Origin of the sequence: Variovorax sp. VaC1 (assembly GCF_043658315.1) — a bacterium.
Lineage (GTDB): Bacteria > Pseudomonadota > Gammaproteobacteria > Burkholderiales > Burkholderiaceae_C > Variovorax.
In genome coordinates, this window is sequence record NZ_JBIGLT010000003.1 from 1 (window position 1) to 57,197 (window position 57,197).

The following is a 57,197-nucleotide window of genomic DNA, read 5'->3' on the forward strand; positions in this document are numbered from 1 at the left end:
CAGGCGTGCCGCGGCGTCGCGCGAGGCCTGCGCCACGAGCACCTGGCGACCTTCCTCGTGCAGGCCGATCATGTCGATGTGATGCAGGCATTCCTGTGCATGGACGGATGCGGCGGGCGGGATCTCCAGTTGCCAGTTGGCGGCTTCGGATGTGGCCTCGGATGCGCGCGTGACCCTCAACTGCATGCGCAGCGCGTCGTGACGCTCCAGCAGCGCCTGCAGCGCGCTCACCAGGTGCGCCTTCTGCATGTCCGCGGGCACCTGCAGCAGCATCGACTGGTTGAAGCGATCGATGGGGCCACCGCGCTCGCGCAGCCAATGCACGATGGGCGTCGGCGGGACGGCGCCCACGGCGACATCGGTGTCCACGCTGCGCGTGTCCGGCGCGGCCGCGACAGTGGCGAGCGCGGCGATGCTCTGGTGCTGGAAGACGTTGCGCGGGGTGATGACCAGGCCGGCCTTGCGTGCACGGCTGACCAGCAGGATGGAGCTGATGCTGTCGCCGCCCAGGTCGAAGAAGTTGTCGTCGATGCCCACCTGGGGCAGGCGCAGGACCTCGGCGAAGAGGGTGGCCAGGGTCTGCTCCTGGGGAGTGCGCGGTGCGCGGATGCTGCGTGGCGTGAAGTCGGGCGCGGGCAGGGCCTTGCGGTCGAGCTTGCCGTTGGGCGTCAGGGGCAGGGCATCGAGCACGACGAGGGCTGCGGGGACCATGTGGTCGGGCAGATCGGTGGAGAGGGCGCGGCGCAGGGCTGCGGTGTCGATGGCGGCATCTGCCACGACATAGCCCACCAGTTGCCTGTGTCCTGGTGCGTCCTCGCGCGCGATGACAGCGGCCTGAGCGACACCAGACTGCCGAGAGAGGGCCGCCTCGATCTCACCGAGCTCGATGCGGAACCCCCGGATCTTGACCTGCTGGTCGGCGCGCCCGAGGAAGTCGAGCACGCCATCGGTTCGCCAGCGCGCCAGGTCGCCGGAGCGGTACATGCGGCTGCCCGGCGGGCCGAAGGGGTTGGCCACGAAGCGCTCGGCGCTCAGGCCCGGGCGCTGGAGGTAGCCGCGCGCCAGGCCCGTGCCCGCGATGTACAGCTCGCCGGGCACGCCCGCGGGCACCGGCTGCAGTGCCGCGTCCAGCACATACATCTGCGTGTTCCAGATCGGACGCCCGATCGGAACCGAGGTGGCTTCCTCATTGGCGTCACAGGCCCAGAACGTGACGTCCACGGCCGCCTCCGTCGGGCCGTACAGATTGTGCAAAGGGCTCGCCAGGGTGCGATGGAACTGGGCTTCCAGCTCCTTGGGCAAGGCCTCGCCGCTGCAGATGACCCGTGTCAGGGATGTGCAGGCCGATGCCGCAGGTTCCTGGACGAAGGCCTGCAGCATCGAGGGCACGAAGTGCGCTGTCGTGATCTGCCGGGCGAGGATCAGTTGCGCCAGATAGGCCGGGTCCTTGTGCCCGTTGGGCTTGGCGATGACGAGTGCGGCGCCTTCGATCAAGGGCCAGAAGAACTCCCACACGGAGACGTCGAAGCCCGCGGGCGTCTTCTGCAGCACGCGGTCATGCGCGCGCAACTGGTAGGCCGACTGCATCCACGCCAGGCGGTTGACGATGGCGGCTTCGCAGACCACCACGCCCTTGGGTCTTCCGGTGGAGCCGGAGGTGTAGATGACGTAAGCGGGGTTGGCGGAGCGCAGCGGCCGGACGCGGTCGCGGTCGGTGGGGTTGGCAAGGGGCGCTGAGGCCAGCTGCGCGATGAGGGCGGGCTCGTCCAGGCACAGGGTGGGCACGCCCGGAGGCAGCATCGCTGCGGTGGCGCGGTTGTTGATCATGCAGACCGGCGCGGCATCCTCCAGCATGAACGCCAGGCGGTCCTTGGGATAGTCCACATCCAGGGGGACGTAGGCGGCGCCGGCCTTCAGGATGGCCAGGAGGCTGACCACCAGCTCCAGGGAGCGAGGCAGGGCCAGAGCCACGAAGCTCTCGGGGCCGACGCCCTGGGCGATCAGGTGATGGGCCAACTGGTTGGCGCGGGCATTGAGTTGGCCGTAGGTCAGCGAGGTGTCCTCGAAGACCAGGGCGGTGGCGTCTGGCGCGCGCGCCACCTGCTGCTCGAAGAGCGCGGGCAGGGTCGCCTCGGGCACGGGGTGGGCGGTGTCGTTCCATGCAAGCAGGATCTGCTCGCGTTCCTGGGGCTGCAGGATCGGGATGCCCCCGATGGGCTGCGAGGGATCGGCTGCGATCGCATGGAGCACCTGCTGCAGCCGCGCTACCAACTGCTCGACTGTCGTGCGGTCAAACAGGTCTGTCGCGAATTCGAGCCGTCCCGAGATGCCTTGCGGTGTGCCATCCTTGCTGCGCTGCTCCCACAGCTCGAACGACAGGTCGAACTTGGCGGTGTTCAGCACGATGGGTTCGGCCGTCGCTTCCAGCCCCGGCAGCGTGAAGCTGGCGAGGGTGTGGTTCTGCAGCACCAGTGACACCTGGAACAGCGGATGCCGCGCCATCGAGCGCGATGGGTTGAGCACCTCCACCAAACGCTCGAACGGCAGGTCCTGGTGCGCATAGGCACCCAGGTTGGTCTGGCGTACACGCGCCAGCAACGCATGGAAGCTGGGATCGCCCGAGGTGTCCGTGCGCAGCACCAGCGTGTTGACAAAGAAGCCCACGAGGTCGTTCAACGCTTCGTCGGTGCGCCCGGCGATAGGGCTGCCCAACGGGATATCGGTGCCTGCGCCCAGGCGGGTGAGCAAGGTCGCCAGTGCCGCTTGCAGCACCATGAACAGGCTGGCCTGCCCTTCGCGCGCGAGTGCCAGCAGACCTTTGTGCAGGTCGGCGTCGATCTGGAACGCGATCCGTTCGCCGCGATAGCTGGCCACGGCGGGCCGCGGCCTGTCGGTGGGCAGTGTCAGTTGCTCGGGCAGGCCGGCGAGCGCGCGCTGCCAATAGGCCAACTGGCCGGTGATGACGCTGTCGGTATCGCACTCGCTGCCCAGCAAGGCGTGCTGCCAGAGCGTGTAGTGGGCGTACTGCACCGGCAGCGGTGCCCAGGCCGGTGGCTGGCCCTGTACACGCGAGGCGTAGGCCTGCGACAGATCGCGCGCCAGCGGCGCGAGCGACCAGCCGTCGCTGGCAATGTGGTGGCACATCAGCAGCAGCACGTGCGCTTGTGCATCCAGCCGCTCCTCGTCCAGATGGAACAGCCAGGCGCGAAATGGAATCTCGCTGTCCAGCTGGAAGCAATGAGCGGTTGCTTCGGCGAGCCGTTGTGTAAGCTCTGCTTCCGTTGCCTGCTGCACACGCAGCACGGGATGGGCATCAGCGGGCGCCAGAATGCGCTGCGATGGCGTGGCGTCTTCCGTGCCCGCGAAGACGGTGCGCAGGCTCTCGTGGCGGTTGGTCAGGTCACTCAGTGCCAACGTCAGCGCCGCATCGTCGATCCGGCCCTTCAGGCGCAGGGCCAGCATCACGTTGTAGGTGGGCGCGGGGCCATCGATCTGGTGAAGGAGCCAGAGGCGCCGCTGCGCGAAGGACAGGGGAATGGATGCGGGCCGCGTCATCGGCCGCAAGACCGCGCGGGCCGCGCGTGCCCCGAGGAGCCGATGGGTCAGCTGTGCGACTGTCGGCACCTCGAAGAGGGCCCGGATGGCGAGCTCGACGCCCAGCACCGAGCGGATGCGGCTCACCAGCTTGGTGGCCAGCAGCGAGTGGCCGCCAAGGTCGAAGAAGTTGTCGTCGATGCCCACCTGTGCGAGGCCGAGGATCTCCGCGAAGAGCGTCACCAGGATCTCTTCCTGCGGTGTGCGCGGCGCACGCATGCTCTGCGGTGTGAAGTCCGGCGCGGGCAGGGCCCTGCGGTCGAGCTTGCCGTTGGGGTTGAGCGGCAGGCGATCGAGCACCACGATCGCCGCAGGCACCATGTAATCGGGCAGTTGCAAGGCCAGCGTGCGACGCAGGAGTTGCGGATCCAGCGGCAGCGTTTGCTCGGCGACCACATAGCCCACAAGTTGCTTCTGCCCGGGTCTGTCCTCTCGTGCAACGACTGCGGCTTGGGTCACGCCGGGCAGGCGCGTGAGTGCCGCCTCGACCTCGCCGGGCTCGATGCGAAAGCCCCGGATCTTGACCTGCTGGTCGGCGCGCCCGAGGAAGTCGAGCACACCGTCGGGGCGCCAGCGCGCCAGGTCACCGGGGCGGTACATGCGGCTGCCCGGCGGGCCGAAAGGGTTGGCCACGAAGCGCTCGGCACTCAGGTGCGGCCGCCGCAAGTAACCGTAAGACAGGCCTGCGCCCGCCACGTACAGTTCGCCCGCCACACCCACGGGCACGGGCTGCAGCAGCGCGTCCAGTACGTACACTTGGGTGTTCCAGATCGGGCGTCCGATCGGCACGTCGTTCTTGCCGACGCGCGCGAAGAGGCTGTCGCCAGTGGCTTCCGAGAAGCCGTAGAAGTTCAGCAGCTGCGATTGCGGCAGGACTTTCTCGAAACGGCTTGCCAGCTCATTCGTCAGCACCTCGCCACTCACGATCCAGAGGCGGCAGCCTCCCAGCCGCGATGCATCGTAGTGCTCGAGCAAGTGGGCCAGCAGGCTGGGAACCAGCGTGATGCGGTCGATCCGGTGGTGCTCGATCAGGTCGACAAGGTCGTCTGGCGTCTTGACGGCCTGCGGGCCGGCCATGACCAGCGGGGCGCCAAACAGCAGTGGCCCGAGCATCTCTGTGCTGCCGTCGAAGAAGGCGATGGAGCTCTTGGCGATGGAAGCCTTGCCCGGTTCGTAAGGGCGCGTCTCGTGCATCCAGCACAGGCGATTGATCACGCCGGCATGCGGGCCCGTCACGCCTTTGGGCCGGCCGGTGGAGCCGGAGGTGTAGACGACGTAAGCGGCGCTGGTTGCCTTGAGTGGGCGCGTGCGATGGCGGTCAGTGGGATCGGTGTCTGGCGCCGCCGCGAGCTCGGCGGCGAACGCGGGGGCGTCCAGGCATAGCGCGGGTGTGCTCTCGGGTAGCCCGCTGGCGGTGGCCGTATCGCTGACCATGTAGAGCGCTGCGGCGTCTTCCAGCATGAAGGCCAGGCGCTCCTTCGGATAGGACACGTCCAGCGGCACGTAGGCGGCACCTGCCTTGAGTATGGCCAGCAGCCCGCACACCATTTCGATGGAGCGAGGCAAGGCCAGGGCGACGAAGTTCCCTGGACCCGCGCCCCGGGCGATCAGGCAATGAGCCAGCCGGTTGGCGCGTGCATTGAGCTCGCGATAGCTGAGCGCGATGTTCTCGAAGACGAGAGCGGTCACGTCCGGCGTGCGCGCGACTTGCAGCTCGAAGAATGCGGGCAGCGTAGCCTCCGGCACGGAGCGCGTGGTGTCGTTCCAGCCGCGCAGGATTTGCGTGCGCTCTTCGGGCTGCAGGATGTCGATGCGGCCGATGGACTGCGAGGGATCGGCCACGATGGCCTGCAGCACGCGCTGCAGCCGTGCGGCGAGCTGCTCGACCGTGGCGGGGTCAAACAACTCCGTGGAGAACCCGATGCGGCCCGCCATGCCGCTCGGCGCGTTTTCCTTGTCGCGCTGCTCCCGCAACTCGAACGACAGATCGTACGTACCGGCGATCGATTCCATCGACTTTGCACCGATGGTGACGAGTCCCGGAAGCGTGAAGCTGGCACGCGCATTGTTCTGCAGCACCAGCGCTACCTGGAAAAGGGGGTGACGCGCCATCGAGCGCGTGGGATTGAGCACCTCCACCAGCCGCTCGAACGGCAAGTCCTGGTGCGCGTAGGCCCCCAGGTTGACAGCTCGAACCCGGGCCAGCAGTTCGCGAAAGTCCGGGTTGCCGGACGTGTCCGTGCGCAACACCAGCGTGTTGAGGAAGAAGCCCACGAGGTTGTCGAGGGCCTCGTCGGTGCGCCCTGCGATCGGGCTGCCCAATGGAATGTCGGTGCCTGCGCCCATGCGGGTGAACAGCGCCGCGAGCGCAGCCTGCAGCACCATGAAGAGGCTGGCCTGACCTTCGCGCGCCAGTGCCAGCAGCCGTCGGTGTAGATCGGCGTCGAGCTGGAACGCGACAGTCCCGCTTGCATGCGAAGAGACGGATGGGCGCGGCCTGTCCGTGGGCAACTCCAGTTGGTCGGGCAGGTCGGCAAGTGTCTGCTGCCAGTACCCCAGTTGCCTTGCAATGAGGCTGTCTGGATCGGTCTCGCTGCCCAGCAGGTCGTGCTGCCAGAAGGTGTAGTCGGCGTACTGCACGGGCAGGGGATTCCAGGCCGGCGCATTGCCCTCGCAGCGTGCGGCATACGCTTCGGAGAGGTCGCGCGCCATCGGCGCCCACGACCATCCGTCGCAGGCGATGTGGTGGCACAGCAGCAGCAGCACGTGTTGCCCGTTGTCCAGATGGAACAGCCAGGCGCGAAATGGGATCTCGCCGTCCAGCCTGAAACCGTAGGCCGAGGCCTGCTCGATCTGCTGGGCGAGCGTGGCCTCCGAGGCATCTTCAACTTGCAGCACGGGGCGCGCCGCCTCGGGCGGAAGAACGCGCTGCTCGGGCGCCTGCGCCCCTTCCAGGAAAACGGTGCGCAGGCTTTCATGGCGTGCCACCAGGTCGGCCAGCGCGGCCGCCATCGCGGTGTCGTCCATGCGTCCTTCGAAACGAACGGCCGTCGGGACGTTGTAGGTCGGCGTGGGTCCGTCAATCTGGTAGAGGAACCACAGCCGTCGTTGCGCAAAGGACAGGGGAATCATGAAAGGTTCCGAACTGAATGATGAGTGGTGCCGGCAGAGGGTGCCGATGGACGGGGCCCTGGCAAGCGGCGCTTGAGGCAACGCTGCGAGATACCCCCGAGGCCAGCCGTCAGAGGCTGTTGTCGTACCGGACCGAAGGCTGCGGGAGCTTGTTGCTTTGCCGCGTTGGCCGCAACGCCGTCCGCGCCTTGGGCGCGGTGGCCAATTTGCCGGCCAGCCTCGCCACGCTCGAAGCTTCGAACAGGGTGTGGATGCCGATCTCGACACCCATCGTCGTACGGATGCGGTTGATCAGCCGCGTCGCCAACAGCGAATGGCCGCCCAGGTCGAAGAAGCTCTCTTCCGCGCCGACCTGTGGAAGCCCAAGAATCTCCGCGAAGAGCCGCGCCAGGGTTTCTTCTTGCGGCGTGCTTGGAGCGCGACCGGTCTGCGGTGCGATATGAGGCGCCGGCAGGGCCTTGCGGTCCAGCTTGCCGTTCGGCATCAGGGGCAACGCGTCCAGCCAGACGTAGTGCGAGGGCACCATGTGCTCGGGCAACGAAGCCGCGAGATGAGCGTGCATTTCCGCCGCCTCTGGCGCCGGACCCGTGCGCGACTTCTTCATGACCGTCGCCAGATGCGGCAGGTTGCCAAGCACCTGGTCCGCGGCGACGCCGAAATCGATCAGGCATGCGAACTCGTCGACGCCGATCTTTTCGAGCTTCCGCACCAGGTTCAGGCAGGTCTCGGGGCCGCCGATCAGGGACGAGGTGCCGAAGTACCGGCGGACTGCGGCTTCGATCAGTTGCTCGGCATCGACGTCTCCGATCGCCTTGTTCGCAATGTCTCCTCCCAGGTCTTGCGAGACGCTCTTACGCAGCTCCGTGTGCGAGCGGAAGTATTGAAGCATCGGCTCGTGCGCCAGTTGGCGAGCCGTTTCATCGTCCGGGCCCACGAAGGTATGCAGCATGAGCACCACTTTGCGCGAGTCGGGATCAAAGCCGTTGGCACGCAGCGCCTCGCGGTAGATCCGTATGTTCTCGGTGAGCTCCGGCACCGTGAGGCTCAAGAGCGCGGTCAGCACGTTCGCGCCCATGCGGCCCGCAGCTTCGAAGGTTGCCGGACTGCGGGTGGCGGTGATCCAGACCGGTAGCTCGGGTTGGACGGGCTTGGGCTGCAGCTTCAACTGCGTCTCGTGCCCGATACCGTTGCGGGCGCTCATCGTGCCGCCGCGCCAGAGTTCGCGCACCTGCTGCACGCCGTCCAGCATGACCTGGTAGCGGTTGGCGTAGTTGTCAGGAGCGAAGACAAAGTCTTCCGGCACCCAGCCCGAAGCGAAAGCGATGCCGACCCGGCCGCGCGACAGATGATCGACCACCGACCATTCCTCGGCAACCCGCAAAGGGTGATGCAACGGCAGCACCACGCTGCCCGCGCGCAGCTGAATGCGTTCAGTGACCATCGCCAGCGCTGCGCTCAGCACCGACGGATTGGGAAATGCCGCGGCGACTTTCGTGAAGTGCCGCTCCGGTGTCCAAACCGCCGAAAAACCGTTCTTGTCCGCGAACTTGGCGCCTTCGACATACAGCCGGTAGAGCTCACCGTCCGGGTCCTGATTGGCATCGGCGAAATAAAAAAGACCAAACTCGGGGGCACGCGATCGAGCAGGCATCGCTGCCGGGTCCGCCACGAGGTACGCGACCAGGCGTTTGCCGCCGGCGCCGTCCTCGCGCGCGATCACCGAAGCCTGGTTCACCAGGGGGTGCTTGACGAGTTCAGCCTCGATCTCGCCCGGTTCGATTCGGAAGCCGCGCAGTTTCACCTGATGATCCGCGCGGCCGAGGTAGTCGAGCACGCCTTCGCGGTCGAGGCGCCAGCGCACAAGGTCGCCAGTGCGGTACATCCGCTCTCCTGGCGCACCGAATGGGTTGGCCACGAAGCGCTCGGCGCTGAATGCGGGACGGTTCAGGTAGCCGCGGGCAAGCCCCGCACCTGCGACATACAGTTCGCCGGCAGTTCCTGCTGAAACCGGATTGAGCATGGTGTCCAGAACGTAGACCTGGACCCCTGAAATCGGCGAGCCAATCGGGACGCTGGACGTGGCGCTGTCGCCAGTTTCTGCGTTGATCCAGCCCGCGGCATCCCAGAACTCCGAGGTGCCGTACAGATTGACCAGCAAGGCATTCGGCAAGGTCTTCCTGAATTGGCCGGCCAGGTCCGGTGTCAGCGCTTCGCCGCCACACGACCAATATTGCAAATCCGGGAGGCGCTGGCCGAGGTCACGGTTGCCATCGAGCATGGCCTGCAGCAGTGAAGGCACAAGTACTATTCGCGTGACTTTTTCCGCGGCCAGCAGGTTTATCAGCCCGTTCACATCTTTGCTCAGGGCTGGTGGCACCACCACGATGCGATGGCCCGCAAAAAGAGGCGTCAGTACTTCCCAGACGAAATCGATGAAATTGTGTGTGGTCCTTTGGGCGTAAACCGTTTGGCTGTCAGCCGTATGCACGTCCCATTGCAATCTGTTGAGCAGCGCTTTGGACGTTCCGGCGACCCCTTTGGGTTTTCCGGTCGAACCCGATGTGTAAAGTACATAGGCGATATTGAGAGGGGCAAGCGGCTGAGTGCGTTCCGCATTGCCGGGGTTGGTTGCCTTGGATGCCGACAGCCTATCGATCAACGCAGGGTCATCAAGAAGCAATATCTGTGGTTTTGGGGAGCCAAATTTTCCAATTTCAGTTGAAATTGAAATAATGCACCTCGGGTTGGCATCCTCCAGCATGAATTTGAGGCGCTCTTGCGGATATTCGGTATCCAGCGGCAAATATGCGGCACCCGACTTGAAAATGGCCAATAGGCTGATTATCAGCTGCGGTGAACGGGGTAGGGCCAGTCCGACAATGCTCTCCGGTCCAATACCAAGAGAAATTAGGTGATGTGCAAGGAGATTGGATTGATTGTTCAGTTGCTCGTAGCTGATGGCCTCTGATTGAAATGAAATTGCCGGAGCCCATGGTGTCTTGGCCGCTTGACGCTCGAACAACTCCGGGAGCATCAAATCCGGGTCCGATGCGCGATCACCGTTCCAGTTGAAAAGAATCTTGCGGCGCTCCGCCGCATTTAAAATTTCAATTTTTCCTACTTGGAAAAAAAGGTCTGCAGAAATTTCCTCGATGAAGCGAAGTAATCGATTTTGATGTGTTTCCAAATCACCCATGGAATAGGTGTTCGGATTTGCAGTGCAGTAGATGTCAACGCCACTGTCTTGATCTACAAAGAATGAGAACGAAATATCGGATGCAGAGCGTGCCGACGTGTTGTACGATTTTGAAGAAAATCCCGCAAATTGAAGCCCCTGCTTGAATGGCATCACATTGATGACCGGGCCAAAATCACTGCCATATCCCCGGATTTTTTTCGCATCCAGATAAAGCCGTGACGCAGGGTATCTTTGGTGAGGGAGGATGTGCTTTATTTCCTCGTTCACAATTCGCACGATGTCTCGAATTGTCATATCCGTAGAGATCGACAAGTGCATCGGCAAGGTGTTGGACATCATGCATGGGATCAGTTCCGTTTCTGCGGACCGTCCCGAAACAGGCAGCGCGATCGAGAGCTCACCTGCCCCCGTTGTTCGGTACAAATAGGCTGCAACAGCGCCGATCAACGCACGGGTCAACGAAGTACCACAGTCTTGTGCAATTCCTGAGAGTGCGGTGATCGTTGCACTTTCGATGCGGCATGTGCGCCGCACCGGTAACCTGGAGAACTCCCGGCTGCTGCCACCAAATCGAACTGGTTCTGGAAGGCGTGACAAATAGTCCTGCCAGAACTTGCGGTCTGACTCAAAGGAACTGGAAGAAAGATATGCCTCTTCGGTGTCCAGAAGTTGGCTCAGTGGTGCGAACCATGGCTTTGGAGTTTCGTGGCCACCAGCCATTGCCGTATAAAGCTCCGCCACCCTTCGGGCGATCAGCGAATAGCCAAAACCGTCGACGATGATATGGTGATAAAGCTGATGCCAAGCGAAACGGTTGGTCGCCAGCTTGATCAGGCAAAACGAAAACAACCCCGAGTCAGTCGGCGAGCGCTGCTGCTCCATCCTTTGAGATATCGCATCGCACATGGAGCGATGAGGGTCTGTTTCACTGCTGAAGTCAACGAAATAAATAAGGTCTTCGAGGGGGCGTTTTTCAATGGCCTGCCGCGGCCCCGCGTCTTTTTCAAAGAAAATGGAGCCCAGGGCTTCGCTCTCGTTTGCAACGATTTTCAAACACTTCAGGAACAACTCGGAATCTACGGGGCCAGATATTTCGATGAACTCACCCACATTGTGGGACGGCTCGCTGGAGTAGAACTGACGCTCGAACCAAATGCCAAGTTGCGCGAAAGACAAAGGCCAATCGATATGGGGCGAGACCATGTAGTCGAATCCTGTGGATTATTTGGTACGAGCAGGCCGGATAGGTTATTTGGTACTTGGAGGGAGCTTCCTCCCAAGCACCTGCCGCGCCTGTACGCGGTCTTTTCCCACTATGAAGGGGGCAATCGTGTCTTGCTATTTTGGCGCAGCCATCGCCGCGGCCAGGCTCCGAGGCCGCATATCCGTCCAGTTGGCCTCAATGAATTCGAGGCACTCCGCTTTTTTTGCCGGGCCATGAGTGCTTTTCCAGCCTGCGGGAATTTCAATAGACGTCGGCCAAATTGAATGTTGATTTTCGTCGTTGACCAAGACGTGATAGGAGGCTTCGCTGCTTTCAAAAGGATTTGTCATGAAGATTTCGTTTTCGTCAGGCTGGCAAACGGTATAGAAACTTGGCCGCAGCGCTCATGAAAGAGCTCGTGTACTGAGTTGGGTAACATTCAAACACGAAGTTTGCCAATGTACAATGCGAACTTATTTCTTAAGTTTTTGTATTAATGTTGCGGTAAAGGGTATGAAAGTACCGAAATGAATTAACTTTCAGGTGTGGCAATTCTTTTGAATTAGTTTTTGATGTTTTAGACGCGCGCAATCGGTTCGGCCATGAAGATGGGGCCGAAGCGTGGGCCGAAGGGGCGTCGGGGACGCTTGTCGGACAAGGTCCGACGACTGCCAGGGCGGTCAGCGCGCGTGCGTGGCGCCGCCGTCGACGATCAGGGTGGAGCCGACGACGTAGTCGCCGGCACGCGATGCCAGATAGACAGCTGCGCCCGCGATATCTTCCGGGTCACCGATGCGGCCAAGCGGAATGTAGGCTGCGACTTCGTCTGCGTGGTCGCGCGCCGTTTTGTTCAGATCTGTGGCAAACGCTCCAGGAGCGATGGCGCTCACGACAATGCGCTCGGGTGCGAGCCGCAGAGCCATCAGCCGGGTGAGCTGTATCAGCCCCGCCTTGCTGGCGGCGTACGAATAGATTTCTCTCGGACTGACCGAAATGCCGTCCACCGAAGCGATGTTGATGACTTTTGCAAGGCCCACGGTCGTCGCCTTGCGAAGCAGGGGCGTCAGGATCTGCGTCAGAAAGAATGGTGTCTTGACGTTCAGGTCCATCACCTTGTCCCAGCCGCTTTCGGGAAAACTGTCGTAGGGTGCGCCCCAGGCGGCTCCAGCGTTATTGACGAGGATGTCGAGTGTGTTTTCGTGCTTCGTGTACGCATCGGCAAGTGCTTGGGCGCCTTCGATCGTCGACACGTCGGCGGGCAGCGAAACGCAAGGGCCGAATTCCGACAGTTCTTTGGCGGCACGATCGCAGGACTCAGCACCTCGCGCCGATATATAGACCCGAGCGCCCTGGATCAGGTAGGCCTGCGCGATCATCCGGCCAATACCACGCGAGCCACCGGTGACGAGTGCGGCGCGGCCCTTGAGAGAGAACAGATTCGCGAGGTTCATTGAGACTTTCTTTCTGGGGTTGAGGCGCGCTGTTGCCAAACCTTGGAGATGCGGGTTCGGGAAAAATACAGGAAGAAAAAGGCACTCATCGAGCATCAGCGTCGGTCATCTGATGAAGCATTCAAATCAGGGCAGATACCTTGTTGCGCGAGCACCTCCGCACGCGTGCCACGCTCTATTCAAGCATGAGAGTCTTGTGCGCGTCGACCACCGTCGACAGGCTGTGTGCAGGCATAGGGAAGGTGTTGGCGAGGAGCAGCGCCAGTTCCACAAGCGGGCCGCATTCGAGACGAGTACCCGCGCGCCGCATGTTCCGTTGATCGACCGTTGGTGATTTGCTCATGCATCACCACAGCCTCGGCCTGTTGCCGGAGAAGCGCATTTCTCGTAACCCGCTGCGCGCATAAATCGGGATACTGTGCGCTGCCAATCACAGGCAGGAGACGAGACACATGAAAAGAAGAAACCTGCGCCCCGCATCGCGGCGCGCGTTAAGCCAAAGGCATTCCATCGCAGCTGTTGCGTTCGCGGCCCTCGTGGCTCTCACGCTCGCCGGCTGCGCATCGGGGCCTCCCGACAAGGGGACGACACCGCAGCGCCCCTCCTCATCCTTCGCGGTGCCGGGGCTGGAGAAACCGGCCGAGGTGCTGGTCGACCGCTGGGGCGTGCCGCACCTTTACGCGGGCACGTTGTACGACGCCTTCGTGGCGCAGGGCTTCATCGCCGCGCGCGACCGGCTGTGGCAGATGGACCTGTGGCGCAAGCGCGGCCTCGGCGAGATGGCGAAAGACTTCGGCCCCGCCTGGGTCGAGAGCGACCGCGCCGCGCGTGCCGTGCTCTACCGCGGCGACATGTACCGCGAGTGGCTGGCCTACGGCTCCGACGCCAAGCGCGTGGCCGAGGCCTTCACGGCCGGTGTCAACGCCTACGTGGCGCAGGTGCGTGCGCAACCCGCGCTGCTGCCGCCCGAGTTCGCGCTGCTGGGCTACCAGCCGGCGACGTGGTCGCCCGAAGACGTGGTCCGCATCCGGCACCACGGGCTCACGCTCAACTTCACGTCGGAGATCGAACGCGCCCGCGCCTTCTGTGCCGGCGGGCCCGGCATCAAGGCCGACTGGCTGCGCCGCGAGCTCGATCCGCCGGTCACGCCGCGCGTGCCGCCGGGGCTCGACCCTTGCAACATTCCGGCGGCCGAGCTGCGCGCCGCCTACATGCGGGCGACCGAGTCGCCGCAGTTCACCAAGGCCAACACGCGGCTCGCCGGAGCGGTGGCGCTGGTGCCGGGCAGCGCCGAGTCCATCGAGGCAAGGCGCATCGAGGAGGAAGAGCAGCGGCAACAACAAGCCGCGCAAGGCGATCCGACCGGCGCGTACGGCAGCAACAACTGGGTCATCGCGCCGAAGCTCACGGCCACGGGGCGGCCCATCCTCGCCAACGATCCGCACCGCGCCCACAGCGCGCCGAGCCTGCGCTACATGACGCACCTGAGCGCGCCGGGCATGGACGCCATCGGCGCGGGCGAGCCCTTCCTGCCGGGCCTGTCGATTGGGCACAACGGCACCATCGCCTTCGGCCTCACGCGCTTCTACATGGACCAGGAAGACCTGTACGTGTACCAGCTCAACCCGCGCAACCCCGAGGAGTACCGCTACCAGGGCCGTTGGGAGCCTATGACGCGCGTCACCGAGCGCATCACGGTCAAGGGCGAGAGCACGCCACGCGAGGTGGTCAACACCTTCACGCGCCATGGGCCGGTGCTGCTGTCCGAGCCCGGCAAGCGCCGCGCCTATGCATTGCGCGCCGCGTGGCTGGAGCCCGGCATGGCGCCGTACTTCGGCTCGATGGACTACATGCGCGCGCGCAACTGGGACCAGTTCCGCGCCGCCATGAACCGCTGGGGCGCGCCCGGCGAGAACCAGGTCTATGCGGACACCAGCGGCAACGTCGGCTGGATTCCCGGTGGGCTCACGCCGATCCGCCCCAACTGGGACGGGCTCATGCCCGTGCCGGGCGACGGCCGCTACGAGTGGTCGGGCTTTCGCAATGGCGACGAGCTGCCCTCGGAGTTCAACCCGGCGCGCGGCTACGTCGTGACCGCCAACGAGAACAACATTCCGCCCGACCATCCCGCCGCGAAGAAGGGCGTCGGCTACGAGTGGAGCGATGCGGCCCGCGCGCGCCGGCTCAAGGAACTGTTCGCGGCCAAGGTGGCGTCGGGCTCGCGCTTCACCATCGAGGATTCGGAGCGCATGCAGAACGACATCGTCGCGACGCCGGCGCAGCGCGTGCTGAAGCTGCTGGCCGGCCTGCGCAGCGACGACGCGCAGACCGCGACGGCCCTGCGCATGCTGCAGGGCTGGGACGGCACCATGGACCGCGACAGCGCCGCCGCCGCGCTCTACGAGGTGTGGAGCAGCAAGCCCTTGCGGGCGGCCGTGCTCAAGGCCGGGGCCGGCGACAGCGCCGCCGCATTGGCCGCGCCCGGCGACAACACGCGCATGGTGCTGCTGCTCGAGAACCCGTTCGGCTGGGTGACCAACGAGCAGCGCGACGCCTTGCTCCTGAAGACATTGCCGGCCGCGATGCAGGAGCTTTCCGCCAAGCTCGGGCCCGACCCCGCCGCGTGGAAGTGGGGCACCTTGCACCGCGCGGAGTTCCGGCATCCGCTCGGCGGCATCGTCGATGCGGCCACGCGCAAGAAGCTCGATGTGGGCGACTGGCCGATGTCGGGCTCTTCCTTCACGCCGATGGCGGCCACCTACCGCGCGACCGACTACAAGCTGACGGCCGGGGCATCGTTTCGCATGGTGCTGGACGTGGGCAACTGGGATGCATCGCGGGTCATCAACACGCCGGGGCAGTCGGGGAATCCGGACAGCCCGAACTACCGGGACCTGGCACCGCTGTGGCTTGAGGGGAAGTACGTGCCGCTGGTCTACAGCCGGTCGGCGGTCGAGAAGGAAACCGTGGAGCGGATTCAGCTGACGCCGGGCAAGTGAGCATTTCTTTCCTGGGGCAGGGTGCAACCCGGCCCCAGGAAGGAGCAGGCGCTACCAGTCTTCCTTGACCGCCAGCACCACGTCCTTGCCGGCCGCGGCCCGCCCCGCCATCCACGCAGTCACCGTGCCGGCCGCCACCACCGCCGCGCAAAGCACCAGCAGCCGCGTCCAGGGCACCAGCAGGTCCATGCTCCAGTGGAAGCTCTGCGGGTTCACCACCTTCACCAGCACCACCGACACGGCCAGCCCGAGCAGCAGGCCCGCCACGGCGCCGATGGCCGTCCAAGCCGCGCCTTCGCCGGCCACCACCGCCAGCACCTGCCGCCGCGTGAACCCCAGATGCGCGAGCAGCCCGAACTCCTTGCGCCGCGCCAGCACCTGCGCGCTGAAGCTCGCCGCGATGCCGAAGAGCCCGATGGCAATCGCCACCGCCTGCAACCAGTAGGTCACTGCAAAGCTGCGGTCGAAGATGCGCAGCGAAGTCGCGCGGATCTGCCCCACCGACGCAATCTCGATCGACTCGGAAGACGCGCCGCCTTGCCGTGCCGCCAGCTCGCGCACAGCGGCCTGCACGGCGCCTTCCGACGCACCGGGGGCGAGCCACAGCGCCACGTCGCTCACGTTGCGCTCGCCGGTGATGCGCTCGAAGTCGCGTGCGTCCACGGTGACTGCGCCGAACTGCCGCGCGTAATCGCGCCACACACCCGCGACGAAGAAGACGGGCGGCGTTTTCGACGTGACGGCCGTTGCCACTGCGTCCGACAGCGGCGCGAACGTGGTCCCCGGCTTCGCGCCGTACAGCTCGACCATCGGCTCGCTCACGTAGATGCCGATCTGCCCCTCGGGCACCGGCAAGGCGGCGCCTACCAGCGGCAGCGACTGCGATGCATTGCCTTCCAGGCTGCGCGCGATCAGCGTCACGGCCGGGCGGGAGGCGTCGAGCTGCAGCGACTGCGTGCGCAGCGTGCCCGTGCGCCCCACGCCGGGCAATTGCGCCAGCGCCTGCACGAAGGCCGGCGAGAAGGTCGCGGTGTCGGTGCTGCTGCTGTTGCCGGTGTTGCTGCCCCGGCCGCCGGAGGTGGCGCGCACGTACAGGTCGGCCGGCAGCACCACGTCGAGCCAGTGCGTGACCGAGTCGCGAAAGCTCGCGACCATCACGGTGAGCGCGACGGCAAGGCTCAGGCTCGCCACCACGCCGCTCACCGCCACGGCCGCCGTGCCGCGCATGCGCCGCGCGCGCTCGACGGCCAGCATCGGCAGCACGCGCTGCGCGAACAGCGGCGCCACGCGGTCGTACAGCAGCGCGATCAGCCAAGGCAGGGCGGTGATGCCGCCCACCAGCAGGCAGGCCACCGACAGGTAGGCCGCCACCGGAATGCCGCCGATGGCCGGAATGTTCGCCAGCACCGCGCCGAGGGCGATCAGCCCCAGCGCGAGCCAGTGGCTGTTGCCCTGCGTGGGCGCGGCGCCCAGGCCCTTGAGCGTTTGCGCTTCGGGCAAGGCCTGTGCCGCGCGCGCGGGCCACCAGCCACCGACCAGTGCGGCCAGCACGCCGAGGCCGCCGTACAGCAGCGCCGCGCCGCTGCTCCAGTGCAGCTTGGGCGCCACGCCTTCGAAGTAGCCGCCACCCAGGTCGCCGCCGAGCACCCGCAGCGCGAAGGCCGCGAGCGCGGTGCCGAGCGCAAGGCCCGCCGCGCTGCCGATCAGGCCCAGCACCAGCGATTCGGCCAGCACCAGCCGCAGCCGCTCGCGCGGTGTCAGGCCCAGCACGCCGAGCAGCGCGAACTGTTGTGCGCGCTTGGCCACGCTCAGCGCGAGCACCGAGAAAACAAGGAAGGCGCCGGTGAACAGCGCGACCAGCGCCAGCACCGTGAGGTTGACGCGGTAGGCGCGTGACAGGTTGCTCACGCGCTCGGCCGCATCGCCCGGCTCGGCGAACTGCACGCCCGCCGGCCAGCCCGGCGACTGCTGCAGCGACGCGATGAAAGCCGCGCGGTCGGTGCCGGGCGCCAGCCGCAGGTCGACACGGCTGAGTTGTCCGATCTGGCCGAACAGCTCCTGCGCCGCTGCAATGTCCATCACCGCGAGCGCCGCGCCGCTTGCGGCCACGTGGCCGGCCACGCCGAGCCGCTGCCATGCGTCGCCGCTGCGCAGCTGCACCGTCTCGGCGACGCCGGCACCGGCCTGCGCCGGCAGGCCCAGCGCGCTGCGCGCCGCGGCATTCAGGAACACATGGCCTGGCGCGAACAGCGCGAAGCGGTCGGCACCGGCCGCGGGCTGCGGCATCAGCGCGGGCGCGATGGCGGGCAGCACCAGCGCATCGACGCCGATCACGCGCATCGGCACCTGGCGTTCACCGGCGGCCAGTGCCAGGCCCTGGAACTCGAGCACCGGACTCGCGAGCGTCACCTGCGGATGCTGTGCCAGCCGGGCGAACACGGCTTCGTCGAAGCCGCCCTGCACGGCGCGCACTTCGAGGTCGGGCTGGCCGTTGACCGAGCGCACCGCGCTGGCGAACTCGTCAAGCGCCGAGGCATTGATCAGCTGCACCGAGAACGCGAGCGCCACGCCCAGCATCACGGCCAGCACGGCCGCTGCATTGCGCCAGGGGTGGTGGCGGAGTTCTTGCCAGGAGAAGGTGGTGAGCAGTGCGCGCATGGCCCGATTGTCACGGCGCGCGTGGTGTTACATCTGCCGTGGCACGATGGCGCCTCTTCGATGACGCCTGAGGAACCTGACGATGCGGCCCCTGTTTTCTGCCCGGTACCACCGCTGGTTCGCGGCCTGTCTGCTGCTGGCGCTGCTGGCCGCCAACGCGGCCGCGCAGTTGCTGCCCCTCACGTTGGCGAGCGACCCGGCGGCACTGGCCAAGGCCGCGCTCGGTGCCGAACGCGGCACGCTCGTCGTCGGTACCTTGCGCAACGGCAAGGCCGCCTACGGCGCGGCCTACAACCCCGAGCCGCCTTCGACGCCGCGCCCCATCGAACCCAACAGCGCCGAACAGCCGATGTTCGAGATCGGCTCCGTCACCAAGGTCTTCACCGGCCTGCTGCTCGCACAAGCGGTGGAGCGCGGCGACCTGAAGCTCGACGACACCGTCGGCAAGCTGCTCGCCGGCAAGGTCGAGGGCCTGTCGCCCCCCGTGGCCGCGGTGACGCTGCGCCAGCTCGTCACGCACACCGGCTGCATGCCCGTGATGGCCGATGGCGTGGGCGGTGGCCCGGCGCTGGCCGAGCAGTTCCGCACCTTCGACAAGCCGATGTTCTGGGCCGCGCTCACGCGCATCAAGCTCACAGCGCCCGCGGCGCCCTGCGAGGGCAACTACAGCAACTTCGGCATGGCCCTGCTCGGACAGCTGCTGGCCGAGCGCTACAACACCTCGTGGGGCGAACTGGTGCGCGCGCGCATCACCGAACCGCTGGGCATGAACGACACCGTGATCCCGCTCGGCGACAAGGCTTCGCGCATGGCACCGGCCTTCGCCGGCGACCGGCGCCAGCAGTTGCTGGACATGCTGGCCTATGCACCGGCCAGTGCGCTGCGTTCCACCGCCGCCGACATGCTCACCTTCAGCCGCGCGATCCTGGCCGGCGCGAGTGGCCCGCTCGGCCCGGCGGCCGTGCGCATGCTCACGCCGCTGGCGCGCTACGAGGGCGCGGAGATCGGCTACGCGGTGATGGTGCGTGGCACAGAAGGCGCGCGGCGCACCTACTACCACGCGGGCGTGACCGAGGGCTACCGCACGCTCTGGCTGTTGGCACCCGACACCGGCGAAGCCATGATCGTGCTCAGCAGCAACACGCGCGCGCCGATGCAGTCGGTGTTCCTGGCGATCGGCAAGAGCCGCTATCCGGTGTCGACCCTCGAAGTGCCGGTCGATCCCGCGCGATTGGAAGACTACAAGGGCGAGTTCCGCGTCAACAAGACGATGTCGCTGACCTTCGCCGTGCGCGGCGCCAAGCTGCTGGTGCGCGAGACGGGGCGCGGCTACAGCGCGCTCCTGCCCACGGGCAACGACCGCTTCGTGGTGGCGTCCATCGGCGCGCAGTTCGTTTTTCGGCGCGGCGATGGGAATGCGGTGACGGGTGTCTCGCTGTCGCGAGGCGGCAGCCAGCTCGACGCTCGGCGCGTTGGCGAGCCGGTCGCCGTGCCGCAGGAGTAAGGGTGGCGCGCTGCCGCCTTCAGCGGGCGAGCGCGAGCAACTGGTCTGCCATCTGCTCGATCTCGACGCGCATCACGAGCTGCTCAAGCCAACCGGCCGGAATGGCGCCCGCACCGTAGAAGGCGCCTGCCAACTGGCCGCAGATGGCGGCGGTGGTGTCGGCGTCGTCGCCGAGGTTGACCGCGGCAAGCACGGCCTGTTCGAAGGAGTCCGTGTGTGCGAAGCACCAGAGCGCTGCTTCGAGCGACTCGACGCAGTAGCCTGAGCCCTTGATGTGTTCGCGTGCCTTGGCGGTGTAGTCGCCGCGTGCCAGTGCGGCGACTTTCTCGCTCAAGGGTTCGAGTGGTGCGGTCGAAAGAATCGCCGCCTTGCTTTCTCCCCGCAACGCCGCGCGCAGTTGCAATGCGAAGAGCCGCGAGCATTCGATGGCTTCCAGCGCGCCATGCGTGGTGCGCGTGCTGTCGCCGGCCTGCTGCCAGGTGGCTTCGATGCCCGGCGCGAAGAACATCGCCACGGGCGCGAGCCGCATCAATGCGCCGTTGCCGGCAGTGCGCGGGTCGGGGTCGCCCGCGAACGGGTTGCCCGATGCGAGGTAGCGGGTGAGGGCGCCCGACACCGTGATGCCGATGTCGAAGCAGTTCCCCGTGCTGCTCATGTAGCCCACGCTGCGCCAGTTGCAGTAGCGGTTCATCTGGTCGGTGGCGTTGAAGCCCTGGCAATGGATCAGGCTTGCCGCGAGGCACAAGGCCATCGAGGTGTCGTCGGTCCATTCGCCGGGGAGCAGACCGAAGGGGCCGCCGCCCCGCATGTCGGTGACGGGCTCGAAGGTGCCGCGCGCGGAGAACTCGACAGTGGTGCCGACCGCGTCGCCGCAAGCCAGTCCGAGCAGGCAACCCCGGTAGCGGTCGGTGTTCATTGCGCTTGCCTCAATGCGTCGCGTGCGGCCATCAGCGCAAAGCCCAGCAGGTTGAGGCCGCGCCATTCGCGAGGATCTTGCGCGGCCGGGTCGGTGGCGGCACGGCCGATGCCCCAGATCGGATCGACCGGGCTGGCCTCCACCAGCACCTGGTGGCCCGTGCCGAGCAGGAAGGCGCCCAGCGCGGGGTTCTGTGAGAACTTGGCGATGTTGCCGCGCGTCACGATGTCCAGGCGCGCTTGCACCCACGCGGCTTCGTCGAAGTCGCGGATCTCGCGGCCGAGCTTCTTGGCTTCGCCGGGCGTGCGCGCCGCGATGATCCGTTCGCAGGCCTGCGCATCGCCGAACAGGCGCGCCTTGCCGGCCATCATGAAGTGCTCCGCCGTGCGGTACTTGATGCCTTCGAGGGTGAACGCGGCTTCGAACCACTGGCTGAAGCAGCTTTTGTTCACGCCGGTCTTCGGGGTCTGGTGGCCCCAGAACAGCAGGTATTCGGGGCGATGCCCTTGCGCGAAGTAGGCGGGCAGGTCCTTGATGCTGCGCGGCGTTGTCGGCGTTGTCGGCGTTGTCGGCGTTGTCGATGTGTGCGTCGTCATTCTTTTCTTCTCGTCAGTGGCCGATGTCCAGCGGATGCTCGACCGGCAATTGCAGTTCGGGGTTGTCGTTTTGCGCCAGTGGGCGCTGGGCGTCCACGAAGGGGCGCATGTCGATGACCTCCAGCAGTTCTTCGTGCGCGAACGCCGCGAGCGTGCGGCCACGCAGCCCGAGCTGGATGGCCCGGCGCTCCAGCTTGTTGCCGCTCGGCGCGTGGTCCGGGTCCCATTGCAGGCGCACTTCCGATCGGGCGACGGCGGCCTGCCAAGCTTCACGGCTCGGATAGCTCGGGTGGAAAGTGGACGGCACGGCCTCGCGCACCACGCGCTCGAAGAAGGCGCGGCGCAACCGAAGCCCGAGCGTCACTTCCTGGCCTTGCTTGGTGCCCCAGCCCGAGCGGTACATCATCCAGAGGAAGTTCGGTTTGATCCAGCTCATGCGCGAAAGGCTGAAGTCCGGGCCATCGAGCCGGCCGTGCCGGATCGCGTACTCGCCAATGGCGGGGCGATAGGCCTGGTAGACGATGACCGATTCGGCATCGTGGTGCGCAAGGATGTGCGGGCCACTTTGCGGCCAGCGTGCGCGCTGCGCGATGTGCAGCTCGGTGGGAAGTGGTGTGACAGCGTTGTTCATCTTGTGTTTCTCGTGTTCTTGTTCTTGCTGATCTCGTGAGTTGTTCTGTACAACTAATGATGGGTTGTATAGTACAACTAATAAAGACGAAGTCAACCCATCCCCGTGAACACCTCCGCCTCGAAATTTCCGCCGCTGACCTTTCCGCGTCCCTTGGTCACGGTCGACGTCGTGATGTTCACCGTGCTCGAAGACGCCTTGCAGGTCTTGCTGGTTCGACGGCCCGCCGATACGGCCGAGCCGTTTCCGGGCAAGTGGGCGTTGCCGGGCGGCTTCGTGAACATCAACGAAGACGCTTCGCTGCTCGATTGCGCGCTGCGCAAGCTGCGCGAGAAGACCGGCGTCGAGGCGCCGTACCTCGAACAGCTCGGCAGTTGGGGTGGTGCGCAGCGCGACCCGCGCGGCTGGTCTGCCACGCATTGCTTCTATGCGCTGATTCCGGCGCAGGCGATGCAGTTGCGCAGCGGTGCCAACGCGGCGGAGGTGGCGTGGTTCGAGGTCGGTGCCGCATCGCGCAAGCGGCTGGCCTTCGACCACGGCGAGCTGCTCGATGCCGCCATCGCCCGGCTTCGCAGCAAGGTCGAGTACACCTCGCTGCCGGCCTTCCTGATCGAAGAACCCTTCACGCTGCCGGCACTGCAGCACACCTACGAAGTGGTGCTGGGGCGCGACATGGACAAGAGCGCTTTCCGCAAGCGCATGCTCGACGGCGAATTCATGGAAGAGGCCGGCATGGTCACCGGCAGCCTGGGCCGGCCGGCCATGAGCTACCGCTTGCGCGACCGCTCGCAGGCGGCGCTGTTTCCTCGCACATTCAACGCCCGGTAGCTGTCGCGGCCATCGAAGGTTTCGGAGCCGAACGACGCAGATGCGGGCATCCAGCGACGATGGTTTGTAAACCTCTATTTCCTCCGCGTAAACAACGCACCGCGCGACTCTTTCTGCTTAAAGACTAACCCTAGACGCCCTCTGGCCTTGCGGTGCCTACACTGCGGGGCGTTTGGGAGGAGGTGCCGCGCGGGCACCACACAGCAGGCGCAACACGCAGAAGAAAAGGCGGGCTTGCCCATGCATTGCAGTCGCGAGGAGTCTTCCGTTCTTCGGGTTCGCAGCGAGGCGTTCGTGCGATGAGCGCGCAGTCCCTGCTGCACCTGTGGGACGACGGCTTCGCCTACATCACGCCGGCCATCCGATCGGGGTTGACCGCCCGTCCTGCGTTGACCTTGCTGGCATCGATCAGCGGGCGTCCGTTCATGCTGGAGGCGCGTGACGGCACGCGTGCGCATTGCACGGCAGCGGTGGTGGCGCCCGATGTGCCGCGCCGGCTCGATGCCGATTGCGGCGGACTGATCTCTATCAACCTCGATCCCGCGTCGAGCACCTGCCGCATGCTGTCGGCATGGATGGGCGGGCGCCGCATCATGCCGCTCGATGCGCGTGTGTTCGGCAGCTTGCGCGACAGCTTCGAGCCGGCGCTGTATGGCGTGCTCTGCGATGCGCGCGTGAGGTCGCTCAGCCAGCGCATGGTGGATGCGGTGACGGGGTCGGCCGCGCTGTCGACGCAGATGGACCCACGCATCGAACGCCTGCTGCAGATGATCCGCACGCACCCGAGCCTGCTGCAGCGCGAAGAGCTGTCGCTGATGGCGTGCCTGTCGCGCGGTCGGTTGAGCCATCTGTTCCGCGAACAGATGGGAATGTCGGTCAAGCGCTACCTGCTGTGGAGCAAGCTGCGGCGCTCCAGCGTGCAACTGGCCGACGGCCAGCCGCTGACGCACATCGCGCTGGCCAGCGGCTTTTCGGATGCGGCACACATGAGCCGCACATTCCGCGATTCATTCGGGCTGCAGCCCTCGTTCGTGGTGCGAGAGGTGAAGGTCGTGACGGATGGGCATGCGCCCGATGCCTGGCGCTCGCTCGCCGGCAAGGCCTAGCGGGTCGACATCGTTTCCGCGCGGTTCGGTGTGATCGGCCGGGCTGCAATTCAGCACCTTCGTACAAGTCAGCGCGGACCCTGCTGGCTAGTCTCCACGCGTGCCCCGAGAGGCACACAAGAACAACTGGAGACAGGTGAGGATCCGCATGAAATTTCGCTTTCCGACTGGCGGCAAGCTCATCATGGGCGTTGGCGTCGTGGTGGCTGTCGTGGTGCTCTGGCTGCTGTTTGCCGATCAGGGCAGCGCGCAGGCAACCACTGAGGCACAGAACAAAAGTTCTGTATCCACAGGCACACAAGCAACAACGCAGAGTGGCGTCGTGCTGGCGCAGCGGGCCGCTGGCTACAAGCCGTTCGCTCCGGGCGCATCGCCTTATCTCCTGTCGGCCGGCCCTCTGGAGCGCGGGCTCGACATCGACCAACTGAGGCGCGACCTTGCCGCCAGCGGCAAGAGCGTTGAAGACGAGGTTGATCGCCTCGTCAAGCTCGCGCGCTTTCGCGACCGCATGAACGTCCTTGCCGAAGTGCTTCCCAGCCTGAGCGACGAAGAGCGGCAGCAGGAGTCCTACGAAGTCCTGCAGCAGTTGCCCGAGCACGTGGCCAACGGCGAGATTCTTCCTCGCGAGGCCCTGGCGACCACCACCGCGCTGCTTCAGATCGGCGAATCGGACCCGGTCGTCCGCGACGAACTCACGAAGCGGTTGACGGCTTCGCTGGAGGCATATGCCAAGCAGGTCGTAGGCCCCGAGCCCATCACCGAATCGCGCTTCCAGAGCTATGCACAGGAGCGCGACCGGATGGTCAGCGAGGTGCAGTCCTCCATCCAGGACCCTGAAGCGCGACAAGCGGCGATGGCGCAGCGCGAGCTCGAGATACGGCGGCGCCACTACTGACCCTGACCCATCCCATCGATTCGACCCATTCCATTCACAACACAGGAGAGACACAGCCATGCATCGAACAAGAACACTCTGGAGGCTGGCGGCCGCGCTGGCTTTCATGCTTTCGATGGCCACGGCCGGCGCTGCGCCGGCCGCGACCCCGCAGGTCCAGAAGAGCAGGGCCGATGCGCAGGCATTCATCGACGAGTCGACGGCCAGGTACAACGCGGGGCTGAAGTCCAGCTCCAAGCCGGGGCAGACCATCGTGCCCGCGGCCGGCCCCGTGTGGACCGCCGATCTGGACACCTGGGTGGAGTACACCTTTCCGGCCAGTTCGGGCGCATCGTGCATGAATGGAACGCCCTACCGGATGTACTACAAGATCGCGTCCGAGGCGAGCATGCGGGACAAGGTGCTGGTCGACTTCGAAGGCGGCGGCGCGTGCTGGGACTTCGATTCGTGCAAGCCGGACTCCAAGCTCGGCGCATCCAATCCCGACGGCCTGGCCTCGGGCTACATCCAGGGCGACGGCATCCTGACCAAGACGGCCACCGCCCTTACGTCACCGGTGCTCGACGGCAATACCTTCCTGACCAATGCGGCTGCGTACTTCGTCTTCGGCCGAGGCACGGGCACGCTGGACAACCGAAGTTGGTGGAATTTTCCGAAGTTCACGTCGCAGCCGGAAACGCAGCGATGGACCAAGCTGGTGTTTCCGTACTGCACCGGTGACGTCAACTCGGGCGCGAGCTTCAGGGTCTTCGAAGATCCGAGCAATCCGCAGAACAGCAAGAAGGCCAACTTCAACGGCCTGAACAACGTGCGCGCTGCGATGGCGTTCCTGCGCCAGAACAAGTTTGCAGAGAGCCTGTCGAGCAGGAAGTCGATCCAGCAGTTGCTGGTCTATGGCGCCAGCGCCGGCGGCTACTCGTCGCTGGCCAACTACCCGATGATCCGGGAGGCCCTGGCGGGCGACAAGACGCGGGTTGCGATGTTCGATGACTCCGGTCCCATTCTTCCGGCACCGATCTACAAGCAGGGTGAAGAAATCCTGGCGAGCGACCTCGACAAGACGCCCGCGGTGAAGTTCTGGCAAAAGGTCACCGATGCTTGGGGGTGGTTCCAGCAGCCTACTGCTGCCGATGCGAAGACGCCGGGCCATCCGGAATACGCGGAGCAGGCCAAGGGGCTGGTCGCGCGCTGGGAGAAGGCCACGGGCGAGAAGGTCGAGCTGTTGAAGAGCCGTGGTGGCGACACCGGCAACCTCAACAAGGTGCTCTCCAAGCGGTATGCCCAAGACCGTTTCGGCCTGGGCAGCTTCCAGCAGGACCAGGTCATCTCCAGCTTCGCCTTCGTGGGTGGCCAGAACGCCGAAGTCGTTGGCCTGACGGGCGATGCCTTTCGCGAGGCGAAGATGAAGCTCTTCACCAAGGAGATGAACCTGGTGCGCGCCGAACTCGGCCCGCTGCCCAACTATGGCTACTACATGCCCTGGTCGCGGTATGTGCTCCTGGGCAGTCACGTGACGACGGCGCTCACGTTCGCGGGCACCGATATCTGGCGCGCATCGAACCTGCGTGACGACGGTGGGCGGATTGCACCCGAGTTCAACGGCGACGTAGGTTTCTTCCTGAACAATCTCGTGAGTACCGAGAGCCTTGCGAGCCTTCCGGTGCTCAAGGAAGTCGGGGCGCCCGGGGAGTCGTTCAGCGTGGGCAGCTTGATTGGCACCGTCCTCAGCTGGTTCCGCGTCTTCGACGGATCGGCCGCCTGAGTGAACACTGCGCGATGCGCAGCCTGCGGCCGTGTCAGAGCCGGGCCGCCATCGCACCCAGATAGCTGCGCACCGCCGCATTGGCGCTCAGCCCGATGGCGCGGTCGTAGGCCTGCCGGGCTGCGGCACGCGCGCCACCGGCGGCGAGCAGATGGGCGCGGGCAGCCCAGAAGGGCTGGTAGTTCGTCACCTGGTCTGCGGGAATCGCGTCGAGCGCCTGCAGGCCGATGTCGGGCCCGCGTGCATTCGCCAGCGCGCACGCGCGGCTGACCTGCGCCCCGATGCTCGGGCGCAGCGCCAGCAGGCCCTCGTACAGCGCCACCAGCGTTTCGGGTGGCACCGGTGCCCCGGCCCGGCGTTCGCAGTGCGCCGACTGGATCGCGGCTTCCAACTGGTAGGTGCCGAGCGATCGCATGCCGGAGGCTTGCCGCAGGTGGTGCTCGGCCTGCGCGAGCAGTTCGTGGTTCCAGCGCGTGATGTCCTGCTGGTCGAGCGGCACGTAGGCGCCGGTTTCGCTGCGCCGCGCCGCGGTGCGGCTTTCGCAGAACAGCATCAGCGCCAGCAGGCCCAGCGGCTCGGGCTCGTCGGGCATCAGGTGGCAGAGGATGCGGCCCAGATCGATGGCCTCGGCGGTCAGGCCGCGCGGCAGCGCGTCGGCGCCGTCGACGTCTTCCCAGCCGGTGCCGTAGGCGGCGTAGATGCCGTCGAGCACGTCCTGCAGCCGCTGCGGCAGGTCGCGCGGCTGCGGGTATTCGAAGGGAATGCCGGCCGCGCGGATGCGGGCCTTGGCGCGCACCAGCCGCTGCCCAAGCGTCGAAGGCGAAGTGAGAAAGGCACCCGCCATGCGAGCGGCGTCGAGGCCGAGCACGGTCTGCAGCATCAGTGGCGCGCGCGCCGGTGCGTCGATGGCGGGGTGCGCGCACACGAAGAGCAGGCGCAGCCGCTCGTCGGGCACGGTCGCGCCTTCAGCGTCGGCCATGTCGGCCTCGCCGGCCAGCAGCAGCAGCGTCTGCGTGGCCTTGTCCTGCACGCGGGTGTGGCGCCACGCATCGAGCTTGCGGTGCCGTGCCACGCTCAGCAGCCAGGCGTCGGGCTTGTCGGGAATGCCGTCCACGGGCCAGCGCTCGAGCGCGCGCGCAAAGGCATCGGACAGGGCGTCTTCCGACGCCGCGATGTCGTGCGTGCGCGCCGAGAGGATGGCCAGCAGTCGACCGTACGACGCGCGGGCCGCCCGTTCGGCGGCCTGGTGAGCCGCCGGGTCGTTCACGCTGTGGCCGCCGCCATGGCCGTGGCCACGAAGACCGGTCGAACCTCGACGCCGCCGCTGGTGGCGCAAGGCGCGCGCGCCGCCCATTCGAGCGCGGCATCGAGGTCGGGCACGTCGACCACGAAGTAGCCGCCGAGCTGCTCCTTGGTGTCCGCGAAAGGGCCGTCCTGCACCTGGCGCTTGTCGCCGCGCACGCGCAGCGTGGTGCCGGTCATGGGCGGAAACAGGCCGTGCCCGCCGAGCGAGATGCCGGCCTGCCGCACGGCGTCGGCGTAAGCGATCCAGCTGGCGCGGTAGGCCTGCGAGGACGCGTCGTCGCGTTGTTCGAATTCGGACGCGGGCTGATAGAACATCAACATGTATTGCATGGTGTCTCTCCGTCATGGAAAAGTTGGCTTGAGCAACATCGCTCACCCCAATGACGGCCCGCTGCCGGTCATTTCGACACGAAGCCCTGTGCCGAGACGAATATTTTTTACGCGATTGCGGTTTGACGCAATGCGCTGATCCACCAGCCCGGTTCACCGGGCGCGGCCCCGCGCCCGGACGACACCTCAACTAGGCAAACCTGACCTGCAGCGACGGCGCGAACATCGACTCCATGTCGGCGCGCAGCCTGTAGGCGGCGGTCGTCGTGTCGATCGCCACGTCGGCCCAGCAGAGGCTCTGGCCTTTCTTGACCGGCCGCACCAGCCTGACGTTGTGCGCCAGCCCGAGCGGCAGGCCGCCCAGCCGCAGCGAGCGGTCGGCCGGCAGCAGCTTGCCCCACACCGTGTAGCCGCCTTCGCCGTCGAGCATCTCGCCCGCGGCGAGGTCGCGCTTGGCGGTGGCCACCACGTCGGCGTTCCAGCAGGTGGCCACGCCGGTCGGCTCGCCGCGCAGCGCCACGCTGGCCACCGACATGCCGACTTCGAGCCCGATCAGGTGCCAGCGCTTGTACAGCGTGAAGTAGCGCCCGCTCGGGTCGGTGTGGGCGTTGTATTCCTCGAAGCAGTTCTTGATGTAGTCGGTCTCGGCCTCGACCGTGACCCACACGCCCATGCGGATGTCGTAGGGGATCTTTCGTCCATCGGCTTCGAGCGAGGAGATCACCTCGACCATGCCCTTGCGCTCCAGCACGCCGCCTTCGCTGCGCGGCCGCGTGACGAAGGGAATGTCTTCCACGCTCGCGGGCGGGTAGAGCAGCCCGTCGGATGGCACCGTGAGGCCGGTGGCGTTGGCCACCGCCGAGCTTTCGATCGACGGCTTGGAGCCATCGAGAAAGCTGTTGAACATCTTCGGGTTGAGCCCGCCGCGCTGTGCCTGCTCGGGCGTCAGGCCGTAGTTGCCCCACACCGTCTCGGGTGTCGATTCGGTGAAGTGCGGCAGCCACTTGTGGCCACGCCCGGCCGCCACCACCGGAAAGCCGCAGGTGCGCGCCCAGTCGACCAGGTCGCAGATCAGCGCGGGCTGGTCACCGAAGGCCAGCGAATAGATCACGCCCGCCTGCTGCGCCCGGCGCGCGAGCAGCGGGCCGCAGAAGGCGTCAGCCTCGACCGTCACGTTGACCACGTGCTTGCCGTGCGCGAAGGCATCGAGGCAATGGTCGACCGCCGCGATCGGGTTGCCGGTGCACTCGACCACGATGTCGATGGACGGCTCGCGCGTTACCGCCTGCCAGTCGTCGGTGATCCAGGTGGTGCCGTGCTTCAGCGCCTCCTGCACGGAGCCGGCCGACGCGCGGGCTGGCTCCCAGCCCACGCGCGCCAGGTTGACGCGGGCGGCATCGGGCGACAGGTCGGCAATCGCCACCAGCTGAACGCCGGGTGTGCGCGGCACTTGCGCGAGGTACATCGCGCCGAACTTGCCGGCGCCGATCAGGCCGATGCGGATGGGGCGGCCTTCGGCGGCGCGCTGTTGCAGGCGGGCATGCAGGCTCATGGGGTCAGGCCTCCGCGGTGTCGAGCAGGTCGAGCGATGTCATCAGTGCGCTTTCGGGCAGGCCCTTCTTCCAGGGCACATCGACGGGGTAGGGCTTCAGCAGGCAGTCGTCGGGCAGCATCTCGATGGGCGTGAAGTCCCGGTGGGCTATGTACTCGGGCCGCTTGTGGCGGCGGATGTGGTTGCTGACGGCGCACAGGCTCAGGTACACGGCCACGCGGTTGAAGGGCGAGAGGTTGCTGCCCGAGGCGTGCACGAGGCAGCTGTGGAACAGGATCATCGAACCGGCCGGCCCCTTGGGCGAGACGATGCCGCCGTGCTTGCCGCCGGCGCGGTCCACGAGCTGCGCGATCAGGTCGTTGTCCACCGTCCAGAGCGGGTAGCTGGTGGTGGTCAGGTCGTGTTTGGCATCCACCACGCCCTTGCGATGGCTGCCCGGAATGAACATCAGCGGGCCGTTGTGCTCGTTCACGTCGTCCAGAAAAATCGCCACGTTCATCGCGCGCTCGGTCGGCATCAGGTCGTCGTTGAGCCAGGTGCCGTAGTCCTGGTGCCATTGCCACACGTCGCCCTCGAAGGCCATCTTTCCGTTGATCTTGAACTGGTGCATGTAGACCTCTTCCTCGAAGAGATCGGTCACCGGGCCGACCATGCGCGGATGCCGTGCCAGCCGCGCGAAGGGCTCGCTGATGAGGTGCGCGGCGAAATTCGTGCGCACGGCATCGGAGCCTTTCTCGCGCACGTTGAAGGCCTCGCGCCGGCTGTACAGCGCGGGCACCGCATCGGTCAGCACCTTCGTCTCTTCGGGCGAGAAGTGGCCGGGGAAGAACAGGTAGCCCTCGCGCTCGAACTGCGCGCGTTGCTCGGGGGTCAACTTCATGCCTTGTCTCCTTGCGTGGCGGGTGTGGATGCGGCGTGCGCGAGCAGCTGCCGGGCAAGCCGCTCGCCCAGTGCCTCGCTGGCCTTGGCAACGTGCTGCTCGCTCAGGCGCGCCGCGCGCTCGGCGTTGCCGGCGGCGATGGCCGCGGCAATGGCTTCGTGTTCGTCCCAGAGCGATTCGCGCTGGGGCTCGGCCTGCAGCACCGCGCCCATCGCGCGGCGCAGGTGACGCCAGTGCGGGTTGGCGCTCTGGCCGATCAGCGGATTGCCCGAGGCTTCGTAGATGGCCTGGTGAAAGGCCACGTCGGCATCGATCATGGCTTCGACATTGCGCCCGCGCGCCGCACGGCGGCCGCGTTCGATGAGCTTCGGGTCGATGCGAAAGCACTGCTGCGCCGCGAGCCGCGCGGCCAGCACGTCGAGCGCGCCGCGCACCTGGTAGATCTGGCGCATGCCTTCGGCATCGAGCGGCGCCACCAGCACGCCGCGGCCGGGCGCGTCGAGCACGAAGCCGTCTTTCTTCAGCAGCCGCAGCGCCTGCAGCACCGGCTGGCGCGACACCGACAGCCGCTGCGCGATGTCTTCCTGCGTGAGGCGTTCGCCGGGCGCCAGCGTGCCGCCGCAGATGGCGCCCAGAAGGGCACGGTAGACCTGGTCGACAAGGTCGGGCGCGGTTTCGATGCTGACGAGCTGGGCGGGCATGAGGGGGCTCCGGGTTCTGAACTCTGTATACAGAGTACGAACTTCAAGGCGAACGTGCACCCGGGTTTTTACCCACCAGGGGGTGCAAAAGAACGGCGAGCCCCGCTAAGCTCGGGTGATGCAACTCCCTACCTACGACGACGTCATCGCCGCGGCCGCGCGGCTCGAAGGCCATGCCCACCGCACGCCGGTGCTGCAATCGACCACCGCCAATGAACGCTGGGGCGCCAGGTTCTTCTTCAAGTGCGAGAACTTCCAGCGCATGGGCGCGTTCAAGTTTCGCGGCGCCTTCAACGCGCTGTCGAAGTTCGATGCCGCGCAGCGCAAGGGCGGCGTGATCGCCTTTTCTTCGGGCAACCATGCGCAGGCCGTCGCGCTGTCGGCGCGCCTGCTGTCGATGCCGGCCGTGATCGTCATGCCGAAGGACGCACCGGCCGCCAAGGTCGCCGCCACGCAGGGCTACGGCGCCGAAGTCGTGCTGTACGACCGCTTCACCGAAGACCGCGAGGCCCTGACGAAGCGGCTCGCGCAAGAGCGCGGCATGACGATGATTCCGCCCTACGACCATCCGGACGTGCTGACGGGGCAAGGCACGGCGGTGAAGGAACTGATCGAGGAAACCGGCCCGCTCGACCACCTCTTCGTGTGCCTGGGCGGCGGCGGGCTGCTGTCGGGTTCGGCGCTGTCGGCGCGCGCGCTGTCGCCCGATTGCAAGGTCTACGGCGTGGAGCCCGAGGCGGGCAACGACGGCCAGCAGTCGTTCCGCGCAGGGAAGATTGTGCACATCGAAACGCCCAAGACCATTGCCGACGGCGCGCAGACGCAGCACCTGGGCGAATACACCTTCGGCATCATCAAGCGCGACGTGAACGACATCTTCACCGTGACCGACGCGCAACTGGTCGATGCGATGCGCTTCTTCGCCGAGCGCATGAAGATGGTGGTCGAGCCGACCGGCTGCCTGGCTTTTGCGGGCGCCATCGCCGCGGGCAAGGCGATCGCGGGCCAGCGCGTGGGCATCGTGATCAGCGGCGGCAACGTCGACCTGTCGCGCTACGCGAGCTTCCTCGCGCCGCAGCAGTAAACAACAAACGAATAGATCGTCAGGCGCGGATGCCGTTTGCTGTCAGGTGCAGCAGGCGGTCCGCGCGGGCGGCCGCGCTTTCGGAGTGCGTCACCAGCACCAGCGAAGCACCGTGCTCGCGGGTCTGGCCGATCAGCAGTTCCATCACCTTGGCAGCGGTGGTCGGGTCGAGATTGCCCGTGGGCTCGTCGGCCAGCAGCAGGGCGGGGCGGTGCACCAGCGCACGCGCGATGGCCACGCGCTGCAACTGGCCGCCCGACAGCGTCTGCGGCAGCCGCGCGCCCATGCCGGGCAAGCCGACCGCGTCGAGCATCCTGGCCACGCGGTCTTCATCGCGATGCTGGCCCAGCAGCATCAGCGGCAGCGACACGTTCTGCGCCACGTCGAGGTGCGGCAGCACGTGGAAGGCCTGGAACACGAAGCCCACGCGGCGCCTGCGCCAGAGCGCACAGGCTTCGCCGTCGAGCGCACCGATGTCGATGCCGTCGTGTGTCACGCTGCCCTGGTCCCAGCTGTCGAGCCCGGCCATGCAGTTGAGCAGCGTCGACTTGCCGACACCCGATTCGCCCACGATGGCGACGAACTCACCAGGCTCGACGCCGAGCGTCACGTTCTCGAAGACGGGCACTTCGCCGTTCTTGCCGTAGTGCTTACCGAGGTTGGAAATGCGCAGCGTCATCCGGGGCTTGTGATCGATGTGATGAGTTGAACGGCGGCTTGCACCGCGTCGGGCGCGTCGCAGGCGATCACGGTGCGCGTCGGCATGCTGCGCAGCCAGGTGATCTGCCGCTTGGCGAGCTGGCGCGTGGCGGCGATGCCGCGCTCGCGCAGGTCATTCAGGGCCTTGGCGTCGGGTGCCGCGGTGCCGCAGGCGTCGAGCATTTCCCAGGCCTGCCGGTAGCCCACGCAGCGCATAGAGGGCAGGTCGGGCGAGAGATCGCCGCGCGCGCGCAGCGCCTTCACTTCGTCGATGAATCCGGCCGCGAGCATGGCGTCGAAGCGCTCGGCGATGCGCGCATGCAGCCACGCGCGGTCGGTGGGTTCGAGCGAAATCAGCAGGCCCCCTTCGACCGCCTTGGCGGTCTTGTTGTCGCTCGCATGAAAGCTCGACAGCGGCTGGCCGCTGCTGGCCCACACCTCGAGCGCACGCTGGATGCGCTGGCTGTCTTGCGGCGCGAGCCGCGCGGCCGTGACCGGGTCGACCTGGGCCAGCCGTGCGTGCATGGCGGGCCAGCCGATGACCGCGGCTTCCGCGTCGATGCTCGCGCGCACGGCGGCATCGGCCGCCGGCATGGCATCGATGCCGTCGAACAGGGCCTTGAAATAGAGCATCGTGCCGCCGACCAGCAGCGGCAGCGCGCCGCGCGCGCGGATCTCGTCGATGAGTCGCGTGGCGTCGGCCACGAAGGCGGCGGCGCTGTAGCTGTCGCGCGGATCGAGGATGTCGATCAGGTGGTGCGGCACCTGCGCCTGCTCGGCGCGGCTGGGCTTGGCGGTGCCGATGTCCATGCCCCGGTACACGAGGGCCGAATCGACGCTGACGATTTCGACGGCCCGCGTGCGCGCCAGGGCGAGGGCGGCGGCCGTCTTGCCGGAGGCGGTGGGGCCGGCAAGCGCGATGTAGCGCAGTGGAACAGGAGGCGCGGCGCCTGGCGATGCCGGGGGAGCGGCCTCGGCGGCCGGAGCGAAGCTGGGAGACATGGTGCGCCGAGGGTAGCAAATGGCGCGTGCCTCGCGGGCGCGCAGGTCTTGCGGCCGCGCACGGCGCCGGCTGGCCGCCGTGCGGCAGGTTCGGTTCAGATGGCGGCGGGCGCCGGTGCCGGCGCTTCGCCGCGCACGTTCTGGGGCGCGGGTGCGCTCGGCGGCGGCGCAAGGCGGGGCGGCGGCCGGTTGGCGGCCACCGTGCTCTCGGGCTTCATGCGGAACAGCTGGGCCAGCGCCGCGCGGTACTGGGCCTCGCCGACCGAGTTGGTGTCGTGGTGCGAGCCGCCTTCGACCAGCACGAAGAGCTTGGGCACCGTGGCCGCGTCATACAGCTTGCGGCCCAGCGTAGGGTTGATGAGGCTGTCGGCCGTGCCATGCACCACCAGCAGCGGTGCGCCGATCTGCTTGACCGTGTTGATCGCCTCGAAGCGTTGCGTGATGAACGGGCCGAAGGGCAGCCAGCCCCACTTGAAGCCGCTCACCACGTCGGCGATGGAGGTGAAGGTGCTCTCGACGATCACGCCGCTTTCGTCGTTCACGTGCGCCGCCAGGTCGATGCCGATGGCGCCGCCGAGCGAGTGGCCGAAGATGTAGCGGTGCTGCCTGGGGTGGCGCGCGGCCAGCCAGGTCCAGGCGGCGCGGGCGTCTTCGCGGGCCGATTCTTCGGAGGGCAGGCCCTTGGAGCTCTTGCCGAAGCCGCGGTAGTCGATGGCCAGCACCGAGAAGCCCAGCTCGTGCATGCGCTGGATGCGCGGCGCCGAGCCGGCCACGTTGTAGCGCGCGCCGTGCAGGTACAGCAGCACGGGCGTGTCGGTGGTCTCGGGTGCGCCGCCCAGCCACAGGCCGTGCAGGCGCGCGGGCTCGCCGGTAATGGACGACTGGAAGTCGATCCAGACGTCCTGCATGCCTTCGCTCATGGCGGCGGTGTTGCCCCAGCTGCGGTCGCTGGGCTGGAAGATCCATTGGCGCTGCTGCTCGTCAAGCGTGGCGCAGCCGGCAGCCAGCAGGGCGCAAAGCGAAAAGACTGACGCGAGGAGGGTCCAGCGTTTCATCATGGGGTTGAGGGACAGCGAAGTCGGCCGAAAAGTTCACTTGCTTTCACCGTGGCACGCCGACATTGCGCCCCGGTAACCCTCCGAAACAACGCTCGATGGCGTTTTTTGCACGAGTCCATGCAACGTGCGTGCCCGCCGCCCGGATGACCGCCAAAAACCCTCGAAAACCCTCAAAAAGGGGCTGATTCGGCTATCGGCCGCGCATGAACAGGTTGTCGAGCTCGCGGATCGACAGCTGCCGCCAGGTCGGCCGGCCGTGGTTGCACTGGTCCGAACGCTCGGTGGCTTCCATCTGACGTAACAGTGCGTTCATTTCGTCGATGGTGAGCTTGCGGTTGGCCCGCACGGCGCCGTGGCAGGCCATGGTCGAGAGCAGTTCGTTCTGCGCGCGCTGCACCACGGTGCTGGCGTCGTGCTGGCCCAACTCGGCCAGCACGCTGCGCGCCAGCTCCACCGGGTCGCCATCCGCCAGCGTTCCGGGCACGGCGCGCACCGCGAGCGTGCGTGGCGAAAAAGGCGTGATTTCCAGCCCCAGCGTGGGCAGCACCGCCGCGCAGGCCTCGGCCGTCGCCACTTCTTCCGGCGTGGCCGCGAAGGTGGCCGGAATCAGCAGCGGCTGGCTGCTGATGGACGCGCCGTCGAGCTGCGTCTTCAGCCGCTCATACACGATGCGCTCGTGCGCCGCGTGCATGTCGACCACCACGAGGCCCTGGCTGTTCTCGGCCAGGATGTAGATCCCCTGCAACTGCGCCAACGCGCGGCCGAGCGGCCAGGCTTCGTCGTTCGTGGCCAGCGGCGGCGTGGCGGGTTCGGCGCCCGTATCCGAAGGCAGCCCCACGGGCGCACGGAAGGTCATCGGCGCCGCGCCGGTCAGCGGCCATTGCGAAGGCGCGGACTCCGGCTCGTGGGCCTGCTCCATGGTGCGGCGTGGCCACATGGCTTCGAAGTCGCCGGCACCGCGCTCCTGGGCCACGAAATTCATGGAGGGCTGTGCCCAGCCGGCGTTCGAGGGGAGCGGCGTCGGCTTGAAGAATGGCTGCGGCGTACCGGAGGCCGCCACGGCGTCTCCGGCGCGCGGCGCGGCCAGCGCGTCCTCGATGGCGTGGCGTACCGCCTGGTGCACCTCGCGCCCATCGCGAAAGCGCACTTCGATCTTGGTCGGGTGCACGTTCACGTCGACCCGCGCCGGATCGATCTCAAGGTACAGCGCGTAGATCGGCTGGCGATGGCCGTGCAGCACGTCTTCGTAGGCGCTGCGCACGGCGTGCGACAGCACCTTGTCGCGCACGAAACGGCCGTTGACATAAAAGAACTGCTGGTCGCCGCGCGAGCGCGCCGCATCGGGAATGCCGGCGCGGCCGACCACGCGCACCGGGCCACCTTCGCGCTCGACCGCCACGCTCTGCGTCACGAAATCGTCGCTCAGGGCATCGGCCAGCCGCTGCTCGCGGGTGGTGGCGGCGCGCCATTGCTCGACCAGCTTGCCGTCGTGCCAGATCGAAAAGCCCACCTCGGGCCGCGCCAGCGCATGGCGGCGCACCGCCTCGATGCAATGGGCCAGTTCGGTGGCGTCGGTCTTCAGGAACTTGCGGCGCGCGGGCGTGGCGAAGAACAGCTCGCGCACTTCGACCGTGGTGCCGGTGGAGCGGGCCACCGGACGCAGCTCGCCGGTGCGCCCGTCGAGCGAGAACGCACTGTCGGCGCCGGCAAAGCGCGAAAGAATGCTGAGCTCGGCAATCGCATTGATCGCCGCCAGTGCCTCGCCGCGAAAGCCCATCGTGCCGACCGTTTCGAGGTCGTTCAGGCTCGCGATCTTGCTGGTGGCGTGGCGGCGCAGCGCCACCGTGAGTTCTTCGCGCGGAATGCCCAGGCCGTCGTCTTCGATCGAGATCAGCCGCACACCGCCCGAGGCCAGCCGCACCGTGATCTGCCGGGCCCCCGCGTCGAGCGCGTTGTCCAGCAGCTCGCGCACCACCGAGGCAGGCCGCTCGACCACTTCGCCCGCGGCGATCTGGCTGATCAGTTCGTCGGGAAGCTCGCGGATCGGGCGGCGTTCGGAGAGGGAGTTGGGGGTGGGAAGGGCGCTCACCGGGGCATTCTAGAAGCGGGCGAAAACTGGGTATTCCGTAGGGAAAGACGTGCTTCAGCGCGACATCAACGTATTCGACGGCAGCTTCTCGTCCAGCAGCTTGCGCGCCGTCTCGATGCCCGCCACCGGCAGCAGCTTCGCGTCGAGCAGGCCGACCTGTACGAGCACGCTGGCCTGGTCCCAGTAGATGTGCTCGTGGTAGAGCTTGTTGCCGCGGAACTTGATGACGGCCAGCAGTGGCACCTCGACGCGCTTGCCGGTGGGGGCGACGCCCGGGAGCATCCACGGGATCTCGGTGGTGTGAGTGAAGCTGAAGAGCAGTTCGTCGACCACCTGCGTGGCGCCGACGGTGCGCGAGATCGACGTGAGCGCGGTGTCGGGCGGGTTGCTGTTGACGAAGTGGTTCGTATAGAAGGCGTGCAGCGCCTTGTAGCCCACGCCGCCGGTCATGGTGGGGATGTGGTTGACGTAGGGCTCGGCCACCATGGTGGCCATGGTGTCGTCGACGTTCCGGGTGCCGAACTCGTACTCGCAGTGCTTGTCCCACAGGGCCGAGAGGTCGTAGTGCGGGCCGATGGCACCCTTCAGCGTGGCGATGCTGCGCTCGTGTGCCATGAGCGCCGACGGCTTGTGGAAGTGCTCGCCGCCCACGCGCGCGAAGGCATGGTCCATGCCGGGGTACACGTACAGCGACACGCCGGGGCGGCCCTTGAGCGTCTGCACGATGCGGTCGCGTGCCTCGGGCGGGCAGAACTTGTCGAGCTCGGCGACGTGCAGCGTCAGCGGGCACTTGATCTTGTCAGCTTCGTCGAGCGCGGCGTCGATGCCGACGCCGTAGTAGCCGACCACCGCATCGGCGTCGGTGCGGCAGGCCGAGAGGTACGCCAGCTTGCCGCCCAGGCAGAAGCCGAGCACGCCGACCTTCTTGTCGGTCACTTCGGCGCGGCCGCGCAGCGCGTCGATGGCGGTCTGCATGTCTTGCATGCCCTTGGCTTCGTCGAAGCCGCCGTAGAGCGCAAAGGCGCGCTGCCAATCGGCTTCGCTGTAGCCGAGTTCGACGTTGGGCTCCTGGCGCCAGAAAAGGTCGGGCACCAGCGCCACGTAGCCTTCTTCGGCGTAGTAGTCGGCGACCTCGCGCATGGTGTGGTTGATGCCGAAGATTTCCTGCGCGATCACAAGGCCCGGGCCGGTGCCGCCTTCGGGCAGTGCGAGGTAGCCGCGAAAGGTGCCGCTGCCGTCGGCGGCTTTCATCTGGATGTATTGGCCTGTCATCGTGAGTCTCTCCGGGTGGGTGGTTTTATCGAGGTTGCAACAACTGCTTGAACATGACGAAGGCGTCCACGTAGCCGTGCTGCGGATGCCTGAAGGCGCCGGGCAGGGTGCCGACGATGTCGAAGCCCATCTTGCGCCAGAGCCGCACCGCGCCTTCGTTGGTGGACACCACGAAATTGAACTGCATCGCGCGAAAGCCCATGCGGATGGCCTCCTGCTGCGAGTGTTCGCACAGCGCCGAGGCAACGCCCAGGCCGCGCGCGGCGTCGGACACCACATAGCCGCAATTGCTCACGTGCGCGCCCTGGCCCGGCTGATTGGGCTTTATGACGTAGGTGCCGAGCACCGTGCCCTCGTCGTTGCAGGCCACGAAGGTCGCGGTGGGCACCTTGGTCCATGAATGGCGTGCCTGTTCTTCGGTGATGTCGGGCGCGTAGGTGTAGGTGTCTCCGCGGCGAAAGGTCGGTTCGAGGACGGCCCAGATGGCCGGCCAGTCCGCGTCGAGCGCGGCGCGTATGTGCAGCATGGGGTGATTCAGGGTGCGTTCGGGTTCAGCAAGGATAATCCGCGCCCATGGAAATCATCAGCTTTCTCGTCGACTTCATTCTTCATGTCGACAAACACCTCGAGGCCTTCGTCATCGCCTATGGCCCCTGGGTCTATGCACTGCTCTTCCTGATCGTCTTCGTGGAGACGGGGGCGGTGGTGATGCCGTTCCTGCCGGGCGATTCGCTGCTCTTCATCGTCGGCGCGCTGTGCGGCGCGGGGCTCATGAACTTTCCGCTGGCCTGCGGCATCCTGATTGCGGCGGCCATCCTCGGAGACCAGACCAACTATTCGATCGGCCGCTACTTCGGGCCGAAGGTCTTCCAGTGGGAGAGTTCGCGCTTCTTCAACCGCAAGGCCTTCGACCAGGCCCACGGCTTCTACGAGCGCTACGGCGGCATCACGATCATCCTGGCGCGCTTCATGCCCTTCATTCGCACCTTTGCCCCGTTCGTGGCGGGCGTGGCGGAAATGAGCCGCGCGAAGTTCACCATGTTCAACGTGGTGGGCGCGCTGATCTGGGTGCTGGGCATCGCGACGGCGGGCTACTTCTTCGGCAACCTGCCGTTCGTGCGGCAGCACCTGGACAAGATCATCTGGGCGCTGATCTTCGTGCCGGGCCTGCTGGCGATCTACGGCGCATGGCGCGCCTCGAAGGCCGAGAAGGCCCGCGCGGCGCAGGTGCCGCAGGCCTGATCGCCATCGGACTCCCATCAACAAAAAGCGCGCCCGAAGGCGCGCTTTTTTCTTGTGGCGGGTCCGAGCCGCAACGGCGGCTCAGCTCAGGTCAGTAGTTCGGCCCGTTGCCCGGGTAGTAGCCGCTGCCCGACGGATAACGCTGCTGGTTGTAATAGTTGCGTTCGTCGGCGTTACGACCCACCTGGTTGCCGATGATGCCGCCGATGGCCGCGCCACCCAGCGTCGCGCCGGTGTTCTTGCCGATCGCATTGCCGATCAGTGCACCGCCCACCGCGCCTACGCCAGTACCGAGGTTCTGGTTGGGACCGCTGGCGCAACCTGCAATCGTCATGACCGAAGTGGCTGCGGCTGCAGCGATCCAGAGACGTGTGTTCATGATGTCCACCTTTCGAGGAGTGATGCCCCATCATGTCCAGAAGCGCGGTGCCGCGGGTGTAGGAGCCTGCCGCGCCTGCCTGTGCGGTGCAGCAAGCCGCCCGACGTGGGACACGAGGGGGCGGCGGCTTTACAAAGGCCCGGCTACAGCTGTCTGCTGCGCGCCAGCGGCGGGTTCTGCGCGAAGTAGCGCTGGATGCCGCGCATGAGCGCATCGGCCAGGCTTTCCTGGTATTCCACGCGGCGCAGGTTGGCTTCTTCTTCGGGGTTGCTGATGAAGGCGGTTTCGACCAGCACGCTGGGAATGTCGGGCGCCTTCAGCACCGCAAAGCCGGCTTGTTCGACCTGGCCCTTGTGCAGCCGCGCGCCGATGCCCTTGATCTCGCCCAGCATCGCGCCGCCGAGCTTCAGGCTGTCGTTGATCTGCGCGGTGGTGCTCATGTCGAGCAGCGCGCGCTGCACCTGCGCCTCGTGGTTGCCGACGTTGACGCCGCCGACCTTGTCGGCGTCGTTCTCCTTGTTGGCGAGCCAGCGCGCCGCGCTGCTCGATGCGCCGCTCTGGCTCAGCGCGAACACGCTGGCGCCGCGCGCGGCGGGCGTGGTGAAGGCGTCGGCATGGATGCTCACGAACAGGTCGGCCTGCACGCGCCGCGCCTTCTGCACGCGCACGCCCAGCGGCACGAAGAAGTCGGCGTCGCGCGTGAGAAAGGCGCGCATCGGGCTGCCGTTGACGCTGCCCGCGTTGATGCGTTCGCGCAGCCGGTGCGCCACCTGCAGCACGATGTCTTTCTCACGCGTGCCGTTGGGGCCGATGGCGCCGGGGTCTTCGCCACCGTGGCCGGGGTCGAGCGCCACGATGATGATGCGGTCGGTGCGGCTGGCGGTGGCGCCGCCTCGCGCGACAGCCACCGGTGGCGGTGCGGGTGGTGGTGGCGGCGGCGGGATGGGCCTGATCGGTGCCGTACCCGCCACGGACGGCGGCGGGGCGACGATCACGGGTGAAGCGGTCGGGCGGTCGTTCCCTGCGATGACCGGTGGTGCCGTGGCCGATGGGCCGGGGCGCATCGACTGCTGCGCCATCAGCTCGCCCAGCGGGTCGCCGGCCGGCGTGGCGGGGCGCACCGGCGCGCCGGGTGCAGTGGGCGCGGTCGCCACGGCCGTGCCGTTGCTGCTGGTGCCGCCGCTGGACTTGGGCGCATCGCGCAGCCGCTCGGCGATCAGCGCTTCCATCGGGTCGATGGCCTGCTCGGGGTACAGGTCGAGCACCAGCCGGTGCTTGTAGGCCGCCACGGGCGCCAGCGAGAACACCTGCGGCACCACCGCCTGCTTCAGGTCGAACACGATGCGCACCACCTTCGGCGCGTTCTGTCCGACACGCAGGCCGTTGATGTACGGGTCGCCGGGCTTGATCTTGCCGACCAGCTCGCGCAGCTCGGGGTTCAGGTCGATGCCCTCGATGTCGACGGCCAGCCGCGGCGGGCTGCCCACCACGAGCTGCTGCGAGTTGAGGCGGGCATCGGACTCGATGGTCACGCGGGTGTAGTCGGCCGCGGGCCAGACCCGCACGGCGAGGATGGTGGCGCCGCGCGCGATCTGGTGCACGCCGAGCATCAGCGCGATGCTGCCGCCCTGCAGCAGCACGCGCCGTTTGATGCCGCCCGCCTTCATGCGGCGATGCGCGCCAGCAGATCGCTGCCGCGAGGGGTGTTCGCGAGGAGGGTCACGCTGCGTGTGTCGTCAGTCATTGCTTCGATTTTAATAGCTAGGTCGGCCGGTGGTGTGCGCCCTGCGGCGTTTTCTGGCCACTCTGCCAACTTGAGGCCAGGGCCCGCGAAGATGTCGCGGAAACCGGCGTCGTCCCATTCGCGCGGATCGGCGAAACGGTAGAAGTCGAAATGGAAGATCGCGAGCCCGTCGGGCGCTTCGTGCGGCTCGACCACGGCGTAGGTCGGGCTCTTGATGCGGCCTTCGATGCCGAGGGCGCGCAGCAGATGTCGTACGAAAGTGGTCTTGCCGGCACCGAGGTCGCCATGCAGCGCGATGAAGGCATCGCGCAACGCGGGCGCGGCGGCGAGCGATCGCGCGAAAGCTTCGGTGTCGGCTTCGCTGCACCAGCGCACGATGCGTGTGGTGCCTTTGGGCGTTTCTACAATCGGCAAGTGATCGTCAGCCATCCACTCGTTGTTCGTATTCAGGCATTGGCCCGGGAACTCGGATTCTCCCAAATCGGAATCGCGGGCGTCGATTTATCGAGCGCCGAGGACGGTCTGATGCAATGGCTGGCCCATGGGTTCCATGGCGAAATGCAATACATGGCAACGCATGGCACCCGCCGCGCGCGTCCGGCCGAGCTGGTGCCGGGCACGGTGAGCGTGATCACCGCGCGCATGGACTACCTGCCGCGCAGCACCACGCCCGACTGGCAGACCATCGAGTTCGACCGCCTCACGCGGCCCGGCGAGGCCATCGTATCGGTCTATGCGCGGGGCCGCGACTATCACAAGGTGCTGCGCAACCGGCTCGCGAAGCTGGCCGAGCGCATCGCCGAAGAGGTCGGCCCCTTCGGCCACCGCGCCTTCACCGACTCGGCTCCCGTGCTCGAAGCCGAGCTGGCCTCGCGCAGCGGGCAGGGCTGGCGCGGCAAGCACACGCTGGTGCTCGACCGCAACGCGGGCTCGATGTTCTTCCTGGGCGAGATCTACGTCGACATGGAACTGCCGCCGAGCGAGCCCGTCACCGCGCACTGCGGCAGCTGCAGTGCCTGCATCGACGTGTGCCCGACGCAGGCCATCGTCGCGCCGCAGCGGCTGGACGCGCGGCGCTGCATCTCTTACCTGACCATCGAGCACGGCGGCCCGATCCCGCTGGAATTGCGGCCGCTGATGGGCAACCGCATCTACGGTTGCGACGACTGCCAGCTCATCTGCCCCTGGAACAAGTTCGCCAAGAAGAGCGAGCTGCCCGACTTCGACGCGCGCGAGGGGCTCACGGGGCGCACGCTGGCCGAGCTGTTTGCGTGGAGCGAAGAAGACTTCCTGCGCCGCACCGAAGGCAGCCCGATCCGGCGTATCGGCCACGAGCGCTGGCTGCGCAACATCGCGGTGGCGCTGGGCAATGCGGTGCGCTCCGGCGAAGCGGGCGCGCAAGAGGCGTTGGCCACCCGCGCTGGGCATCCGAGCGAACTCGTGCGCGAGCATGTCGCGTGGGGGCTCGCGCAGGACGCGGTCGCCTAGCTGCGTGCGATGCGCGAGCGGGTCGCTCCAAGCCCCATCGGCGCCGGCATCAGTTGAGTCGGCTATATGCAACTGACATTTGATTCGTTCCGGATGCGGGGCCCGCAAATCAGAATGCGGCCTTCATCGCCATGCATCAAGAACTTCAACACCCGCGTTTGCCTACCCGCCTGCCATCGGCAGAGGGTGCGGCGCGTCGATGTCTGGGCTGACGACAGCACGCCTTGAATGCGGCGGCGCAGCCCGCCCGTCTTCGATTCTTTTTTCTCTCCTTGATGGACAACGCGAAGGCGCATGCCGTTCGCGGGAACCATCGCACCGCCATGGCTGTACCTTCCGCCGAACTTCCTCTCATCGAGCTTGCTGCTGCAGGCAATGCACCGCGTGCCCTTTCGCTGGCGCAACGGCTGCGCGCATCGGCGCGCTACCTTGCTTCGTCGCGCTGGGTCGGCTGGCCCTTTCCACTGCTGGTGCTGCTGCTCTGGCAGCTCGGTGCGCATTACGAGTGGATCGCGCCGCAGGTGCTGCCGCCGCCCGCCGTCGTCTGGAGCACGCTGGTCGATCTGTTCAGCACCGGCGAGATTTGGGGCCACCTGCAGATCAGCCTGACGCGCGTGTTCGCCGGCTTCGCGCTCGGGCTGTTCGCGGGGTTCGCGCTGGGCGTGGCCATGGGGCTGTCGCCGCTTTTCAAGGACTACGTCTACCCCTTGTTCAAGGCGTTCAGCCAGGTGCCCGTGCTCGGGTGGCTGCCGCTGCTGATGCTGCTGGTCGGCATCGACGAATCGCTCAAGGTCCTGCTCATTGCCAAGGCCGCGCTGGTGCCGGTGGCGCTCAATACCTACAAGGGCATCCAGGGCGTGCCGACGCGTTATATCGAGGTGGCGCGCGTGCTCCGGTTCTCGCGCTGGCAGTTGCTGCGCAAGGTGGTGCTGCCCTCGGCCTTTGCGCCGATCTGGAACGGCGTGCGCTACGGCTTCACGCATGCATGGCTGGCGCTGGTCGTGGTCGAGCTGCTGGCTTCCAGCGAGGGCATCGGCTTCCTGATCGTCTATGGCCGGCAGTTGTTCCAGCTCGACGTGGTGCTGGCGGCCGTGGTGGTGGTCGGTGCCGTCGGCTTTGCGCTCGACAAGGTCTTCGCGCTGATCGAAAAGCGCCTCACGCGTTGGCAACGCCCCGGCTTCTGAGGACGACGGCATGAGTGACGCCAATGCACCGACACCCCCCGCAGCCGCAACCGCGGCCCGCCGCGCGCACCCCGTGCCCAAGGCCCTGCGCGGCTGGGTCATTCCGCTGCTGCTGGTCGCGCTGTGGTGGAGCGCCGCGCGCTTCGGCTGGGGCAATGCGGCCTTCCTGGTATCGCCCGAAGCGGTGTGGCAGCGCGCGGTCGACTACACGGCGAGCGGCGAGCTGTGGGTGGCGCTGGGCTCGAGCCTGTGGCGCGACCTTGCCGGCTTCGCCATCGGCGTGACAGCGGGCCTGCTGGGCGGTGGCGTGCTCGGCCTGTCGCGGCTGGCAGAACGCGCGTTGGGGCCGAGCTTCCACACGCTCAAGCAGATCTCGCTGTTCGCATGGATTCCGCTGATCTCGGTCTGGTTCGGCCTGGGCGATGCGGCCAAGGTGGCGTTCCTTTCGCTGGCCGCTTTCTTCCCCGTGGTGCTCAACACGCACGAAGGCATTCGCAGCGTGCCGCGCGAACTGATCGAGGTCGCGCGGGTGCTCAGGTTCAGCCGCTGGCAGATGCTCACGCGCGTGGTGTTGCCCAGTGCCTCGCCCTCGATCTTCGCGGGCATCCACCTGGCGCTGATCTATGCCTGGCTTGCAACGCTTGGCGCCGAGTACCTGCTGGTCTCGGGCAAGGGCATCGGCAACACCATGATCGACGGGCGCGAGCATTTCCAGATGGACCTCGTGCTCTTCGGCGTGATCGTGGTCGGGCTCACCGGCTTCACGCTCAACTGGATCGCCACCCGCATCGAGACCCGGCTGCTCGCCTGGCGCGGCCGGCTGGTCGCCCAATTCTGACAACGCAAGGAACACGACCGTGGCTCACGCAGGAACGCTGGACATCCGGCATCTCCACAAGCAGTACGAGGTAGAGGGCACGCCGTTGCCCGTGCTCAGCGACATCTCGCTGAGCATCGCGCCGGGCGAATTCGTCAGCATCGTCGGCACCAGCGGATGCGGCAAGTCGACGCTGCTGCGGCTGGTGGTCGGCCTGGAGGGCGACTACCAGGGCGAGCTGCTGCTCGACGGCCATCGCATCGTCGGCACCAGCCTGGAGCGCGGCATCGTGTTCCAGGAGCACAGGCTGTTTCCCTGGCTCAACGTCGAGGACAACATCGCCCTGAGCCTGCTCAACGCATCGCTGACCGAAGCCCAGAAGCGCGTGCAGGTGCGCGAGCACATCGAGCTGGTCGGGCTGCAGGGTTTCGAGAAGGCGTTTCCGCACCAACTTTCGGGCGGGATGTCGCAGCGCGTGGCGATCGCGCGGGCCTTGGTCAACCGGCCCGAGGTGCTGCTGCTCGACGAGCCCTTCGGCGCGCTCGACGCGATGACGCGCGCGCACCTGCAGCAGGAGCTGCTGCGCATCTGGCAGGCGGAAGGCATCACGACCATCCTGGTCACGCACGACGTGGAAGAGGCCGTGTTCCTGGGCGACAAGGTGGTCGTGATGGAGCCTCGCCCGGGCCGCATCCGCCGCATCGTTCCCGTGCCGCTCGCGCATCCGCGCAACCGGGCGAGCCAGGCCTTTGCCGAGATCAAGGAGAGCGTGCTCGCCGAATTCTCGGGACAGCCGGCCGAAGCCCCGGCACTCGTGCCCGCATCGCGCAGCGCCGAGTCGGTGCTGTTCGCCATCTGATTTTTTCCATCGAAAGCCTTTCATGCGCACTTCTTCTTCCTCATCTCTTTCCGCCGGTCGCAGGTCGTTTGTTGCCCTCGCCATGCTGGCCGGGCTGTTCGGTACCACCGCGGCATCGGCCGCCGACCTGCCCAAGGTGATCCGCCTGGCCGCGCCTGAACAGGGCAGCCAGGGCAAGTCTTTCGCCGGCGCCGGGCCGGTGTCGCTGGTCTATGCCCAGAAGGCGCTGGAAGCCGAGTTCGAGAAGGACGGTGTCAAGATCGAATGGAAGTTCTTCAAGGGCGCGGGCCCGGCCATCAACGAGGCACTGGCCACAGGCCAGCTCGACGTCGTGTTCCTGGGCGACCTGGCCGGCGTGATCGGCCGCGCCAACGGCCTGAAGACGCGGCTCGTCGCCTCGGGCGGACGCAACAGCAACAGCTACCTGGCGACCGCGCTGGGCAGCAACATCCAGAGCTTCAAGGACCTGAAGGGCAAGCGCGTGGCAGTGCTGCGCGGCACGGCCTACCAGCTGTCTTTCAACCGCCTGCTCGAAGATGCCGGCCTGACCGAGAAGGACGTGCGCTTCACCAACCTCGACTGGCCGACCTCGAAGGCGGCGCTGGTCAGCAAGGACATCGACGCGACCTTCGGCGGCTCCGACCTGCAATTGCTCAAGCTTGCGGGCACGGCCGAGATCCCGATCAGCACCCGCGGCAGGGGGCCGATCTACGGCATCAACTCGGGCGTGATCGCAACCGACGCCTTCGCGAAGCAGCACCCCGAAGCGCTCACGCGGCTGATCAAGGTGATCGTGAAGCAGGCGCAGTCGGCGTCCGACAACAGCAAGCGCGATGCGCTGTTCGCGCGCTTCGGCGAAATCAGCGGCCAGCCCGTCGCATTGTTCAGCAGCGACTTCGAAGGCGCCTCGCTGAAAGAGCGCTACTCGCCGCTGCTGGATGATGGCTATGTCTCGCACTACACCGACGTGATCGACGGCGCGAAAAAGGTCGGCATCATTCGCCAGACCTTCGATGCCAAGGCCTGGGCCGATCCGAGCTTCCTTGCGCGTGCGCTCAAGGAGCTTCAGCTCGAGAACTTCTGGGCGCCCACCAACGCGGCGGGCCTGGCCGCAAGGCAGTGAGGTCGATGGCGATGAGCAGCAGCAAGACCCCCAACATCATCTTCATCCTGGCGGACGACCTCGGCTACGCGGACCTCGGCGTCTACGGCCAGACCGGCTTTGCGACCCCGCACCTCGACGGCCTGGCCGCGGAGGGCGTGCGCTTCACCCAGGCCTATGCGAACTCGGCCGTTTGCTCGGCGACCCGCTTCGCGCTGATCACCGGGCGCTACCAGTACCGGCTGCGAGGCGGGCTGGAGGAGCCGATCGCCACCAACGGCAAGGGCCTCGGCCTGCCGCCCGAACACCCGACGCTGCCTTCGCTCCTCAAGGCCGCGGGCTACGACACCGCGCTGATCGGCAAGTGGCACCTGGGCCGCCCGCCCGAGTACGGCCCGCAGCGCAGCGGTTACGACCGATTCTTCGGCAACCTCGGCGGCGCGGTCGACTACTTCACGCACAAGGCGGGTGTCGGCGACGACCTGCCGCGCGATCTCTACGAGGGTGATGTGCCGGTCGAGCGCACCGGCTACTACACCCAGATCCTGGCCGACGAAGCCGTGGCCTATGTGCGCGAGCGCGCCGAAACACCCGACAAACCCTTCTTCTTGTCGCTGCATTTCACGGCCCCGCACTGGCCGTGGGAAGGGCCGGAAGACGAGCACGTTTCGCGCGGACTCAAGGACCTCTTTCACTACGACGGCGGCAACCTCGAGACCTACGGAAAGATCGTGGGCGCGCTCGACGCGGCCGTCGGGCAGGTGCTGGCGGCGCTCGACCAGGGCGGCCTGGGCGACAACACCATCGTCGTCTTCACCAGCGACAACGGCGGCGAGCGCTTTTCCAAGAACTGGCCCTTCACCGGCCAGAAGACCGAGTTGCTCGAAGGCGGCCTGCGCGTGCCGACGCTGCTGCGCTGGCGCGAGCGGCTCACCCCGCAGGTTCAGCCGCAGGTGACCATCTCGATGGACTGGCTACCGACCTTGCTCGCGGCCGCGGGCGTGGCGGCGCATCCTGACTACCCCAGCGACGGCGAGAACATCCTGCCGGTGCTGGAGGGCAGCGCGCCCGTGCATCCGAGGCAGCTCTATTGGCGCTACAAATCGCAGTCGCAGCGCGCGGTGCGCGACGGCGACTGGAAGTACCTCAAGATCAACGACAACGAGTTCCTGTTCGACGTGCTCGTCGACCAGCGCGAGCGGGCCAACCTGCGTGCGCGCGAGCCCGAGGTCTTCGAGCGGCTGCGCCGGCAATGGGCTGCGTGGGACCAGAATTTTCTGCCGATCACCGACGAGGTGTTCACGCATGGCGTGACGCCCGACATACAGGCGGATCGCTACGTGCCCGACCGCTTGCACCGTGCGGTGCTCGGCGCGCCGCGTGAAGTGCGCGGCGACTGAAAGAAACCGAACAGGAGCCGGGGCGACCAGCTCTTCAGGCCGGCAGAATCTCGCGCACCCGCTCCCACGGCCGGCACATCAGCGTGCCGCGCGGCGACACCACGATCGGCCGCTGCAGCAGGATCGGGTGCGAGACGATGAAGTCGAAGAGCTGGTCGTCGCTCCACTTCGGATCGGCCAGGCTCAGTTCTTCGTAGGGCGCTTCTTTCGTGCGCAGCAGGTCGCGCGCACCCAGGCCCATGGCTTTGGCCAACTCACGCAGCTTCTTCTTCGAGGGCGGCGTTTCCAGGTACAGGACGATCTCGGGTTCCACGCCGCTTTCGCGGATCAGGCCCAGCACGTTGCGCGAGGTGCTGCAGTTGGGCTTGTGGAAGATGGTCATCGGGTAGGCGGTGGTCGGGGTGCGTGCGGTCATGGTGTCGATGATGAAAGGAGCGGTGTTCAGTTCTGCTGGGCGCCGCGGTCCGCCGTGAACGGAAAGCGCGCGGCCCAGAAGTCGGCCAGCCGGGGATCGGCATCCACGCGCCGCACCACCGGTGTCATGCGCGGGGCCACGCGGTAGAAGCGCCGGCGCTGCGGCGTCCAGCGCGACATCACGGTCACATACAGGTCGAGCATGCTCAGCTTTTCGCCCAGCAGGTAGGGCGCGGGCTCGTCGATCTGCGTGTCCATCAGGTGCCAGCAATGCGCGATGCGCTCGGCCGAGCGTTCGAGCATCGCGGCTTGCGCCGAAGGGTCGGGCACGAGGCGGGCGGGGTCGTCGCGCACCCAGAGCAGCGAGTAGATGGCGGCCGGCAGGTAGACCATCCAGCGCAGGTAGCGCGCACGCAGGGGGTGGTCGGGCGCGGGGCACAGGCCGGCCTCGGGGTAGCGGTCGCCGAGCCAGATCAGGATGGCCGCGCTCTCGGTCATCACTTCGCCCGAAGGCAGCACGAGCGCAGGCACCTGCCGCATCGGGTTGATGCTCGCCACGCGGTCGCGCTCGGACTCGCTTTCCCATGTGGCGATGTCGACGGTGTCGACCTGCGCGCCGATCAATGTCAGCGCGGCATGGATCGGCGTGGCGCCCGAGCCGGGGGCGCCGTAGAGGGTGTAGCGGTCTGCAGAGGCGGATGCGGATGAGGGCATCCGCGCAGGTTACTGCAGCCGCGGGGCCGTTGTCACGCGGCCAGCAGGGCGTCGATCTTGTTCAGCGCTTCGAGCGTCTTGAAGCAGGCCTCGGCCACTTCGGTGCCCTTCACCGCGAAGTGGCGGTGGAAGTACTTGCGATGCTCCACGTGCTCGTGGAAGTGGTGCGGCGTGAGCACGGCCGAGAAGATCGGCACGTCGGTTTCGAGCTGCAGCGACATCAGCGTGCTGACGACGGTGTTCGCAACGAACTCGTGGCGGTAGATACCGCCATCGACCACCAGCGCGCAGCCGATGATGGCTGCGTACCGGCCCGAGTTGGCCAGCCGCTTGGCGTGCAGCGGAATCTCGAAGGCGCCCGGCACATCGAAGATGTCGATGAGGTCGCGCGCCACGCCGAGCCGCGCCATCTCTTCGAGAAAGGCGTCGCGTGCCTGGTGGACGATGTCGGAATGCCACTGCGCCTCGACGAATGCGATGCGCGTGCCGCGCGGCGAATCCGATGCGGCAATGGCGGAGAGGGGAAGGTCGTTGATCTGACTCATGGTGTGCCTCTTGAAAGCAGGTTTCCTGAATCAGGGCGCACGAAACCACAGGGCAACTCGCACGCCTTGTTTAAAAAAAGCGCGCGGGCCGACCCGCATTTCGCGCTCTCTTTCATCCGGACTGTGACCGTCGGCTTCGGAATCGCACCGAAATCTGCTGACCCTTCGGCTTGCTGGCGCAGGCCGAAGGCGCTCGCGGGCTCGTGCAGCTTTCGCCGCCATGACCGCCGGTGGGGAGTTTCGCCCCGCCCTGAGAACGCTTGTCGTCCGGCGAACCGGACAACGGCGCGATTCTAGGAGCGGCCCCGCGCGCAGGATGTCGCCAGCGCGCCAGACCTTCGCCCGCGCGGGGATTTTCTTCAGAAGCGATACGTTGCGTTCGCAGTCACTGTACGGCGCTGGCCGTAGAAGCAGTCGCCGCGCGCCAGGCAGGTCGTGAGCTGCACCTTGTCGGCCAGGTTGGCGATGTTGAGCGACAGGCGCAGCGGGCCGTTGTCCCAGGCGAGCATCGCGTCGAACAGCGTGGCCGAGGGCGTGCGCACGCCGTCCATGCCGTCCCACGATTCACCCAGGTAACGCACGCCGCCGCCCACCGAGAAGCCGGGCACGCCGCCGATGGAGAAGCGGCGCGTGACCCAGGCCGACGCCGTGTGCTTGGGCACGCCCGAGATGCGCTTGCCCAGGTCCGAGCCATTGCTGCGCGACACGCGCGCGTCGGTGTAGGCGTACGAGGCGATCCAGTCCCAGTCGCGCGCGATGCTGCCCTTGTATTCCAGCTCCAGTCCCTTCACGTGCACCTCGCCGAGCTGCACGCTGTTGAGCGGGTTCGTCGGGTCGGGCGTCTTGCGGTTGGTGTCGCGCAGGTCGTACACGGCGGCCATGAACGAGGTGCGCTGGCCTTCGGGCTCCCACTTGATGCCGGCCTCCCACTGCTTGCCGCGCTGCGGCTTGAAGGGCGTGTTGTTCAGGTCGACGCCACCGAGCGGCAGGAACGATTCGGCATAGCTCAGGTAGGGCGCCCAGCCGCCGTCGGCCAGGTAGATCAGGCCGGCGCGCTTGGTGGTGGCCTTGTCGTCGGCGGTTGCGGCGGCGCGGCCTTCGGTGCGGGTGGTGGCCTTGTCGTGGCGCAGGCCCAGCAGGCCGATCCAGCGGCCGTACTTGACCTGGTCCTGCAGGTACAACCCGACCTGCTTTTGCACCACGTCGGGCGAGCGCGTGTAGCTGGTCGGCGGCGTGTAGTTGCCGTAGAGCGGCGCATAGACATCGAGCGCGCCGGCGCGTCCGCGTCCCGACCACTTGGACGTGGTGTTGCGCTGGAAGTCGGCGCCGACCAGCAGCGTGTGCTCTGCCTCGCCGGTCTTGAAGTGGGCTTCGGCCTGGTTGTCGAGCAGCAGCATCGTGCCGCCGTTGATGTCGCTGCTCAGGTCGCGCTCGATGGTGCGCTGGTCGGCGTTGAACACCGGCCGCGCGGGCCGCCGCGTGAGGCGGTTGGCGGCGAAGCTGGTGTACGAGGTGTTGTAGATCACCTTGCTTTCGGTCGCGCGCAGGTTCTGGCGGAAGGTCCAGGTGTCGTTCAGGCGGTGGCTGAACAGATAGCCGAGCGAGCTGTTGCGCGAGTCGTAGCGGTCGAAGCCCGGCTCGCCGGTGAAGGTCGATGTCGGGATCGGCCCGTAGAGCGAGGGCAGCAGCGTGCCCTGCCACGGGAAGAAGCCGATCAGCGAGCCGCTCTTGTCCTTCTGGTAGAGCGCCTGCAGCGTGAGCGAGGTGTCGGCGTTCGGGCGCCAGGTGAGCGAAGGCGCGACCACCACGCGGTCGTCGGCCACATGGTCGACCTGCGTGCCGCTGTCGCGCCCCACAGTCACGAGGCGATAGAGCCACTTGCCTTCGGTGTCGAGCGCACCGGTGAAGTCGGCCGCGATCTGCTTGCGGTTGTAGTTGCCGAGCTGCAGTTGCACCTCGCGCTGCGTCTCGGCCTGCGGCCGCTTCGAGACAAGGTTGAGCACGCCGCCGACCCCGCCCTGGCCGTACAGCACTGACGAGGGGCCGCGCAGCAGCTCGACGCGCTCCAGCGTGTAGGGCTCGGCCTTCGTCGTGTTGTAGATGCCATAGCCGCGTTGCAGGCCATCGAGGTACTGCACCGCGTCGCCGCCGCGCACCTTGAACGAATCGACGCGGCTGTCGAAGTAGCTCGACACCACGCCGGCCGTGTAGTTGGTGGTTTCGCGCAGCGTGAGCACGCCCTGCGCCTCCATCTGATCGCGGGTGACGACCGAGATGGCTTGCGGCGTTTCGATCAGCGGCGTGTCGGTCTTGGTGGCGCTGCCGCCGCGCCTGGCGACGAAGCCGGTCACCGGGCCGGTCGCGGTCTCGCCCGCGTCGCCCGACACGGTGACGGTGGGCAGCGCCCTGCGGGGCTCGCCGGTTTCGTCCTTGTCTTCGGCATAGGCCGGCGCGGCGGCGCTCAGTGCCAGTGCGGTGGCGGCGAGCGTGGCGCGGCGGCAGTGCGAGAGGCGGAATCGTTGGCGGTTTCTGGATGTCATGTGCAGCTTCTCCTGTGTCTTGCGATGGGTAGGGGAGTGGCTGCGGCACGCATGCGGCGCGTGCCATGGCTTCTCTCGAATCAAGTTGTGGGCGCGACGCGCGCGGCCGGCCACGTGCCCGATGCGGGCAAGCGGCTGGTGTTGTGGGTCTTGTGGCGTCGCGGGGGTGTCAGCCACCGGTCGCGACGGCATGGCGTCGGTCCTGTGCGGCTGTCGTCTTCGTTCCTTCGAAGACGGCTGGCGGGCCCTTGCAGGGCGGCTGGCTGAGGGGCGTGATTATAGGAAGAAGCGGGCGCCTCAGGGGCGCATCAGCGGCCGGCCAGAAACTGCGTCATGCGCTGCAGTTCGTCGTCGAGCGCGGCGCGAAACGCGGCGTCGCGCGGCTTCTTGCCCGCATAGCCGAACGCCGGTTGCAGCCGGCCTTCGGGCGCCGTCACGTTGGCCCAGCCGATCACGCGGTCGTGCCACAGCATCGGCAGCGCGTAGTAGCCGAACTGGCGTTTCGGCGCGGGCGTGTAGGCCTCGAACTTGTATGTCCAGTCCCACAGCAGCTCGAAGCGGCGGCGGTCCCACACCACCGGATCGAAGGGCGCGAGCAGGCGCACCGCGTCGTCGGGCGCGTGCCGCCGCGAGGCCGGGTTTTCATCGGCGGGCCAGTACCAGGTCGTGCCGTCGATGCGGCAACTGGCGAGTTCTTCGCGGGCCTGGCGCAAGGCGGCCTGCGTCTGCGCCGAAAGATGCGGCGCGCCGTAGCCCAGCAGGCGCACGAGGTAGGTCAGGCTCGCGGCCGGGAGCGGCGCGTACTTGCGCACCACCAGCGCGATCAACGCGGCGGCGCGTTGCGCGCGGCCGGCGGGGCTGTCGTCGGCGGGCACGTGCGTGACCGCTTCATAGACGCGCGTGCCGCTGTCGCGCCGCACCACGCGCAGCAGGCCCCGGTAATGCAGGCCGTCGAGCAGGCGCGTGGTCGCGTTGCTCGAACCGCCCCAGTAGTTCTTCACACTGCCGTGGGAGAAGTGCTGTTCGACCTGGCGCGGATGCACCGGGCCATGTTCCTGTACATAGGCCAGCACTTCGGCCGCCTTGCGGCGGGTGTCGGCGTCCCATGCGCGCTTGGCTTCGCGCGGATGCATCAGCGCAAGGTGCTCGCGCGGCAGAAAGCCGTAGTTGACGAGGCAGTCTTCCTCGATGGCAAGCCGGGTGTAGCGGCTTTCGAGATCGCCCGCGCGGTAGTCCTTCACACGGTGGCGCAGCGTCAGGTCTTGCGCGCGCGCCGGTGCACGGATCGGGTCGGCCTGCACGAAGCCGAGTTGCCGGATCGCACCCGGCAGGGTCGTGGGCTTGAAGAGGGTGCGCGCCACCGCATAGCGGCGCAGGTCGTCGAGGGTCGGGTCAGCCATGGGGCGAATTGCAGCACAGGTGGCTGTTTTTCGCTTTTGCGTTGTGTGGGGCGCGGGGTGTTTCGGGGCGCGCTCACGCCGACGGGGTACCTTGCTCCGCGAATGTCCCCCGGGGCTTCGCCCCTCCTCCTTTATTTCGCTGCGCAAGGTACCCCGCCAGCGTGAGCGTTGTTCAGAGCGGTGGCTGATCGGTCAGCACAACGACAACGCTTCTTGTGCGCAGGGCATCGGGTGCTCCCCGCAGCGAAATAAAGGAGGAGGGGCGAAGCCCCAGGGGACATTCGCGGAGGGGAGTCCCCGGTGTCCTGTGCACGCGCCCCGAATGAATCTAGACAGCCTGCTTGTGACGCTCGATACACATATCGAGCGTTTCGCTTCCAGCCCGCTGCCACCAATCAAGATTGGAAAAGATCTCCACCTCGCTGAACCCCGCGAAGCCCGCGTCTTCGACCCAGCCGCGGATCTTCTTCAGCTCGACCACGCCATCCCCCATCATCCCGCGATCGGAAAGCAGGTCGCGCGTTGGCGTGAGCCAGTCGCAGACGTGATACGCCAGCAGCCGTTCGCGCCCGGCGCGGGCGATCTGCTGCTGCAGCTTCGGGTCCCACCAGACGTGATAGATGTCGAGCGCCACGCCCAGCATGCCGCTCTTGCCCGCGTCGAGTTCGTCGCAGATGTCGAGCGCGTGTTCCAGCGTGTTGATGCACGCACGGTCGGCCGCTTGCATCGGGTGCAGCGGCTCGATGGCCAATGGCATGCCGACCTGGCGGGCGTATTCGAGCGAGGCGGCAATGCCGTCGCGCACTTCACCGCGCGCACGGCCGATGTCTTTGTACGCGGCCTTGCCGTCGAGCGCGCCGGGCAGGGCGCCGACCACCAGCACGAGGCAGGGCGCATCGAGCGTCCTGGCTTCGTCGATGGCGCGGCGGTTGTCGTTGAGCGCGGCCTTCAGGCCCGCCGCATCGGCGGCGGGGAAGAAGCCGCCGCGGCAGTAGCCCGAGAGGCCCATGCCGTGCGCCTTCAGTTGCTTCGCTACCTTGTCGAGCCCGATGGCGGCCACCTGATCTCGCCAGGGGCTGATCGCGCGGATGCCGCGTTCGGCGCACTGGTCGATGATGCGGTCCAGCGGCACCTCGGCGCCCCGTTGCTTGCGCACCGTGGCGGTGTTGATCGACAGCCAGTCGTGGTTCTGCGAGAAATCGCGCATGGGGTCGATCAGCTTTCCACGCCGTGCAGCGAGAGCAAGGTCTTCATGCGCTGCACCGCCAGTTCGGGCTGCTCCAGCAGGTTGGCCGCATCGGCCAGCCGGAACAGCTCGGCAAAGTGCTGCAGCGAGCGCGTGCTCTGCTGGCCGCCCACCATCGTGAAGTGCTTCTGGTGGCCGTTGAGCCAGGCCATGAACACCACGCCCGTCTTGTAGAAGCGCGTGGGCGCCGCGAAGATGTGGCGCGACAGTGGAACCGTGGGCCCGAGGATCGCGTGGAACTTCTCGGTGTTGCCCTGCGCCAGTGCGCCCAACGCGGCGCTGGCTGCCGGTGCGATGGCATCGAAGATGCCCAGCAGCGCATCGCTCTTGCCGTGCGTCGGTTCGCTGCCGAAGCCGTCGCCGGCAATCAGCTCGGCGTAGTTGAAGTCGTCACCGGTGTACATGCGAACGCCGCTCGGCAGGCGCCGGCGCATCGCGATTTCCTTGTCCTTGTCGAGCAGCGAGATCTTGATGCCATCGACCTTGTCGGGGTGCGCCGCAATGATGCCGAGCGCGGTGTTCATGGCTGCATCGACATCCTTCGTGCCCCAGTAGCCTGCGAGCGCCGGGTCGAACATGTCGCCCAGCCAGTGCAACACCACCGGCTGCTTCGCCTGGCTCAGGATGCGGTCGTACACGCGCTCGTAGTCGGCAGGGCTTTTTGCCACGCGGGCCAGCGCGCGGCTGGCCATCACGATCAGCTTGCCGCCGAGCGCCTCGATGGCTGCCATCTGTTCTTCGTAGCCGCGAATCACGTCGTCGACGCTCTTCACGTCGTCGATGTTCAGGTGGTCGGTGCCGCAGCCCGAAGCCACCAGCGCGCCGGGCACGTCCTTCGCGGCATTGAGCGAGCGGCGGATCAGTTCGAGCGAGGTCGGCCAGTCCAGGCCCATGCCGCGCTGCGCGGTGTCCATGGCCTCGGCCACGCCCAGGCCGAGCGAGAACAGGTGGCGGCGGTAGGCGATGGTGGTGTCCCAGTCGACCGCGCACTGCAACCACGGGTCGATGGCTGCGAGCGGATCGGCGACGACGTGCGCGGCCGAGTATGCGATGCGGTTGAACTTCACGCCCGCATCGGGCTTGGCCGGTGCGGTGCCGCGCAAGGCGTAGGGCGCGAGCGATCCGCTCGCGGTGGGAAGAGTCAGCGAAAGAGCCATGGCTTGTTCTGCTTCTTCAGACCTTCAGCGCGGGCACATCGACCCAGCGGCGGTCTTTCCAAGATTCGAGCGCAGCCTCGACCAGTTGCACGCCCTTCGCGCCTTCGGGCAACGTCCACTTGTAGGGCTCGTTCTCGACCACGTGGCGAATGAAGTGCTCCCACTGGATCTTGAAGCCGTTGTCGTAGACCTGCGAGTCCGGAATCTCTTGCCACTGGTCGAAGAAATTCATCGTCTGCTTTTCGTCGGGGTTCCACACCGGGCGCGGCGTGGCCACGCGCGACTGGGCGCGGCAGCTCGACAGGCCCGCCACGGCGGAGCCATCGGTGCCGTCGACGTGGAAGGTCACGAGGTCGTCGCGGCGCACGCGCGTGACCCAGCTCATGTTGATCTGCGCGATGACCGGCTCGCCGTTGTGGCCGGTCAGCTCGCAGGTGGCGTAGGCCGCGTCGTCGGCGGTGGCTTCGTAGGGCTTGCCGGCTTCGTCCCAGCGCTTGGGGATGTGGGTGGCACCGATGC

44 protein-coding genes and 1 riboswitch (1 of these 45 running past the window's edge) are annotated in these 57,197 nt (G+C 66.9%); of the genes, 14 read left to right on the forward strand and 30 right to left on the reverse strand.

Annotated elements, in window-relative coordinates:
* The 4 genes from ACGLHS_RS12170 to ACGLHS_RS12185 all read right to left on the reverse strand — a co-directional run.
* A partial coding sequence (locus ACGLHS_RS12170; RefSeq protein WP_394479930.1) for an amino acid adenylation domain-containing protein occupies positions 1-6,726 on the reverse strand: 6,726 nt, incomplete at its 3' end.
* Between the two features lie 109 nt (positions 6,727-6,835).
* Entirely contained in the window at positions 6,836-11,128 is a 4,293-nt protein-coding gene (locus ACGLHS_RS12175) for a MupA/Atu3671 family FMN-dependent luciferase-like monooxygenase (RefSeq protein ID WP_394479932.1), read from the reverse strand.
* A gap of 135 nt (positions 11,129-11,263) precedes the next feature.
* Entirely contained in the window at positions 11,264-11,479 is a 216-nt protein-coding gene (locus tag ACGLHS_RS12180; RefSeq protein WP_394479934.1) for an MbtH family protein, read from the reverse strand.
* Positions 11,480-11,809: 330 nt separating this feature from the next.
* Positions 11,810-12,580 (reverse strand): SDR family oxidoreductase, encoded by a 771-nt coding sequence (locus ACGLHS_RS12185; protein WP_394479936.1) that lies wholly within the window; start codon positions 12,578-12,580, stop codon positions 11,810-11,812.
* 452 nt (positions 12,581-13,032) lie between these two features.
* Between ACGLHS_RS12185 and ACGLHS_RS12190 the strand changes: the two genes are divergently transcribed.
* Positions 13,033-15,579: a penicillin acylase family protein gene (locus ACGLHS_RS12190; RefSeq protein WP_394479938.1), complete on the forward strand. Its 2,547-nt coding sequence runs from the start codon at positions 13,033-13,035 to the stop codon at positions 15,577-15,579.
* A gap of 51 nt (positions 15,580-15,630) precedes the next feature.
* On the opposite strand, the gene ACGLHS_RS12195 is transcribed toward ACGLHS_RS12190, so the two are convergent.
* On the reverse strand, positions 15,631-18,237 hold the full coding sequence (locus ACGLHS_RS12195) for an FtsX-like permease family protein (protein ID WP_394479940.1): 2,607 nt from the start codon (positions 18,235-18,237) through the stop codon (positions 15,631-15,633).
* Positions 18,238-18,319: 82 nt separating this feature from the next.
* On the opposite strand from ACGLHS_RS12195, the gene ACGLHS_RS12200 reads away from it, so the two are divergent.
* Positions 18,320-19,741, forward strand: coding sequence for a serine hydrolase domain-containing protein (locus tag ACGLHS_RS12200; protein WP_394479942.1), 1,422 nt, complete (start codon positions 18,320-18,322; stop codon positions 19,739-19,741).
* Positions 19,742-19,760: 19 nt separating this feature from the next.
* Here the strand turns inward: ACGLHS_RS12200 and ACGLHS_RS12205 are convergent, their stop codons facing one another.
* From ACGLHS_RS12205 to ACGLHS_RS12215, 3 genes are read right to left on the reverse strand one after another with little or no spacing between them, the layout of a single operon-like run.
* Positions 19,761-20,657, reverse strand: coding sequence for an ADP-ribosylglycohydrolase family protein (locus ACGLHS_RS12205; protein ID WP_394479944.1), 897 nt, complete (start codon positions 20,655-20,657; stop codon positions 19,761-19,763).
* Positions 20,654-21,253, reverse strand: coding sequence for an NADAR family protein (locus ACGLHS_RS12210; protein ID WP_394479946.1), 600 nt, complete (start codon positions 21,251-21,253; stop codon positions 20,654-20,656). Before ACGLHS_RS12210 ends, ACGLHS_RS12205 begins: the two co-directional genes overlap by 4 nt.
* A gap of 13 nt (positions 21,254-21,266) precedes the next feature.
* Complete coding sequence (locus ACGLHS_RS12215) at positions 21,267-21,884, reverse strand: DUF4291 domain-containing protein (protein WP_394479948.1); 618 nt, start codon at positions 21,882-21,884, stop codon at positions 21,267-21,269.
* A 174-nt stretch (positions 21,885-22,058) separates the two neighbouring features.
* Between ACGLHS_RS12215 and ACGLHS_RS12220 the strand changes: the two genes are divergently transcribed.
* From ACGLHS_RS12220 to ACGLHS_RS12235, 4 genes are all read left to right on the forward strand, one after another.
* The gene (locus ACGLHS_RS12220) at positions 22,059-22,712 is read left to right on the forward strand and encodes an NUDIX domain-containing protein (protein ID WP_394481435.1); all 654 of its coding nucleotides are present in this window, start codon (positions 22,059-22,061) and stop codon (positions 22,710-22,712) included.
* A gap of 299 nt (positions 22,713-23,011) precedes the next feature.
* Complete coding sequence (locus tag ACGLHS_RS12225) at positions 23,012-23,818, forward strand: helix-turn-helix domain-containing protein (protein WP_394479950.1); 807 nt, start codon at positions 23,012-23,014, stop codon at positions 23,816-23,818.
* A 148-nt stretch (positions 23,819-23,966) separates the two neighbouring features.
* The gene (plcR, locus tag ACGLHS_RS12230; protein WP_394479952.1) at positions 23,967-24,713 is read left to right on the forward strand and encodes a phospholipase C accessory protein PlcR; all 747 of its coding nucleotides are present in this window, start codon (positions 23,967-23,969) and stop codon (positions 24,711-24,713) included.
* Between the two features lie 58 nt (positions 24,714-24,771).
* Complete coding sequence (locus tag ACGLHS_RS12235; protein ID WP_394479954.1) at positions 24,772-26,475, forward strand: hypothetical protein; 1,704 nt, start codon at positions 24,772-24,774, stop codon at positions 26,473-26,475.
* 34 nt (positions 26,476-26,509) lie between these two features.
* Here the strand turns inward: ACGLHS_RS12235 and ACGLHS_RS12240 are convergent, their stop codons facing one another.
* From ACGLHS_RS12240 to ACGLHS_RS12260, 5 genes are all read right to left on the reverse strand, one after another.
* Positions 26,510-27,742 (reverse strand): RNA polymerase sigma factor, encoded by a 1,233-nt coding sequence (locus tag ACGLHS_RS12240; RefSeq protein WP_394479956.1) that lies wholly within the window; start codon positions 27,740-27,742, stop codon positions 26,510-26,512.
* Positions 27,739-28,110, reverse strand: coding sequence for a YciI family protein (locus tag ACGLHS_RS12245; RefSeq protein WP_093246813.1), 372 nt, complete (start codon positions 28,108-28,110; stop codon positions 27,739-27,741). The genes ACGLHS_RS12240 and ACGLHS_RS12245 overlap by 4 nt, the downstream gene beginning before the upstream one ends.
* A gap of 190 nt (positions 28,111-28,300) precedes the next feature.
* A complete protein-coding gene (locus ACGLHS_RS12250) occupies positions 28,301-29,662 on the reverse strand; it encodes an NAD(P)H-dependent oxidoreductase (RefSeq protein WP_394479958.1) in 1,362 nt (453 codons plus the stop codon).
* 4 nt (positions 29,663-29,666) lie between these two features.
* A complete protein-coding gene (locus ACGLHS_RS12255) occupies positions 29,667-30,542 on the reverse strand; it encodes a phytanoyl-CoA dioxygenase family protein (protein WP_394479960.1) in 876 nt (291 codons plus the stop codon).
* Positions 30,539-31,243 carry a GntR family transcriptional regulator gene (locus tag ACGLHS_RS12260; protein ID WP_394479962.1) on the reverse strand — a complete coding sequence of 235 codons (705 nt, stop codon included), beginning with the start codon at positions 31,241-31,243 and terminating at the stop codon, positions 30,539-30,541. Before ACGLHS_RS12260 ends, ACGLHS_RS12255 begins: the two co-directional genes overlap by 4 nt.
* Positions 31,244-31,361: 118 nt before the next feature.
* Here ACGLHS_RS12260 and ACGLHS_RS12265 point away from each other — a divergent pair, with 118 nt between their 5' ends.
* Entirely contained in the window at positions 31,362-32,327 is a 966-nt protein-coding gene (locus ACGLHS_RS12265; protein ID WP_394479964.1) for a threo-3-hydroxy-L-aspartate ammonia-lyase, read from the forward strand.
* 19 nt (positions 32,328-32,346) lie between these two features.
* Here the strand turns inward: ACGLHS_RS12265 and ACGLHS_RS12270 are convergent, their stop codons facing one another.
* The 6 genes from ACGLHS_RS12270 to ACGLHS_RS12295 all read right to left on the reverse strand — a co-directional run bounded on the left by ACGLHS_RS12270 (position 32,347) and on the right by ACGLHS_RS12295 (position 38,973).
* Entirely contained in the window at positions 32,347-33,006 is a 660-nt protein-coding gene (locus tag ACGLHS_RS12270; RefSeq protein ID WP_394479966.1) for an ABC transporter ATP-binding protein, read from the reverse strand.
* Entirely contained in the window at positions 33,003-34,028 is a 1,026-nt protein-coding gene (gene miaA, locus ACGLHS_RS12275) for a tRNA (adenosine(37)-N6)-dimethylallyltransferase MiaA (protein WP_394479968.1), read from the reverse strand. Before miaA ends, ACGLHS_RS12270 begins: the two co-directional genes overlap by 4 nt.
* Before the next feature lie 95 nt (positions 34,029-34,123).
* Complete coding sequence (locus tag ACGLHS_RS12280; protein ID WP_093246978.1) at positions 34,124-35,083, reverse strand: alpha/beta hydrolase; 960 nt, start codon at positions 35,081-35,083, stop codon at positions 34,124-34,126.
* Positions 35,084-35,276: 193 nt separating this feature from the next.
* The gene (mutL, locus tag ACGLHS_RS12285) at positions 35,277-37,175 is read right to left on the reverse strand and encodes a DNA mismatch repair endonuclease MutL (RefSeq protein ID WP_394479970.1); all 1,899 of its coding nucleotides are present in this window, start codon (positions 37,173-37,175) and stop codon (positions 35,277-35,279) included.
* A gap of 54 nt (positions 37,176-37,229) precedes the next feature.
* A complete protein-coding gene (locus ACGLHS_RS12290) occupies positions 37,230-38,447 on the reverse strand; it encodes a dienelactone hydrolase family protein (RefSeq protein ID WP_394479972.1) in 1,218 nt (405 codons plus the stop codon).
* A gap of 25 nt (positions 38,448-38,472) precedes the next feature.
* Positions 38,473-38,973 carry a GNAT family N-acetyltransferase gene (locus ACGLHS_RS12295; RefSeq protein WP_394479974.1) on the reverse strand — a complete coding sequence of 167 codons (501 nt, stop codon included), beginning with the start codon at positions 38,971-38,973 and terminating at the stop codon, positions 38,473-38,475.
* A 47-nt stretch (positions 38,974-39,020) separates the two neighbouring features.
* Between ACGLHS_RS12295 and ACGLHS_RS12300 the strand changes: the two genes are divergently transcribed.
* On the forward strand, positions 39,021-39,689 hold the full coding sequence (locus ACGLHS_RS12300) for a DedA family protein (protein WP_394479976.1): 669 nt from the start codon (positions 39,021-39,023) through the stop codon (positions 39,687-39,689).
* A gap of 91 nt (positions 39,690-39,780) precedes the next feature.
* Here the strand turns inward: ACGLHS_RS12300 and ACGLHS_RS12305 are convergent, their stop codons facing one another.
* From ACGLHS_RS12305 to tsaE, 3 genes are all read right to left on the reverse strand, one after another.
* Positions 39,781-40,068, reverse strand: coding sequence for a glycine zipper domain-containing protein (locus ACGLHS_RS12305; protein WP_394479978.1), 288 nt, complete (start codon positions 40,066-40,068; stop codon positions 39,781-39,783).
* Positions 40,069-40,211: 143 nt separating this feature from the next.
* A complete protein-coding gene (locus ACGLHS_RS12310) occupies positions 40,212-41,735 on the reverse strand; it encodes an N-acetylmuramoyl-L-alanine amidase (RefSeq protein WP_394479980.1) in 1,524 nt (507 codons plus the stop codon).
* Positions 41,732-42,241 (reverse strand): tRNA (adenosine(37)-N6)-threonylcarbamoyltransferase complex ATPase subunit type 1 TsaE, encoded by a 510-nt coding sequence (tsaE, locus tag ACGLHS_RS12315; protein ID WP_093246825.1) that lies wholly within the window; start codon positions 42,239-42,241, stop codon positions 41,732-41,734. Before tsaE ends, ACGLHS_RS12310 begins: the two co-directional genes overlap by 4 nt.
* On the opposite strand from tsaE, the gene queG reads away from it, so the two are divergent.
* The 6 genes from queG to ACGLHS_RS12345 all read left to right on the forward strand — a co-directional run bounded on the left by queG (position 42,227) and on the right by ACGLHS_RS12345 (position 48,662).
* Positions 42,227-43,300, forward strand: coding sequence for a tRNA epoxyqueuosine(34) reductase QueG (queG, locus tag ACGLHS_RS12320; RefSeq protein ID WP_394479983.1), 1,074 nt, complete (start codon positions 42,227-42,229; stop codon positions 43,298-43,300). The two genes, tsaE and queG, sit on opposite strands and share 15 nt — an antisense overlap.
* Before the next feature lie 323 nt (positions 43,301-43,623).
* The gene (locus ACGLHS_RS12325) at positions 43,624-44,484 is read left to right on the forward strand and encodes an ABC transporter permease (protein WP_394479985.1); all 861 of its coding nucleotides are present in this window, start codon (positions 43,624-43,626) and stop codon (positions 44,482-44,484) included.
* Positions 44,485-44,494: 10 nt separating this feature from the next.
* Positions 44,495-45,322 (forward strand): ABC transporter permease, encoded by an 828-nt coding sequence (locus tag ACGLHS_RS12330; RefSeq protein WP_394479987.1) that lies wholly within the window; start codon positions 44,495-44,497, stop codon positions 45,320-45,322.
* A gap of 19 nt (positions 45,323-45,341) precedes the next feature.
* Entirely contained in the window at positions 45,342-46,160 is an 819-nt protein-coding gene (locus ACGLHS_RS12335; protein WP_394479989.1) for an ABC transporter ATP-binding protein, read from the forward strand.
* 22 nt (positions 46,161-46,182) lie between these two features.
* On the forward strand, positions 46,183-47,283 hold the full coding sequence (locus tag ACGLHS_RS12340) for an ABC transporter substrate-binding protein (protein ID WP_394479991.1): 1,101 nt from the start codon (positions 46,183-46,185) through the stop codon (positions 47,281-47,283).
* Positions 47,284-47,294: 11 nt separating this feature from the next.
* Positions 47,295-48,662, forward strand: a complete 1,368-nt coding sequence (locus ACGLHS_RS12345) for a sulfatase (RefSeq protein WP_394479993.1) — start codon at positions 47,295-47,297, stop codon at positions 48,660-48,662.
* Between the two features lie 34 nt (positions 48,663-48,696).
* Here ACGLHS_RS12345 and arsC read toward each other — a convergent pair whose 3' ends face one another.
* The 8 genes from arsC to ACGLHS_RS12385 form a co-directional block, all read right to left on the reverse strand.
* Positions 48,697-49,077, reverse strand: a complete 381-nt coding sequence (arsC, locus tag ACGLHS_RS12350) for an arsenate reductase (glutaredoxin) (protein ID WP_394479995.1) — start codon at positions 49,075-49,077, stop codon at positions 48,697-48,699.
* Positions 49,078-49,103: 26 nt separating this feature from the next.
* Positions 49,104-49,790, reverse strand: a complete 687-nt coding sequence (locus ACGLHS_RS12355; RefSeq protein WP_394479997.1) for a glutathione S-transferase family protein — start codon at positions 49,788-49,790, stop codon at positions 49,104-49,106.
* A 32-nt stretch (positions 49,791-49,822) separates the two neighbouring features.
* Entirely contained in the window at positions 49,823-50,335 is a 513-nt protein-coding gene (locus ACGLHS_RS12360) for a 6,7-dimethyl-8-ribityllumazine synthase (protein WP_394479999.1), read from the reverse strand.
* 100 nt (positions 50,336-50,435) lie between these two features.
* A riboswitch (FMN riboswitch) is annotated at positions 50,436-50,597 on the reverse strand.
* 97 nt (positions 50,598-50,694) lie between these two features.
* On the reverse strand, positions 50,695-52,875 hold the full coding sequence (locus ACGLHS_RS12365) for a TonB-dependent siderophore receptor (protein WP_394480001.1): 2,181 nt from the start codon (positions 52,873-52,875) through the stop codon (positions 50,695-50,697).
* A 308-nt stretch (positions 52,876-53,183) separates the two neighbouring features.
* Positions 53,184-54,275: a DNA glycosylase AlkZ-like family protein gene (locus tag ACGLHS_RS12370; protein WP_394480003.1), complete on the reverse strand. Its 1,092-nt coding sequence runs from the start codon at positions 54,273-54,275 to the stop codon at positions 53,184-53,186.
* A 328-nt stretch (positions 54,276-54,603) separates the two neighbouring features.
* Complete coding sequence (locus ACGLHS_RS12375; RefSeq protein WP_394480005.1) at positions 54,604-55,482, reverse strand: sugar phosphate isomerase/epimerase family protein; 879 nt, start codon at positions 55,480-55,482, stop codon at positions 54,604-54,606.
* Between the two features lie 8 nt (positions 55,483-55,490).
* Positions 55,491-56,678: a dihydrodipicolinate synthase family protein gene (locus ACGLHS_RS12380; RefSeq protein WP_394480007.1), complete on the reverse strand. Its 1,188-nt coding sequence runs from the start codon at positions 56,676-56,678 to the stop codon at positions 55,491-55,493.
* Positions 56,679-56,694: 16 nt separating this feature from the next.
* A protein-coding gene (locus tag ACGLHS_RS12385; RefSeq protein WP_394480009.1) for a Gfo/Idh/MocA family protein crosses the window boundary here: on the reverse strand, positions 56,695-57,197 show its 3' end. The gene runs 661 nt beyond the window's last position; the window shows 503 of its 1,164 coding nt (coding positions 662-1,164); its start codon lies off the right edge, out of view — the gene reads right to left on this strand; its stop codon occupies positions 56,695-56,697.

What these genes read in the sequence shown, in the direction of transcription:
- ACGLHS_RS12225 (WP_394479950.1), top strand. Translation starts at nt 23,012, where the DNA reads ATGAGCGCGCAGTCCCTGCTGCACCTGTGGGACGACGGCTTCGCCTAC.
- ACGLHS_RS12215 (WP_394479948.1), bottom strand. Translation starts at nt 21,884, where the DNA reads ATGAACAACGCTGTCACACCACTTCCCACCGAGCTGCACATCGCGCAG.
- ACGLHS_RS12280 (WP_093246978.1), bottom strand. Translation starts at nt 35,083, where the DNA reads ATGAAACGCTGGACCCTCCTCGCGTCAGTCTTTTCGCTTTGCGCCCTG.
- ACGLHS_RS12340 (WP_394479991.1), top strand. Translation starts at nt 46,183, where the DNA reads ATGCGCACTTCTTCTTCCTCATCTCTTTCCGCCGGTCGCAGGTCGTTT.
- ACGLHS_RS12245 (WP_093246813.1), bottom strand. Translation starts at nt 28,110, where the DNA reads ATGCAATACATGTTGATGTTCTATCAGCCCGCGTCCGAATTCGAACAA.
- ACGLHS_RS12380 (WP_394480007.1), bottom strand. Translation starts at nt 56,678, where the DNA reads ATGGCTCTTTCGCTGACTCTTCCCACCGCGAGCGGATCGCTCGCGCCC.
- arsC (WP_394479995.1), bottom strand. Translation starts at nt 49,077, where the DNA reads ATGACCGCACGCACCCCGACCACCGCCTACCCGATGACCATCTTCCAC.
- miaA (WP_394479968.1), bottom strand. Translation starts at nt 34,028, where the DNA reads ATGTCTCCCAGCTTCGCTCCGGCCGCCGAGGCCGCTCCCCCGGCATCG.
- ACGLHS_RS12260 (WP_394479962.1), bottom strand. Translation starts at nt 31,243, where the DNA reads ATGCCCGCCCAGCTCGTCAGCATCGAAACCGCGCCCGACCTTGTCGAC.
- ACGLHS_RS12185 (WP_394479936.1), bottom strand. Translation starts at nt 12,580, where the DNA reads ATGAACCTCGCGAATCTGTTCTCTCTCAAGGGCCGCGCCGCACTCGTC.
- ACGLHS_RS12360 (WP_394479999.1), bottom strand. Translation starts at nt 50,335, where the DNA reads ATGAGTCAGATCAACGACCTTCCCCTCTCCGCCATTGCCGCATCGGAT.
- ACGLHS_RS12180 (WP_394479934.1), bottom strand. Translation starts at nt 11,479, where the DNA reads ATGACAAATCCTTTTGAAAGCAGCGAAGCCTCCTATCACGTCTTGGTC.
- ACGLHS_RS12345 (WP_394479993.1), top strand. Translation starts at nt 47,295, where the DNA reads ATGAGCAGCAGCAAGACCCCCAACATCATCTTCATCCTGGCGGACGAC.
- ACGLHS_RS12370 (WP_394480003.1), bottom strand. Translation starts at nt 54,275, where the DNA reads ATGGCTGACCCGACCCTCGACGACCTGCGCCGCTATGCGGTGGCGCGC.
- ACGLHS_RS12190 (WP_394479938.1), top strand. Translation starts at nt 13,033, where the DNA reads ATGAAAAGAAGAAACCTGCGCCCCGCATCGCGGCGCGCGTTAAGCCAA.
- ACGLHS_RS12195 (WP_394479940.1), bottom strand. Translation starts at nt 18,237, where the DNA reads ATGCGCGCACTGCTCACCACCTTCTCCTGGCAAGAACTCCGCCACCAC.
- ACGLHS_RS12235 (WP_394479954.1), top strand. Translation starts at nt 24,772, where the DNA reads ATGCATCGAACAAGAACACTCTGGAGGCTGGCGGCCGCGCTGGCTTTC.
- plcR (WP_394479952.1), top strand. Translation starts at nt 23,967, where the DNA reads ATGAAATTTCGCTTTCCGACTGGCGGCAAGCTCATCATGGGCGTTGGC.
- ACGLHS_RS12270 (WP_394479966.1), bottom strand. Translation starts at nt 33,006, where the DNA reads ATGACGCTGCGCATTTCCAACCTCGGTAAGCACTACGGCAAGAACGGC.
- ACGLHS_RS12265 (WP_394479964.1), top strand. Translation starts at nt 31,362, where the DNA reads ATGCAACTCCCTACCTACGACGACGTCATCGCCGCGGCCGCGCGGCTC.
- ACGLHS_RS12200 (WP_394479942.1), top strand. Translation starts at nt 18,320, where the DNA reads ATGCGGCCCCTGTTTTCTGCCCGGTACCACCGCTGGTTCGCGGCCTGT.
- ACGLHS_RS12250 (WP_394479958.1), bottom strand. Translation starts at nt 29,662, where the DNA reads ATGAGCCTGCATGCCCGCCTGCAACAGCGCGCCGCCGAAGGCCGCCCC.
- ACGLHS_RS12175 (WP_394479932.1), bottom strand. Translation starts at nt 11,128, where the DNA reads ATGGTCTCGCCCCATATCGATTGGCCTTTGTCTTTCGCGCAACTTGGC.
- ACGLHS_RS12300 (WP_394479976.1), top strand. Translation starts at nt 39,021, where the DNA reads ATGGAAATCATCAGCTTTCTCGTCGACTTCATTCTTCATGTCGACAAA.
- ACGLHS_RS12205 (WP_394479944.1), bottom strand. Translation starts at nt 20,657, where the DNA reads ATGAACACCGACCGCTACCGGGGTTGCCTGCTCGGACTGGCTTGCGGC.
- ACGLHS_RS12310 (WP_394479980.1), bottom strand. Translation starts at nt 41,735, where the DNA reads ATGAAGGCGGGCGGCATCAAACGGCGCGTGCTGCTGCAGGGCGGCAGC.
- ACGLHS_RS12305 (WP_394479978.1), bottom strand. Translation starts at nt 40,068, where the DNA reads ATGAACACACGTCTCTGGATCGCTGCAGCCGCAGCCACTTCGGTCATG.
- ACGLHS_RS12295 (WP_394479974.1), bottom strand. Translation starts at nt 38,973, where the DNA reads ATGCTGCACATACGCGCCGCGCTCGACGCGGACTGGCCGGCCATCTGG.
- ACGLHS_RS12330 (WP_394479987.1), top strand. Translation starts at nt 44,495, where the DNA reads ATGAGTGACGCCAATGCACCGACACCCCCCGCAGCCGCAACCGCGGCC.
- ACGLHS_RS12365 (WP_394480001.1), bottom strand. Translation starts at nt 52,875, where the DNA reads ATGACATCCAGAAACCGCCAACGATTCCGCCTCTCGCACTGCCGCCGC.
- ACGLHS_RS12220 (WP_394481435.1), top strand. Translation starts at nt 22,059, where the DNA reads ATGTTCACCGTGCTCGAAGACGCCTTGCAGGTCTTGCTGGTTCGACGG.
- ACGLHS_RS12290 (WP_394479972.1), bottom strand. Translation starts at nt 38,447, where the DNA reads ATGACAGGCCAATACATCCAGATGAAAGCCGCCGACGGCAGCGGCACC.
- ACGLHS_RS12255 (WP_394479960.1), bottom strand. Translation starts at nt 30,542, where the DNA reads ATGAAGTTGACCCCCGAGCAACGCGCGCAGTTCGAGCGCGAGGGCTAC.
- ACGLHS_RS12325 (WP_394479985.1), top strand. Translation starts at nt 43,624, where the DNA reads ATGGCTGTACCTTCCGCCGAACTTCCTCTCATCGAGCTTGCTGCTGCA.
- tsaE (WP_093246825.1), bottom strand. Translation starts at nt 42,241, where the DNA reads ATGGCTGACGATCACTTGCCGATTGTAGAAACGCCCAAAGGCACCACA.
- ACGLHS_RS12355 (WP_394479997.1), bottom strand. Translation starts at nt 49,790, where the DNA reads ATGCCCTCATCCGCATCCGCCTCTGCAGACCGCTACACCCTCTACGGC.
- ACGLHS_RS12210 (WP_394479946.1), bottom strand. Translation starts at nt 21,253, where the DNA reads ATGACGACGCACACATCGACAACGCCGACAACGCCGACAACGCCGACA.
- ACGLHS_RS12375 (WP_394480005.1), bottom strand. Translation starts at nt 55,482, where the DNA reads ATGCGCGATTTCTCGCAGAACCACGACTGGCTGTCGATCAACACCGCC.